52 protein-coding genes and 4 tRNA genes are annotated in these 57,065 nt (G+C 53.4%); 43 read left to right on the forward strand and 13 right to left on the reverse strand.

Features of this window, described 5'->3' with window-relative positions:
• Positions 1–40 precede the first annotated feature (40 nt).
• Complete coding sequence (locus ACT3RR_RS14180) at positions 41–868, reverse strand: MurR/RpiR family transcriptional regulator (RefSeq protein WP_353503902.1); 828 nt, start codon at positions 866–868, stop codon at positions 41–43.
• A 177-nt stretch (positions 869–1,045) separates the two neighbouring features.
• On the opposite strand from ACT3RR_RS14180, the gene ACT3RR_RS14185 reads away from it, so the two are divergent.
• The 3 genes from ACT3RR_RS14185 (at position 1,046) to queE (ending at position 4,050) form a co-directional block, all read left to right on the forward strand.
• A complete protein-coding gene (locus ACT3RR_RS14185; protein WP_353501054.1) occupies positions 1,046–2,599 on the forward strand; it encodes a PTS transporter subunit EIIC in 1,554 nt (517 codons plus the stop codon).
• Entirely contained in the window at positions 2,596–3,294 is a 699-nt protein-coding gene (locus tag ACT3RR_RS14190; protein ID WP_496200544.1) for an N-acetylmannosamine-6-phosphate 2-epimerase, read from the forward strand. Before ACT3RR_RS14185 ends, ACT3RR_RS14190 begins: the two co-directional genes overlap by 4 nt.
• A gap of 84 nt (positions 3,295–3,378) precedes the next feature.
• Complete coding sequence (gene queE, locus ACT3RR_RS14195) at positions 3,379–4,050, forward strand: 7-carboxy-7-deazaguanine synthase QueE (RefSeq protein WP_353503903.1); 672 nt, start codon at positions 3,379–3,381, stop codon at positions 4,048–4,050.
• Here the strand turns inward: queE and queD are convergent.
• The gene (gene queD / locus ACT3RR_RS14200) at positions 4,047–4,406 is read right to left on the reverse strand and encodes a 6-carboxytetrahydropterin synthase QueD (RefSeq protein WP_353501056.1); all 360 of its coding nucleotides are present in this window, start codon (positions 4,404–4,406) and stop codon (positions 4,047–4,049) included. The two genes, queE and queD, sit on opposite strands and share 4 nt — an antisense overlap.
• 167 nt (positions 4,407–4,573) lie before the next feature.
• Between queD and ACT3RR_RS14205 the strand changes: the two genes are divergently transcribed.
• The 4 genes from ACT3RR_RS14205 to ACT3RR_RS14220 all read left to right on the forward strand — a co-directional run bounded on the left by ACT3RR_RS14205 (position 4,574) and on the right by ACT3RR_RS14220 (position 10,306).
• The gene (locus ACT3RR_RS14205) at positions 4,574–5,635 is read left to right on the forward strand and encodes a hypothetical protein (RefSeq protein ID WP_496200545.1); all 1,062 of its coding nucleotides are present in this window, start codon (positions 4,574–4,576) and stop codon (positions 5,633–5,635) included.
• A gap of 342 nt (positions 5,636–5,977) precedes the next feature.
• Entirely contained in the window at positions 5,978–7,780 is a 1,803-nt protein-coding gene (gene cysJ, locus ACT3RR_RS14210; protein ID WP_496200561.1) for an NADPH-dependent assimilatory sulfite reductase flavoprotein subunit, read from the forward strand.
• Positions 7,781–7,807: 27 nt separating this feature from the next.
• Positions 7,808–9,544, forward strand: a complete 1,737-nt coding sequence (gene cysI, locus ACT3RR_RS14215) for an assimilatory sulfite reductase (NADPH) hemoprotein subunit (protein ID WP_353501058.1) — start codon at positions 7,808–7,810, stop codon at positions 9,542–9,544.
• 30 nt (positions 9,545–9,574) lie between these two features.
• The gene (locus tag ACT3RR_RS14220) at positions 9,575–10,306 is read left to right on the forward strand and encodes a phosphoadenylyl-sulfate reductase (protein WP_034787438.1); all 732 of its coding nucleotides are present in this window, start codon (positions 9,575–9,577) and stop codon (positions 10,304–10,306) included.
• Positions 10,307–10,421: 115 nt separating this feature from the next.
• On the opposite strand, the gene ACT3RR_RS14225 is transcribed toward ACT3RR_RS14220, so the two are convergent.
• The gene (locus tag ACT3RR_RS14225) at positions 10,422–11,480 is read right to left on the reverse strand and encodes an aminopeptidase (RefSeq protein ID WP_496200546.1); all 1,059 of its coding nucleotides are present in this window, start codon (positions 11,478–11,480) and stop codon (positions 10,422–10,424) included.
• 282 nt (positions 11,481–11,762) lie between these two features.
• Between ACT3RR_RS14225 and cysG the strand changes: the two genes are divergently transcribed.
• The 13 genes from cysG (at position 11,763) to rpoS (ending at position 23,107) form a co-directional block, all read left to right on the forward strand.
• Positions 11,763–13,187 carry a siroheme synthase CysG gene (gene cysG / locus ACT3RR_RS14230; protein WP_485903131.1) on the forward strand — a complete coding sequence of 475 codons (1,425 nt, stop codon included), beginning with the start codon at positions 11,763–11,765 and terminating at the stop codon, positions 13,185–13,187.
• A 9-nt stretch (positions 13,188–13,196) separates the two neighbouring features.
• Complete coding sequence (gene cysD / locus ACT3RR_RS14235) at positions 13,197–14,105, forward strand: sulfate adenylyltransferase subunit CysD (RefSeq protein WP_034787444.1); 909 nt, start codon at positions 13,197–13,199, stop codon at positions 14,103–14,105.
• A gap of 12 nt (positions 14,106–14,117) precedes the next feature.
• Positions 14,118–15,545: a sulfate adenylyltransferase subunit CysN gene (gene cysN, locus ACT3RR_RS14240; RefSeq protein ID WP_353501061.1), complete on the forward strand. Its 1,428-nt coding sequence runs from the start codon at positions 14,118–14,120 to the stop codon at positions 15,543–15,545.
• A gap of 1 nt (position 15,546) precedes the next feature.
• Positions 15,547–16,167, forward strand: coding sequence for an adenylyl-sulfate kinase (gene cysC, locus ACT3RR_RS14245; protein WP_485903132.1), 621 nt, complete (start codon positions 15,547–15,549; stop codon positions 16,165–16,167).
• 60 nt (positions 16,168–16,227) lie between these two features.
• Positions 16,228–16,584, forward strand: coding sequence for a DUF3561 family protein (locus ACT3RR_RS14250; RefSeq protein ID WP_396131677.1), 357 nt, complete (start codon positions 16,228–16,230; stop codon positions 16,582–16,584).
• Positions 16,585–16,829: 245 nt separating this feature from the next.
• A complete protein-coding gene (gene ftsB / locus ACT3RR_RS14255) occupies positions 16,830–17,168 on the forward strand; it encodes a cell division protein FtsB (RefSeq protein ID WP_034787453.1) in 339 nt (112 codons plus the stop codon).
• A gap of 2 nt (positions 17,169–17,170) precedes the next feature.
• Positions 17,171–17,890, forward strand: coding sequence for a 2-C-methyl-D-erythritol 4-phosphate cytidylyltransferase (gene ispD, locus ACT3RR_RS14260; RefSeq protein WP_353501064.1), 720 nt, complete (start codon positions 17,171–17,173; stop codon positions 17,888–17,890).
• Positions 17,890–18,363, forward strand: coding sequence for a 2-C-methyl-D-erythritol 2,4-cyclodiphosphate synthase (ispF, locus tag ACT3RR_RS14265; RefSeq protein WP_353501065.1), 474 nt, complete (start codon positions 17,890–17,892; stop codon positions 18,361–18,363). The genes ispD and ispF overlap by 1 nt, the downstream gene beginning before the upstream one ends.
• An 18-nt stretch (positions 18,364–18,381) precedes the next feature.
• A complete protein-coding gene (truD, locus tag ACT3RR_RS14270; RefSeq protein ID WP_496200562.1) occupies positions 18,382–19,428 on the forward strand; it encodes a tRNA pseudouridine(13) synthase TruD in 1,047 nt (348 codons plus the stop codon).
• Positions 19,409–20,173, forward strand: a complete 765-nt coding sequence (surE, locus tag ACT3RR_RS14275) for a 5'/3'-nucleotidase SurE (protein WP_496200547.1) — start codon at positions 19,409–19,411, stop codon at positions 20,171–20,173. The genes truD and surE overlap by 20 nt, the downstream gene beginning before the upstream one ends.
• Positions 20,163–20,789 carry a protein-L-isoaspartate(D-aspartate) O-methyltransferase gene (locus ACT3RR_RS14280; protein ID WP_353501067.1) on the forward strand — a complete coding sequence of 209 codons (627 nt, stop codon included), beginning with the start codon at positions 20,163–20,165 and terminating at the stop codon, positions 20,787–20,789. The genes surE and ACT3RR_RS14280 overlap by 11 nt, the downstream gene beginning before the upstream one ends.
• 240 nt (positions 20,790–21,029) lie before the next feature.
• Positions 21,030–22,055 carry a murein hydrolase activator NlpD gene (nlpD, locus tag ACT3RR_RS14285; RefSeq protein ID WP_485903134.1) on the forward strand — a complete coding sequence of 342 codons (1,026 nt, stop codon included), beginning with the start codon at positions 21,030–21,032 and terminating at the stop codon, positions 22,053–22,055.
• Positions 22,056–22,105: 50 nt separating this feature from the next.
• Positions 22,106–23,107 carry an RNA polymerase sigma factor RpoS gene (gene rpoS, locus ACT3RR_RS14290; protein ID WP_100938021.1) on the forward strand — a complete coding sequence of 334 codons (1,002 nt, stop codon included), beginning with the start codon at positions 22,106–22,108 and terminating at the stop codon, positions 23,105–23,107.
• 122 nt (positions 23,108–23,229) lie between these two features.
• On the opposite strand, the gene mutS is transcribed toward rpoS, so the two are convergent.
• A complete protein-coding gene (mutS, locus tag ACT3RR_RS14295) occupies positions 23,230–25,785 on the reverse strand; it encodes a DNA mismatch repair protein MutS (protein ID WP_353501069.1) in 2,556 nt (851 codons plus the stop codon).
• A gap of 304 nt (positions 25,786–26,089) precedes the next feature.
• On the reverse strand, positions 26,090–27,601 hold the full coding sequence (locus tag ACT3RR_RS14300) for an anion permease (RefSeq protein WP_353501070.1): 1,512 nt from the start codon (positions 27,599–27,601) through the stop codon (positions 26,090–26,092).
• Between the two features lie 594 nt (positions 27,602–28,195).
• On the opposite strand from ACT3RR_RS14300, the gene ACT3RR_RS14305 reads away from it, so the two are divergent.
• On the forward strand, positions 28,196–30,979 hold the full coding sequence (locus ACT3RR_RS14305) for a flavocytochrome c (RefSeq protein ID WP_496200548.1): 2,784 nt from the start codon (positions 28,196–28,198) through the stop codon (positions 30,977–30,979).
• A 148-nt stretch (positions 30,980–31,127) separates the two neighbouring features.
• Positions 31,128–32,555 carry a hypothetical protein gene (locus ACT3RR_RS14310; RefSeq protein ID WP_485903137.1) on the forward strand — a complete coding sequence of 476 codons (1,428 nt, stop codon included), beginning with the start codon at positions 31,128–31,130 and terminating at the stop codon, positions 32,553–32,555.
• A gap of 15 nt (positions 32,556–32,570) precedes the next feature.
• Here the strand turns inward: ACT3RR_RS14310 and ACT3RR_RS14315 are convergent, their stop codons facing one another.
• Positions 32,571–33,473: a LysR family transcriptional regulator gene (locus ACT3RR_RS14315; protein ID WP_485903138.1), complete on the reverse strand. Its 903-nt coding sequence runs from the start codon at positions 33,471–33,473 to the stop codon at positions 32,571–32,573.
• 101 nt (positions 33,474–33,574) lie between these two features.
• Here ACT3RR_RS14315 and ACT3RR_RS14320 point away from each other — a divergent pair, with 101 nt between their 5' ends.
• The 16 genes from ACT3RR_RS14320 (at position 33,575) to luxS (ending at position 47,000) form a co-directional block, all read left to right on the forward strand.
• Positions 33,575–34,798, forward strand: coding sequence for an MFS transporter (locus ACT3RR_RS14320; RefSeq protein ID WP_353501074.1), 1,224 nt, complete (start codon positions 33,575–33,577; stop codon positions 34,796–34,798).
• Positions 34,799–34,808: 10 nt separating this feature from the next.
• A complete protein-coding gene (locus ACT3RR_RS14325) occupies positions 34,809–35,213 on the forward strand; it encodes a GlcG/HbpS family heme-binding protein (RefSeq protein ID WP_353501075.1) in 405 nt (134 codons plus the stop codon).
• 187 nt (positions 35,214–35,400) lie between these two features.
• Positions 35,401–36,513 carry a lytic murein transglycosylase B gene (gene mltB, locus ACT3RR_RS14330; protein ID WP_353501076.1) on the forward strand — a complete coding sequence of 371 codons (1,113 nt, stop codon included), beginning with the start codon at positions 35,401–35,403 and terminating at the stop codon, positions 36,511–36,513.
• A gap of 241 nt (positions 36,514–36,754) precedes the next feature.
• On the forward strand, positions 36,755–37,249 hold the full coding sequence (gene pncC / locus ACT3RR_RS14335; protein ID WP_154146491.1) for a nicotinamide-nucleotide amidase: 495 nt from the start codon (positions 36,755–36,757) through the stop codon (positions 37,247–37,249).
• 110 nt (positions 37,250–37,359) lie between these two features.
• Positions 37,360–38,424: a recombinase RecA gene (recA, locus tag ACT3RR_RS14340; RefSeq protein ID WP_034787594.1), complete on the forward strand. Its 1,065-nt coding sequence runs from the start codon at positions 37,360–37,362 to the stop codon at positions 38,422–38,424.
• 116 nt (positions 38,425–38,540) lie between these two features.
• A complete protein-coding gene (recX, locus tag ACT3RR_RS14345; RefSeq protein WP_496200549.1) occupies positions 38,541–39,218 on the forward strand; it encodes a recombination regulator RecX in 678 nt (225 codons plus the stop codon).
• A gap of 138 nt (positions 39,219–39,356) precedes the next feature.
• Positions 39,357–41,984, forward strand: a complete 2,628-nt coding sequence (gene alaS / locus ACT3RR_RS14350; protein ID WP_496200550.1) for an alanine--tRNA ligase — start codon at positions 39,357–39,359, stop codon at positions 41,982–41,984.
• 256 nt (positions 41,985–42,240) lie between these two features.
• A complete protein-coding gene (csrA, locus tag ACT3RR_RS14355; RefSeq protein WP_013574027.1) occupies positions 42,241–42,426 on the forward strand; it encodes a carbon storage regulator CsrA in 186 nt (61 codons plus the stop codon).
• Positions 42,427–42,753: 327 nt separating this feature from the next.
• Positions 42,754–42,846 (forward strand) — tRNA-Ser (locus tag ACT3RR_RS14360).
• Positions 42,847–42,854: 8 nt separating this feature from the next.
• A tRNA-Arg gene (locus ACT3RR_RS14365) sits at positions 42,855–42,931 on the forward strand.
• 111 nt (positions 42,932–43,042) lie between these two features.
• A tRNA-Arg gene (locus tag ACT3RR_RS14370) sits at positions 43,043–43,119 on the forward strand.
• A 182-nt stretch (positions 43,120–43,301) separates the two neighbouring features.
• Positions 43,302–43,378, forward strand: a tRNA-Arg gene (locus tag ACT3RR_RS14375).
• Positions 43,379–43,688: 310 nt separating this feature from the next.
• Entirely contained in the window at positions 43,689–44,255 is a 567-nt protein-coding gene (yqaB, locus tag ACT3RR_RS14380) for a fructose-1-phosphate/6-phosphogluconate phosphatase (protein ID WP_185688492.1), read from the forward strand.
• A complete protein-coding gene (locus tag ACT3RR_RS14385; RefSeq protein WP_496200551.1) occupies positions 44,252–44,680 on the forward strand; it encodes a YqaA family protein in 429 nt (142 codons plus the stop codon). Before yqaB ends, ACT3RR_RS14385 begins: the two co-directional genes overlap by 4 nt.
• A gap of 84 nt (positions 44,681–44,764) precedes the next feature.
• Complete coding sequence (gene gshA / locus ACT3RR_RS14390; protein WP_496200552.1) at positions 44,765–46,327, forward strand: glutamate--cysteine ligase; 1,563 nt, start codon at positions 44,765–44,767, stop codon at positions 46,325–46,327.
• A gap of 157 nt (positions 46,328–46,484) precedes the next feature.
• A complete protein-coding gene (gene luxS / locus ACT3RR_RS14395; RefSeq protein ID WP_353501080.1) occupies positions 46,485–47,000 on the forward strand; it encodes an S-ribosylhomocysteine lyase in 516 nt (171 codons plus the stop codon).
• Between the two features lie 73 nt (positions 47,001–47,073).
• Here luxS and ACT3RR_RS14400 read toward each other — a convergent pair whose 3' ends face one another.
• Positions 47,074–48,363: an HlyC/CorC family transporter gene (locus ACT3RR_RS14400; protein ID WP_496200553.1), complete on the reverse strand. Its 1,290-nt coding sequence runs from the start codon at positions 48,361–48,363 to the stop codon at positions 47,074–47,076.
• 51 nt (positions 48,364–48,414) lie between these two features.
• Complete coding sequence (locus tag ACT3RR_RS14405) at positions 48,415–49,206, reverse strand: cytochrome C assembly family protein (protein ID WP_353501082.1); 792 nt, start codon at positions 49,204–49,206, stop codon at positions 48,415–48,417.
• Between the two features lie 162 nt (positions 49,207–49,368).
• Between ACT3RR_RS14405 and ffh the strand changes: the two genes are divergently transcribed.
• From ffh to rplS, 5 genes are all read left to right on the forward strand, one after another.
• The gene (gene ffh / locus ACT3RR_RS14410) at positions 49,369–50,730 is read left to right on the forward strand and encodes a signal recognition particle protein (RefSeq protein ID WP_353501083.1); all 1,362 of its coding nucleotides are present in this window, start codon (positions 49,369–49,371) and stop codon (positions 50,728–50,730) included.
• 179 nt (positions 50,731–50,909) lie between these two features.
• Positions 50,910–51,158, forward strand: a complete 249-nt coding sequence (gene rpsP, locus ACT3RR_RS14415; RefSeq protein WP_034787667.1) for a 30S ribosomal protein S16 — start codon at positions 50,910–50,912, stop codon at positions 51,156–51,158.
• A gap of 18 nt (positions 51,159–51,176) precedes the next feature.
• Positions 51,177–51,725, forward strand: coding sequence for a ribosome maturation factor RimM (gene rimM / locus ACT3RR_RS14420; RefSeq protein WP_034787669.1), 549 nt, complete (start codon positions 51,177–51,179; stop codon positions 51,723–51,725).
• An 82-nt stretch (positions 51,726–51,807) separates the two neighbouring features.
• Positions 51,808–52,581, forward strand: a complete 774-nt coding sequence (gene trmD / locus ACT3RR_RS14425) for a tRNA (guanosine(37)-N1)-methyltransferase TrmD (protein WP_034787671.1) — start codon at positions 51,808–51,810, stop codon at positions 52,579–52,581.
• A 48-nt stretch (positions 52,582–52,629) separates the two neighbouring features.
• Positions 52,630–52,977 carry a 50S ribosomal protein L19 gene (gene rplS / locus ACT3RR_RS14430; protein ID WP_003849035.1) on the forward strand — a complete coding sequence of 116 codons (348 nt, stop codon included), beginning with the start codon at positions 52,630–52,632 and terminating at the stop codon, positions 52,975–52,977.
• A gap of 168 nt (positions 52,978–53,145) precedes the next feature.
• Here rplS and ACT3RR_RS14435 read toward each other — a convergent pair whose 3' ends face one another.
• The 5 genes from ACT3RR_RS14435 to ACT3RR_RS14455 form a co-directional block, all read right to left on the reverse strand.
• On the reverse strand, positions 53,146–53,337 hold the full coding sequence (locus tag ACT3RR_RS14435; RefSeq protein ID WP_486034130.1) for an ogr/Delta-like zinc finger family protein: 192 nt from the start codon (positions 53,335–53,337) through the stop codon (positions 53,146–53,148).
• 70 nt (positions 53,338–53,407) lie between these two features.
• Positions 53,408–54,559 carry a contractile injection system protein, VgrG/Pvc8 family gene (locus ACT3RR_RS14440; RefSeq protein WP_353501084.1) on the reverse strand — a complete coding sequence of 384 codons (1,152 nt, stop codon included), beginning with the start codon at positions 54,557–54,559 and terminating at the stop codon, positions 53,408–53,410.
• Positions 54,556–55,035: a phage tail protein gene (locus ACT3RR_RS14445; protein ID WP_034787692.1), complete on the reverse strand. Its 480-nt coding sequence runs from the start codon at positions 55,033–55,035 to the stop codon at positions 54,556–54,558. Before ACT3RR_RS14445 ends, ACT3RR_RS14440 begins: the two co-directional genes overlap by 4 nt.
• Entirely contained in the window at positions 55,032–56,921 is a 1,890-nt protein-coding gene (locus ACT3RR_RS14450) for a phage tail tape measure protein (RefSeq protein ID WP_496200554.1), read from the reverse strand. Before ACT3RR_RS14450 ends, ACT3RR_RS14445 begins: the two co-directional genes overlap by 4 nt.
• The gene (locus ACT3RR_RS14455; protein ID WP_034787693.1) at positions 56,914–57,036 is read right to left on the reverse strand and encodes a GpE family phage tail protein; all 123 of its coding nucleotides are present in this window, start codon (positions 57,034–57,036) and stop codon (positions 56,914–56,916) included. The genes ACT3RR_RS14450 and ACT3RR_RS14455 overlap by 8 nt, the downstream gene beginning before the upstream one ends.
• Positions 57,037–57,065: the final 29 nt, after the last annotated feature.

Raw genomic sequence — 57,065 nt, forward strand, 5'->3', positions numbered from 1 at the left:
TTTTATGCCTAAAACAGATGAAATCTCGCCATGCAGAATGCTAGAGCAAGAGAGAAAGCGTCGCGCTGGCGCTTTGTTGGCTGGCTTGAAGGTAATCAGGAGAGAGGGTTAGCAGCTGATTTATCAGCAGTTCTACCAGCAGCATTCCGCCGATTTTCGAGGTCAGCAAACCCGCCGTCAAAGGCCCTTCAGGTTTAGCGGCCACCAGCAAAGTATCAGCCAGAGAAGAGAGCGGGCTGCGTAGCGTGTTGCTGATACCAATCACTTTGGTGCCCTGGCGCTTAGCCAGTTCAGCGGCATGGAGCACGTCTTTGGTAGAACCGGAGCTGGAAATCACGACCACAATGTCTTGTTTATCCAAACTCACCGCATTCATTGCCGCGCGATGCATATCGGAGAAGCATTGCGATGCTTTGCCTAAGCGCAGCAGCTTGTAGCCCAAATAATCCGCCACGATCGCGCTGGCAGCCACGCCATAAATTTGTACGGATCGGGCGTTATGAATGTCTAACGCGGTATCAACCAGAGTTTGCCGATCGAGTAATTTCCCCGTATCTCGCAGCGCGGTAATGCTGTCGTCAATGACCAACTGCACTTCATCATCCCCGTCAGTGGCCTGACGAGCTTGGCTTTGGCGAGTTTCCAGAGCAAGACCCATCTTGAATTCTGTAAAGCCTTTACAACCTAGCTGGCGGCAAAGTCGGGTGACGCTGGCCTCGCTGGTATCACTCTCGCGCGCCAATTCGGTAATGGTCAGATAAAGCACTCTTTCTGGTTGCTCGAGCACAAAGTTGCCGAGCTTATGCAGTGTCGGGCTGTAATTCTCCAACCCTTGGCGCAATCGCAGTAATAGCGTGCCCGTTTCCATGGTCTGACTCACTCGGCTCTCCTCTGATTAATTGACCTCTCTAGTTTGGCTGATGTGACGCAGTTAACGCCAGAAGAATTCCATATGGATAACTCGCCTTATTTGGTGGTAATTATTTTTATATAAATATAATGTGGTGAAAATAATTACCAAAACAACCTAACGCGGAGTTATCTCATGTCGATCTTCAATGGTTCAGGCGGTGGAACTTGGTTTGAAAGGGCGCAGAAATTTGGCAAGTCTTTCATGTTGCCTATCGCGATTTTGCCAGCGGCGGGTTTGCTGTTGGGGATTGGCGGGGCGCTCTCGAACCCCAATACCCTGACGGCATACCCGTTTCTGAATATTCCGGCGCTACAGGCCATCTTTACCGTGATGGCCAGCGCGGGCTCCATTGTTTTTGCCAATCTTGCGGTGCTGTTTGCCGTCGGAGTCGCGGTTGGGCTGGCGCGAAGTGACAAGGGAACCGCAGGGCTATCCGCGCTGCTCGGCTATTTAGTCATGAACGCTACTATTAATGCCATTTTGATCCTCAAGGGGCAGTTGGCGGCCAGCAATCTCAGTGCGTCGGGGCAGGGAATGGCGTTGGGCATACAGACTCTGGAAACGGGCGTTTTTGGCGGCGTGGTGATTGGATTAGTCACCTGGCTGCTGCATAGCCGCTATAACAAAATTCAACTGCCGCAATTCCTCGGATTTTTCGGCGGCTCGCGCTTTGTGCCTATTATTACTTCGGTGGCGGCAATTGTTGTCGGGGCGCTGATGTTCTTCATCTGGCCTCATTTCCAAAAAGTAATTTTTGGCATGGGCGGGCTGGTGGATGCCACGGGGTATTTGGGCACCTTTATCTACGGTTTTGTCTTGCGCATGCTCGGGCCTTTCGGCCTGCATCATATCTTTTATCTGCCTTTTTGGACCACAGCACTGGGCGGCAGTGAGGTGGTAAACGGGCATCTGGTGGAGGGAACCCAGCGTATCTTCTTTGCCCAGTTGGCCGATCCTTCAACTCAGCATTTTTACGTCGGCACGTCGCGTTTTATGTCCGGGCGTTTCATTACCATGATGTTTGGTCTGGTGGGGGCCTGTCTGGCGATGTACCACACCGCGCGGCCTGAAAATAAAAAGAAAGTGGCCGGTCTGCTGCTTTCTGCGGCGCTAACTTCTTTCCTCACCGGTATCACTGAGCCGATTGAATTCTCATTCCTGTTTGTCGCGCCGATGCTGTACGTGCTGCACGCGGTGTTTGACGGGCTGGCTTTCATGATTGCCCATATTCTGCATATCACCATTGGTCAGACATTCTCTGGTGGCTTCATCGACTTCCTCCTTTTCGGGGTTCTACAGGGCGAAGGCAAAACCAATTGGATGTACGTGCCATTGGTGGGTGTGCCTTGGTTTGCTCTCTACTACTTCTCTTTCCGCTATCTGATCACCCGTTTCAACTTTAAAACGCCAGGTCGAGATGACGCGGAAGTAGAACAAGCCAGCATCACCACCGACCGTGCCGGGCTGATCATTGAAGCATTGGGCGGTGCTAGCAATATTGCCGAGCTGGACTGCTGCGCAACACGTCTGCGGATAAGCGTGCATCAGGCCAACATGGTGAATGAAAGCCAGTTGAAGTCGAGTGGCGCGAGGGCGGTACTGATTCGTGGGAATGGGATTCAGGTCATTTATGGGCCACATGTCACGGTGATTAAAAACGAAATTGAGGAGATGTTGGGAGTATGAATCAGTCAATGTTAGCGGCCATAAAAGGAAAACTGGTGGTGTCCTGTCAGGCACTGGACGATGAACCCTTACACAGCGATTTCATCATGAGCCGCATGGCGCTGGCCGCCATGCAGGGCGGGGCTGCGGGGATCCGCGCCAATAGTGTTGTAGATGTGCAGGCGATTCGCGCCACCGTGACTCTGCCGGTCATTGGCATTATCAAGCGCGATTATCCCGACAGCGAAGTCTATATCACCGCCACAATGCAAGAGGTTGACGAGCTGATGACCGCAGGTCCGCAAATGATCGCGCTCGATGCCACCTTGCATCGACGTCCGGGGGAGTTGCAGTTGGCGGCCTTAGTGCAGCAGATTCGGCAGAAATATCCCTCTTTGTTGCTGATGGCCGACATCGCTAGCGTCGAAGAGGCGGTCAATGCCGAGAGCTTAGGCTTTGACTGCATTGGCACCACTTTACACGGGTATACCCCTAAAACCGCGGGCTGCAAGCTGTGGCAAGATGACTTCGCCTTTTTGCGCCAGGTGCTCGCACAGTGTAGCGCTCCTATCATCGCCGAAGGCAATGTGGACACGCCTGAAATGGCCGCGCGCTGCCTGACACTGGGGGCGCATTCCGTGGTTGTGGGCGGTGCCATCACCCGGCCTCAACAGATCACTCAACGCTTCACCGAGGCCATCAATCACCTTTACTGACAAATCTGCTTGGGTCGAAGTTTGGAACAGCGTGCACTATCTGTGATAATGCGCGCTGATTTTTTAGAGATGATTGAGAAAACCATGCAGTACCCGATTAATGAAATGTTCGAAACCCTGCAAGGGGAAGGTTATTTTACCGGCGTGCCGGCTATCTTTATTCGCCTGCAGGGCTGCCCGGTGGGCTGTAGCTGGTGCGACACCAAACATACCTGGGACAAAATCGCCGATCGGGAAGTCGACGTACAACGCATTTTGGTGAAGACCGAAGAGAGTGACGCCTGGGGTAACGCCACGGCAGAGCAACTGCACGAGATTATTCTTCAGCAGGGCTATACGGCGCGTCACGTGGTGATCACCGGCGGAGAGCCGTGCATTTACGATTTAATGCCGCTCACCACGCTCCTGGAAAAAAATGGTTTTAGCTGCCAGATAGAAACCAGCGGGACCCATGAGGTGCGCTGCTCGGTGAATACTTGGGTGACGGTGTCGCCAAAGGTGAACATGCGCGGCGGCTATGACATTCTGCCGCAGGCCTTGAAACGGGCTGATGAAGTGAAGCATCCGGTGGCGCGTCAGCGCGATATTGATGCCTTGGAAGCGTTACTGGCGACATTGACCGACGAAAAAGCGCGCATCATCGCTTTGCAGCCCATCAGTCAAAAAGAAGAAGCCACCAAATTGTGCATTGCGACCTGCATTGCAAAAAATTGGCGGCTGTCGATGCAGACCCACAAATACCTAAATATCGCTTAGCCTTTATAGACGCAGCCCGCGGTGCAAGTCTCTTTGACGCGTACGGCGGAAAGCAGGGGCAGCTTAGGCTTCATCTCATTCCAGATCCACTCGGCCAGCACTTCACTGGTCGGGTTCTCTAAGCCCGGAATATCGTTGAGATTATAGTGGTCGAGACGGTCCAATGTCGGGGCGAATGCCGCTTTAAGATCAGCAAAATCCATTACCCAACCCGTATGCGGATCCACTTCACCGGTGATTTCTAATCTTACCGAGAAAGAGTGCCCGTGCAGGCGGCCGCATTTGTGGCCTGCTGGAACGTGAGGTAAATGGTGCGCGGCTTCGAACTGAAAATCTTTAAAGAGTGTGGTGGTCATGGTGCTGTCTCGTTGCTCAAAAAACGCGGCATAGTAACGGAAATCCGGCGTTCGCGCCACGAAATCCACGGTACATAGCTGTACAAGGCGTTACCAACCACTGCTTTACTCAGCCTGATTTACTGACTTAAAGTGGCAGCAGTGAGACTAACCTATTGAGTGTTTGCATGATTACTGTGCTGCGTTTGGCCATATTGTCGGTGCTATTCACGGCGAGCGTCGGTGCGGAAACGCTCCCCCAGCCAGCCGCGCCTGCTTCCACCGATGCCAAGTCTACGGACTCAAAGCCTGCGGAATCAGAGGCTGCTGGCCCTAAGCCTGCTGACATCAAACCTGCTCAAACTGAGCCGAAAACCGCCAAGCCTGCCGTTGCTGCTAAACCTGTTGCCCTGACCTTCCCGACGGGCGCGGGCAGTTTACATATTCTGGTGGCGCAGGGGAAAAAGACGCTGGACGTTTTCACCTATCAACCCGAGGGTGCTGATGCCACAACGCCTATCGTGATGGTGATGACTGAAGGCGATCGTAACGCCGTCAATGCGCGCAATGAATGGATCACCATGGCGAACCAGTACCATTTGCGCGTGGTGGTGCCAAAGTTCAGCGAGCAGGACTTCCCCGGCGCGGCGGGTTATAACCTTGGCAATCTGGTTGATCCCAAAACCCATCGCAAGCTGCCCGCGTCGCAATGGACTTTCACGCTGGTCGATTCGCTGTTCAGCCAGTTGCAGAAGCAGGGCGTCACCAGCCAGTCGCAGTTCTATCTTTTCGGCAACAGCGCCGGATGCCAGTTTGTTCACCGTATGCTGACGCTATTGCCGCAGCCGCAAGTGAAAGCCGCCGTCTGTGCCGCGCCGACGTGGTGGACCTTGCCGGATACCGACCAGCGCTGGCCTTATGGCCTGCGCGAGTCGCCGGTGAGCGTCAACCAGCAGCAGCTCGCCAGCTATTTTGCCAAGCCGATGCTGATTGCCGTCGGCAGTGAAGATGATAATCCTGAAACGCGCGCGCAGCGTTTGTCCAAGCAGGTGATGGCACAGGGGAGCAACCGCCTTGATCGCGCCGAGAGCTATTTCACCACCTCACAGCAGCGCGCCGAGCAGAACAACACGCCGTTTAACTGGCACTTTGTCGATTTGCCGGACACCGGCCACAGCAGCAGTAAAATGTCGGTCTTTGCTGCCGGGCAGTTCGCCTGGTTCGAAGAACATGGTCAGTTCCATCTATAAAACCTGCTGCTGATAAAGTATTTTCACCCCGCTCCGGCGGGGTTTTTCTTTATATAACAAACTGTTTTGCCTAGTCGGATAAATGTCTGTCGATTTTCATAGCTATTTCAGTAAGATAAAAAATCACTACTTACCACTTTTAGTGGTTATTGCTATCTCTAAAACCACTTAGTCATTTTGGTTATTTAATATTTCCATCACTTCTTTAATTGTTATCATCAGCCTCGTTAACCTTACAAACTGCAGCCTCCGTCGCTTTTCTACGTGGGGTGATTTACGGTCTTTCTTGTGCACGAAGGCCGGATTGATGACTGGCTTATGCATAAGGGAATTCGTACCGCGATGACGACTCAGGCTCCTCCAACTTCTATCTTGCCTCTTTCACCAGAGCAACTGGCTAAGCTCCAGTTTGCCATTGGTGAATACTCACCAACGCAGCTGGCATGGCTATCTGGCTATTTCTGGGGAATGGTGAATCAACAGCCGGGCGCTGTTCCGGCAGCTGCACCTGCGCCCGCCGCGGCCGCTATTACCCTGATTTCCGCTTCCCAGACCGGCAATGCCCGTCGTTTGGCCGAGCAGGTGCGCGATGACCTGATCGCCGCAAAACTGAACGTCAATCTGGTTAACGCCGGTGATTACAAGTTCAAACAAATCGGCCAAGAAAAGCTGCTGCTGATTGTTGCCTCCACTCAGGGGGAAGGTGAGCAGGCCGAAGAGGCCGTCGCCCTGCATAAATTCCTGCAATCGAAGAAAGCGCCACAGATGAAAGATACGGCGTTTGCCGTGTTTGCACTGGGCGATACTTCCTATGAATTCTTCTGTCAGGCCGGTAAAGATTTTGATAACCGCCTTGGCGAGCTGGGCGCAGAGCGCCTGTTAGATCGCGTGGACGCTGACGTTGAATATCAGGCCCAGGCCGAAGAGTGGCGCAAACGCATTGTTGAAGTGCTGAAGCAGCGCGTTCCCGCAGAGGCGACGGCGCAGCCCGCCGCGACTCTGGCTGGCGCGGTCAACCAAGTTGACAGCAGCCCCTATACTAAAGAAGAGCCACTGACCGCTTTGCTGTCGGTAAACCAGAAAATTACCGGGCGCAATTCGGATAAAGACGTGCGCCATATCGAGATTGATCTGGGTGATTCTGGCCTGCGCTACCAGCCGGGCGACGCCTTAGGCATCTGGTTCGAAAACGATCCGGCCTTGGTCAAAGAAGTGGTTGAACTGCTCTGGCTGAAAGGCGATGAGTCGGTTGAAGTTAACGGCAAAACGCTAGCGCTGAGCGAAGCGTTGCAGCATCACATCGAGCTGACCCAAAACACCACGCCCATCGTCGAGAAATACGCCGCAGCGTGCCGTGATGAGCAGCTGAACGCGCTACTGGCCGACAAGCATGCCTTGCAGCAGTTCGCGCAAAACACGCCGTTCGTCGACATGGTGCGTCAGGCGCCGACCGAGCTGGATGCCCAGCAGTTGGTTGATTTGCTGCGCCCGCTGACGCCGCGTCTCTACTCCATCGCCTCCTCTCAGGCCGAGAATGAGTCCGAAGTGCATATCACCGTCGGCGCCGTGCGCTACGAAATCGACGGCCGCGCCCGCACCGGCGGTGCATCGGGCTATCTGGCTGACCGTCTGCAAGAAGATGGTGAAGTTCGCGTATTCATCGAGCATAACGACAATTTCCGCCTGCCAGCTAACCCGGATGCGCCAGTGATTATGATTGGCCCGGGCACCGGCATCGCGCCATTCCGCGCCTTTATGCAGCAGCGCGAAAACGACGGCGCCGGGGGTAAAAACTGGCTGTTCTTCGGCAACCCGCACTTCACCGAGGACTTCCTATATCAGGTTGAATGGCAGCGCTACGTCAAAGACGGCTTACTGACCCACATTTCTCTGGCTTGGTCGCGCGATCAGGCTGAAAAGGTCTACGTTCAAGACAAGCTGCGCGAAAACGCCGCCGAAGTCTGGCGCTGGCTGCAAGAGGGCGCGCACGTCTATGTCTGCGGCGATGCCAACCGTATGGCGAAAGACGTCGAGCAAGCGCTGTTGGAAATTATCTCCCAGCAGGGGTCGATGGACCTGGAAACCGCCGACGAATTTTTAAGTGAATTGCGTATGGACCGCCGTTATCAGCGCGACGTCTACTAATAAAATTTAAGCAATGAGTGAGCACTTATGAGCAATAAGTTGTGGAGTGAACAGAATCCCGGTCCTGGCCCGTTAATCGTTGATGCGCCGCTGGTTGATGCTGAACGTCTTAAAAAGGAAAGCAATTTCCTGCGCGGAACCATTACTGAAGATTTGCAAGATGGCCTGACCGGCGGCTTCAACGGCGACAACTTCCTGTTGATCCGCTTCCACGGCATGTACCAGCAGGATGACCGCGATATCCGTGCCGAACGCGCCGAGCAGAAGCTGGAGCCGCGCCACGCGATGATGCTGCGCTGCCGCCTGCCGGGCGGCGTGATGACGCCAGACCAGTGGCTGGGCATTGATAAATTCGCTGAAGAGAGCACACTGTACGGCAGTATTCGTATTACTAACCGTCAAACTTTCCAGTTCCACGGTATCCTCAAACCTAACGTAAAACCGGTTCACCAGCTGCTGAATAAGCTAGGTCTGGACGCGCTGGCGACCGCCAACGACGTTAACCGCAACGTGCTGTGTACCTCGAACCCGGTGGAGTCAGAGCTGCATCAGGAAGCCTACCAGTGGGCGAAGAAGATCTCCGAACACCTGCTGCCGCGCACCCGCGCTTACGCCGAGGTGTGGCTGGATCAAGAGAAAGTCGAAACCACGGATGAAGAGCCGATCCTTGGCCCAACCTATCTGCCGCGTAAATTCAAAACTACGGTGGTGATCCCGCCGCAAAACGATGTCGATCTTCACGCCAATGATCTGAACTTCGTGGCGATCGCCGATAACGGCAAGCTGGTTGGCTTCAACGTGCTGGTCGGCGGCGGCCTGTCTATCGCCCACGGCGACAAGGCAACTTACGCCCGCACCGCCAGCGAACTGGGCTTTATTCCGCTGGATAAAACCTTGGCCGTGGCCGAAGCGGTAGTGACCACGCAGCGCGACTGGGGCAACCGTACCAACCGTAAAAATGCTAAAACCAAATACACCCTTGAGCGCGTTGGCGTGGAAGTGTTCCGCGACGAAGTGGCCAAGCGAGCAGGGATCGAATTCGAAGCAGTTCGCCCTTATGAATTCACCGGACGCGGCGATCGCATCGGCTGGGTGAAGGGGATCGACAAGCAGTGGCACCTGACGCTGTTTATCGAAAACGGCCGTATTCTGGATTATCCGGGCAAGCCGCTAAAAACCGGTCTGGCAGAAATCGCTAAGATCCACAAAGGGGATTTCAGGCTTACTGCTAACCAGAACCTGATCGTCGCCGGTGTCTCGGAAAAAGATAAAGACGCGATCGAAACGCTGGCCCGCAACCATGGCCTGATCGACGACAGCGTCACCGAGCAGCGCAAAAACTCCATGGCCTGCGTCTCATACCCGACCTGTCCGCTGGCGATGGCCGAAGCCGAACGCTTCTTGCCAGAGTTTGTCACCAAAGTGGAAGGCATCATGCACCAGCATGGGGTGGGCAAAGAGCACATTGTCCTGCGTGTGACGGGTTGCCCTAACGGCTGCGGCCGTGCGCTGCTGGCTGAAATCGGTTTGGTGGGTAAAGCCATGAACCGTTACAACCTGCACCTTGGCGGTAACCGTGAAGGGACGCGTATTCCAAGAATGTATCGGGAGAACATCTCTGATACTGACATTCTGGCGATTATCGACGAGCTGGTCGGCCGCTGGGCGAAAGAGCGTGAAAACGATGAAGGCTTTGGTGATTACGTGATCCGCGCTGGGATTATTCGCCCAGTGCTGGATCCGGCCCGCGACTTCTACGACTAACGCTGCTGTAACGTGAAGAATGGAGAGTTTATGAGTTTGCTCACTCTTGCTGAACTGAATGAAATGCCGAAATCAGGTCAGGCCCTGGCATTGGCGGAAACCAATGCCCAGCTTGAAAAACTGTCGGCACAGGATCGTGTCATCTGGGCACTAGAGAATTTGCCGGGCGAATTCGCGCTCTCCTCAAGTTTTGGCATTCAGGCTGCGGTCTGTTTGCATCTGGTGACTCGCCAGCAGGCGGATATCCCGGTGATCCTCACTGACACCGGCTACCTGTTCCCCGAGACTTACCAGTTCATCGATCAACTCACCGAACAGTTGAAGCTGAACTTGCAAGTGTTCCGCGCAGCCGAAAGCCCGGCGTGGCAAGAAGCGCGTTATGGCAAGCTTTGGGAGCAGGGCGTCGAAGGCATTGAGCGTTACAACAACATCAATAAAGTGGAGCCGATGAACCGCGCTTTGGCGACGCTGGGCGCGCAAACGTGGTTTGCTGGTCTGCGCCGTGAACAGTCTGGCAGCCGCGCCAATCTGCCGGTGTTAGCCGTGCAGCGCGGCGTGTTCAAAATCCTGCCGATCATCGATTGGGATAACCGCCAAGTGTTCCAGTACCTCAAAGAGCACGGCCTCAGCTATCACCCGCTGTGGGATCAGGGCTACCTGTCGGTTGGCGATACCCACACCACCAAGAAGTGGGAAGAGGGCATGAGCGAAGAGGAAACCCGTTTCTTTGGGCTTAAACGCGAGTGCGGCTTACACGAATAAATCCCTGTCATACTTCGAGCCAGAGGTGCGTCGGCTTGCCGCGTTACTTGGCCTATTTCCAGCCAAGCCCCTAAGGGGGCCGCTGCAAGCAGATTTGTCCTCTGACTCGAATTATTTAAGGGATGGCGTTACCGCCTTGTAAAGCATCAGCCGGTTTTGCCAGCTCTTTCAGCAGCGGCAGTAAAATTCTCACGCTATCTTTCGAGCGTTTGTCTATCCGGCCTGGCAGGACGCGGTCGAGATACTGTAAGTTATCCAACTGGCCCTGATGGCGCGACGTGCCCTGCGGGAAATGCGCGCTGATTGCCCGCTGCTGCTGGCCGTCTTTCTTGCCCAACGCATAATCCGTGGCCGTCACCATTAATAATGGAATATGCGCGTCGTCCAGCGCCTGCATGCCATTACAGCAATCCTTTCCACTGTATGCTTCGGCGGCAATACCTGCGTGACGCGCCAGCGCCACGGCGCGGTCGCGTGTCAGCTTAGTGACGGCCTGAGAGGTATTTTTGCCACTCTTGAAGTAGAGCTTATCGCCAACAATCAGCGAATCGAGATTGACCACCAGCAGGGTGTTTAACTTCTCCTCCGGCGACATGCGCTGCACATAGTCTGCGGCACCCTGTGCGCCCGTCTCTTCGGCACTAAGCGCTACGAAGCGCAAGCTGTAGTGGGTTGGCTCCTTACTGAGTCGTTCGGCCAGCTCCAGCATCACACCGACGCCTGACGCATTATCATCAACCCCCTGCAGGGTAAGACCGCCCAAATTATGGTCGGAGTCGGCGTCGCTTTGTGGCAAATAAGTATCAAAGTGCGCCATCACGACAATCTGCTGAGGCACGATACCGGCGCGGGCGGCGATCACGGAGGTCGAATGCACATCATGCCAGCTCTGCTTGCCATCCCGGCTGGTGTAGAGATAACGCGTATCAAAGCCGCGAAGATCACTCTGATAGCCGAGTTTGGCAAAATACTGTTGCAGGTAATCTGCGGCGATTAACTCCGCCGGACTACCGGCCATGCGGCCCGGAAAATAGGTGGCGATATGGCGAGTTTGTTCGGCAGCAATTTTACCGAGGGCGGGCGCGGCAACCTGCTGCACGGCCGCGTGCGTAAAACCGGCACAGCCCAGGCCAAAGGCCAGTAGCGCCAGTTTCATGCGAGAAAGGGATAGCATGGACAAAAAATCCTTATTCGTGGGTCAAAGACCGGAAAGCTTTCAATCGGGCAGGCCGCGTTATGCGGTCATTATTGCGCAATAGTATGCGATTGTGACGGCAATTAGACAATTTCCCCTTATCTCAAATGGCTCTTTTTGTTGCATCTTTCTGCGTCTGGAAAGTGAGGTTGGCGAATCTATATTCCATTTGGTAACTATTCATTCCATTTCGTCATTTCAATTCAATAATTGCCACCACGTATAGTCTTGTTATTACTCTTCGCTATCAAAAAGGCCGTTGTGGACTATCTACCAATATTTGCCGACCTAAGACAACGTCCTGTATTGGTCGTCGGCGGCGGCGAAATCGCAGCACGCAAAATAGACCTTCTGCTGCGTGCTGGCGCTGCTGTCCGCATTGTCGCGCTGTCACTCTCCTCAGAACTTGAGCATCGTCTCCAGCAGTCGCAAGTCAGCTGGCTGGCGAAGCAATTTGAGCCACAGCAGTTGGATGACGTGTTTCTGGTGATTGCTGCCACCGACGACGCCGAGCTGAATGCCGAGGTGTTTGAGCAGGCCAATCGCCGCCAGCTGCTGGCCAACGTGGTCGATGACCAGCCGAAGTGCTCCTTTATCTTCCCTTCCATCGTCGACCGTTCGCCGATTGTGGTGGCTATTTCATCCAGCGGCACGGCCCCGGTGCTGGCGCGCATGCTGCGGGAAAAGCTGGAAACGCTGTTACCGACCAGTTTGGGCAAGATGGCTGAGATTGCTGGCAGTTTCCGCGACCGCGTGAAGCAGCGCTTCACCTCAATGACGGCACGCCGTCGCTTTTGGGAGCAGACCTTTGATGGTCGCTTTGCCTCGCTGGTGACTGCGGGACAGATTCCAGAAGCTGAGCAAGTGTTGCAACAACAGTTAGATAATCCGGAATCCATCGCGAGAAACGGTGAAGTGACGCTGGTCGGCGCGGGGCCGGGTGATGCAGGATTACTGACATTACGCGGCTTGCAGGTGATGCAGCAGGCAGACGTGGTGTTGTATGACCATTTGGTCAGTGACGAGATTTTAGATTTGGTGCGCCGAGACGCCGACCGTATTTGCGTCGGCAAGCGCGCTGGCAGCCACTCGGTGGCGCAGGAAGAGACAAACCGCATGCTGGTCGAACTGGCGCAGCAGGGCAAAAAAGTGGTGCGCCTTAAAGGCGGCGACCCGTTTATTTTTGGTCGCGGCGGTGAAGAGCTACAGGCCGTTTCGGCGGCGGGCATCCCTTTCCAAGTGGTGCCGGGCGTGACGGCAGCCGCCGGGGCGACGGCCTACGCGGGGATCCCTCTGACCCACCGCGATTACGCGCAGAGCGTGATGTTTATTACCGGCCACTCCCGTCCCGATGGGAATGGCATGCAGTGGGAAACGCTGGCGAAGGGCAACCAAACGCTGGCCATTTATATGGGCACGGTGAAGGCGGCAGAAATCAGCCAGCAGCTTATCGCTCATGGCCGCGCGGCGAGTACGCCGGTGGCTGTCATTGGCCGTGGTACGCGGGTCGATCAGCAGGTGCTGACCGGCACGCTCGACAACTTAGAACTCTTGGCTCAACAGGCACCATCACCCGCATTACTGGTTATCGGCGAAGTGGTCGCACTTCACGATAAGCTCGCCTGGTTTGGGCATCAACCACAGACTGACGACGCAGTTCGCCCGTCGGTCGTGAATTTGGCTTAAGGATCTGTTATGGACGAAAAACGACTCACACATTTGCGTCAACTGGAGGCGGAGAGTATCCATATCATCCGTGAAGTGGCGGCTGAATTTGCTAACCCGGTGATGATGTACTCCATCGGTAAAGACTCCTCGGTGATGCTGCATCTTGCGCGCAAGGCCTTCTTCCCGGGAACGCTGCCTTTCCCGCTACTGCACGTGGATACCGGCTGGAAGTTCCGCGAAATGTACGACTTCCGCGACCGCACGGCGAAGAACTACGGTTTTGAACTGCTGGTGCATAAGAACCCGGAAGGCGTCGCGATGGGCATCAACCCCTTCGTCCACGGCAGTGCCAAACATACTGACATCATGAAAACCGAAGGCTTGAAGCAGGCGCTGAACAAATACGGTTTTGACGCGGCCTTTGGCGGCGCGCGTCGTGATGAAGAGAAGTCGCGTGCTAAAGAGCGTATTTACTCGTTCCGCGACCGTTTCCACCGCTGGGACCCTAAAAACCAGCGCCCTGAGCTGTGGCACAACTACAACGGCCAGATAAACAAAGGCGAAAGCATCCGCGTGTTCCCGCTCTCCAACTGGACTGAGCTGGATATCTGGCAGTATATCTTCTTGGAAAATATCGAAATTGTTCCACTATATCTCGCAGCGCCACGTCCGGTTCTGGAACGCGATGGCATGCTGCTGATGGTGGATGACGATCGCATCGACCTGCAACCGGGCGAAGTGATTGAGCAGAAAATGGTGCGCTTCCGTACTCTCGGGTGCTGGCCGCTAACGGGCGCCGTGGAGTCTGAAGCTCAGACTCTGCCGGAAATCATCGAAGAGATGCTGGTGTCAACCACCAGTGAGCGTCAGGGGCGGGCAATTGACCGCGATCAGGCGGGTTCGATGGAACTGAAAAAACGTCAGGGCTATTTCTGAGGAGCGACCAAAATGAACAATGCAATTGCACAACAAATTGAAGAGCAGGGTGGCGTCGAGGCCTACCTGCACGCCCAGCAACACAAAAGCCTGCTGCGTTTTCTGACCTGCGGCAGCGTGGATGATGGCAAAAGTACCCTGATTGGTCGCCTGCTGCATGACACTCGCCAGATCTATGAAGATCAGCTCTCGTCGCTGCATAACGACAGCAAGCGTCACGGCACCCAAGGTGAAAAACTCGATCTGGCGCTGCTGGTGGATGGTCTGCAAGCCGAGCGCGAGCAGGGGATCACCATCGACGTGGCCTACCGCTACTTCTCCACCGAAAAACGCAAATTCATCATTGCTGACACGCCGGGGCATGAGCAGTACACCCGCAACATGGCAACCGGTGCATCCACCTGTGATTTGGCGATTTTGCTGATCGACGCCCGCAAAGGCGTGCTGGATCAAACTCGCCGCCACAGCTTTATCGCTACTCTTCTGGGGATCCGCCACTTGGTGGTTGCGGTCAATAAGATGGATCTGGTGGATTACAGCGAAAGCGTTTTCGAAGAGTTCAAAGCTAACTATCTGGACTTCGCCCAGCAGCTGCCAACCGATTTGGATATCAAATTCGTGCCGCTGTCGGCGCTGGAAGGCGACAACGTTGCTACGCCGAGTGAGAAAATGAGCTGGTATACCGGCCCAACCCTGCTCGACGTGCTGGAAACCGTGAACATCATTAACATCCGCGAACAGCAGCCGATGCGTTTCCCAGTGCAATATGTTAATCGTCCGAACCTCGACTTCCGTGGCTATGCGGGCACGCTGGCCTCTGGCTCAGTGCGCGTCGGGCAGAAAGTCAAAGTGTTGCCGTCCGGCGTTGAGTCAAGGGTGGCACGCATTGTGACTTTCGACGGTGATTTACAAGAAGCTTGGGCCGGTGAAGCTATCACGCTGGTGCTGGCCGACGAGCGCGATATCAGCCGTGGTGACCTGCTGGTCGACGCGGATGAAACCGTGAAAGCGGTGCAGAACGCCAAAGTGGATATTGTCTGGATGGCCGAGCAGCCGCTCAGCGTTGGCCAAAGCTACGACATCAAAATCGGCGGCAAAAAGGCCCGCGCTCGGGTTGAAAACATTGAGTATCAGGTTGAAATTAACTCGCTGACCCAGCGTATTGTTGAGAGCCTACCGCTAAATGGCATCGGCCTGGTTGAGCTTACCTTCGATGAGCCACTGGTTCTGGATAACTACCAACACAACGCGGTGACCGGCGGGATGATCTTTATCGATCGCCTGACTAACGTCACCGTCGGAGCAGGGCTGGTTCGCGAAGCCGTAGAAAGCGTTTATCAGGAACAAGATTCCTACAGCGCCTTCGAGCTGGAGTTAAACAGCCTGGTTCGCCGTCACTTCCCACACTGGGGTGCTCGCGACCTGCTGGGTGGGAAATAATATGGCGTTACCCGACGCAAATTTGAAAGATGAAAACGTCGTCTGGCACCCGCACGCGGTAACGCGTGCGGACCGTGAGCTGAAACATGGCCATAAAGGCGTGGTGCTGTGGTTCACAGGCCTGTCAGGTTCAGGCAAATCCACGGTCGCTGGCGCGCTTGAGCAGGCGCTACACGCACTTGGTGTCAGCACCTACCTGCTTGATGGCGACAATGTGCGCCACGGTCTGTGCCGCGATTTGGGCTTCTCTGACGACGACCGGCGGGAAAATATCCGCCGCGTTGGTGAGGTCGCTAAGCTGATGATAGATGCCGGGCTGGTGGTGCTCACCGCCTTTATCTCTCCCCATCGTGCCGAGCGAGATATGGTGCGGGAATTGCTGGATAAAGATCAGTTTATTGAGATCTTTGTCGATACCCCGCTGGCCATTTGCGAGGCGCGAGATCCCAAAGGCTTATACAAGAAAGCCCGCGCCGGCGAGCTGAAAAACTTCACCGGCATTGACTCTGTTTACCAAGCGCCAGAAGCTCCAGATGTACACCTCGATGGCGAACAATTGGTAACACATTTAGTCCCGCAATTATTAGATGTACTGCGCCACCACGCTATTATCAAACCCTGAAGGTTTCCGGCCGCTGGTTAAACAGCGCGCCGGTTTACACTGAACTACAGGGATCACTTTATGCAGGCATTACTTCACCGAATAGTGAGTCGGATCCGAGACGAGGGCAGCAGCGCCACGTCCGACGATCGGGCTGTGGATGCTGAAGCTCCCTCGTATTCTATGTTTGGCGGTACGGCAGGTTTTATCTTCTACTGGCTAGCCTTTGCCATTCCCTTTGTGATGTACGGCTCTAACACGCTGTTTTTCTTTCTCTACACCTGGCCGTTTTTCCTCGCTTTAGTGCCTATTTCCGTGTTGATTGGCATTGCATTTAGCATGCTGTTTGGTGGTAACTGGTGGCGCACGCTGGCGGCGACGGGCGTTGTGGTCATTGGTATGTTTTGGACTATCTTCTCATTCCTCTCCGGCTGGTAACTTCCCCTGTTTTCTCACTCACTGAAAATCTTCACGTGTTCACCAGATTCACGCGCTCACAGTGGTTTTACGTTGGCAGAGGTTCTGGGTGTTTTATCGTCAATTTCTTATCTCTATGTAAGTCATTGTGTCATTCTCACCCATAATTACCTGCTTAAGTCTGAATCTCACCGGCATTTTCCCTCTCAGTGTGGAGTCGGAATGAAAGTTGTGGGATGATTGTTCGGCTTTTTTAGGGGGCGGGGATGGGCAAATTAACGCTGCTGTTATTGGTTTTGCTTGGCTGGTTACAGTATTCGCTGTGGCTGGGTAAGAATGGTATTCACGATTATGTTCGTGTGAATGATGACGTTCAGGTACAGCAGGCCAACAACGGCAAACTCAAGTCACGGAATGATCAACTCTTTGCAGAAATCGATGACTTGACCGGTGGTCAGGAAGCTATCGAAGAACGCGCACGTAATGAACTGGGCATGATTAAGCCCGGTGAGACTTTCTATCGTCTGGTGCCTGACCAATCCAAACGAAATGCAGGTATGAGTTCTTCTCAAAACAATGCTTCGCAAAACAACCTAAAACAATAGCTATGAGCGACATCGCAGTTTCCTCTCCAGAGATTATTGCTGTCCTGCCCGCTGCCGGTATCGGCAGCCGTATGCAGACAGAGTGTCCAAAGCAGTACCTTTCTATTGGCGGCAAAACGTTGATTGAACACTCAATCAACGCGTTACTACGCAGCCCGCAAGTCACTAAAGTGGTGGTTTCCCTTAGCCCGCACGATACCCAATTCCAACATTTGCCTATTGCGCAAGATGCTCGCATCCAGTGCGTTATAGGTGGCGCTCAGCGAGCCGACTCGGTCATGGCCGGGCTGGAAGCCGCTGGCTCTCACGGCTGGGTGCTGGTGCACGACGCCGCGCGCCCTTGTCTGCACATCGACGACCTTAATCGCTTATTGGCGATTTCAGCCACCAGCCGCGTGGGCGGTATTCTGGCCGCGCCGGTGAGAGATACCATGAAACGCGGAGAGCCTGGCGTGAGCGCCATTGCCCATACTGTGGATCGCGAAGATCTGTGGCACGCGCTGACGCCGCAATTTTTCCCGCTCGAATTACTAAAAACCTGTTTGCGCCGAGCATTAAATGAAGGGGCAACCATCACAGATGAAGCGTCTGCAATGGAATATTGTGGGTTTCATCCTATGCTGATTGCCGGGCGCTCAGACAATATTAAAGTCACACGGCCGGAAGATTTGGCCTTGGCAGAATTCTATTTAACCCAGTTGTATCAAAAGGAGAACGCATAATGCGTATCGGTCATGGTTTTGACGTGCATAAATTCGGCGGCGAAGGCCCATTGGTGATCGGCGGAGTGCGTATCCCTTATCCGCAAGGTTTGCTGGCTCACTCAGACGGCGACGTCGCGCTGCATGCAGCCACTGATGCCATTCTGGGGGCAGCGGCCATGGGAGACATCGGCAAGTTGTTCCCAGACACTGACCCTGCCTACAAAGGCGCGGACAGCCGCGAACTGCTGCGTGAAGCTTATCGCCGCGTGCGCGCGAAGGGTTACTCCCTGGGCAACCTGGATATCACTATTATCGCTCAGGCACCTAAAATGGCGCCGCACATCCCGCAGATGCGCGTGTTTTTAGCCGAAGACTTAGAGTGTCATATGGATGAGGTGAACGTAAAAGCCACCACAACCGAACAATTAGGTTTCACTGGCCGTGGTGAAGGTATCGCCTGCGAAGCCGTTGTCCTGCTGATCAAGGACTGAGTTTTGGAAAATAACCCGATGGATATGTCCCGCCTGACCTGGCTCAATGGTGAACCTGTTTCGACTGGCAAGCTGAAAGCCAACCCGGAAGATTTCATTGTTGAGGAAGATCTCGGCTTTGAGCCTGACGGCGAGGGTGAGCATCTGCTGGTGCGTATCCGCAAGAACGGCTGCAACACTCAGTTTGTGGCCGAACAGCTGGCGCGATTTGCGGGCATTCATCCGCGTTCCGTCAGCTACGCGGGTTTGAAAGACCGCCACGCGGTAACCGAACAGTGGTTTTGCGTGCACCTTCCCGGCAAAGAAGACCCTGATTTAAGCCAATTCGCGCTGGAAGGCTGCGAGATTGTTCGCGCCGCGCGTCATCGCAAGAAAATGCGTATCGGTACCTTGAAAGGCAACGCTTTTACCTTGGTGCTGCGCCAGCTGAGCGATATCGCCGATGTCGAAGCGCGTTTGCAGCAGGTGGCAGAGCAGGGCGTGCCGAACTATTTTGGCGAACAGCGTTTTGGCCGTGGTGGCAACAACCTGATTCAAGCCGCGCGTTGGGCGAATAACGAAATTCGGGTCAAAGAGCGCCCTAAGCGCAGTTTCTACCTTTCGGCTAGCCGCAGCGCGATGTTCAACCTTATCGCCAGCCAGCGTTTAGCCGATGGCACGCATCGTCAGGTGATGCTGGGCGATGCTTTACAGTTAAGCGGGCGCGGCAGCTGGTTTGTGGCCAAGGAAGATGAATTTGACACGCTCCAGCCACGTGTTAATAGTAATGAATTGCTGATAACCGCCCCCTTACCGGGTGATGGCCCGCTGGGAACCACTGACGCCGCTGAGGCGTTTGAGCAGGGCTGTCTGGCGGAGTGCGCCACGTTATTATCATTAATTAAGCGCGAACGCGTTGAACCGGCTCGCCGTGCGGTGATGCTCCAGCCTTTAGATATCAGCTGGAAGCGTTGGGACGATGTCACACTTGAGCTGAAATTCTGGCTCCCTGCTGGCAGTTTTGCGACCAGCGTGGTGCGAGAACTGATGCGTCAGGAAAATATTGATGCGGATATTACTGAGTAATGACGACGGCGTTTTAGCGCCGGGTATCCAGACGTTGGCCGCGGCTTTACGCCAGTTCGCCGACGTTACGCTGGTTGCCCCCGATCGCAATCGCAGTGGTGCGTCCAACGCGCTAACGCTGGACGGCCCGCTGCGTATTCAGTCATACCCAAACGGCGACACGGCGGTGATTCAGGGTACGCCTACCGACTGTGTTTACTTGGGCGTTAACTCACTGATGCGCCCGCGTCCCGATATTGTAGTTTCAGGCATTAATGCCGGACCAAATCTCGGCGACGATGTGATCTATTCCGGCACGGTCGCCGCCGCAATGGAGGGGCGCCACCTGGGCTTCCCAGCGCTGGCCGTCTCGCTGGATGGTAACAGGCATTATGACACTGCCGCCGCGATAACCTGTCGCATCCTGCGCGCGTTGGCCACTGAGCCATTGCGCACCGGCAAAATTCTTAATATCAATGTTCCTGATCTGCCTCTGGCGGAGATTAAGGGTATCCGTGTTACTCGCTGCGGGAGTCGTCACCCGGCTGAGCAGGTGTTTTGCCAGCAGGACCCGCGCGGTCAGGATATGTATTGGATTGGGCCACCGGGTGATAAGTTTGATATCGCGCCGGACACCGATTTCGCGGCCGTCGCACAGGGTTATGTCTCTGTCACGCCTCTTCAGGTCGATTTAACCGCCTACGCTGCACAGGATGTGGTGAGCGGATGGATAGCCAAAGTCGGGGTCAACAGGCATGGTGAATAAACCGATGTACAACCTGCTCGAGCAGCTTCGCCAGCAGGGGATTCATGATGAAAATCTGCTGCACGCCATTGAAAAAGTGCCGCGGGAACGTTTTGTCGATGAAGCTTTTCAGCACAAGGCTTATGAAAATACCGCCTTGCCAATTGGCTCGGGTCAGACGATTTCTCAGCCCTATACCGTGGCGCGCATGACAGAGCTGCTGCGCCTCACACCGGCCTCGCGCGTGCTGGAAATCGGCACCGGGTCGGGCTATCAGACGGCTATTTTGGCGCATCTGGTTGAGCACGTGTTTTCCGTCGAGCGGATCAAAGGCCTGCAATGGCAGGCCAAGCGTCGCCTCAAACAGCTGGATCTGCATAATGTGTCGACCCGCCACGGTGATGGCTGGGAAGGCTGGCCTTCTCGTGGGCCATTTGACGCCATTATCGTGACCGCCGCCCCTCTGGAAATTCCTCAGGACTTACTCCAGCAATTGGATGAGGGCGGAGTGATGATCCTTCCCGTTGGCGAACAAAACCAGGTGCTGCAACGCATCACGCGTCGCGGTAACGACTTTGTGGTTGAGACCATCGAATCGGTCCGTTTTGTACCTTTAGTCAAAGGTGAGTTAGCCTAAACGCTGCTTCTGGCGGTGAGTTTCAGGACTAAGCCCTTAAAATTTAAATACAACTGTAATATGGTGCTGTACTTGTGATGTTGATAGCATCCACTACAGTTTTTTACTGTCGCCATCTGGCTGGCTTCTTATCCGCCCGGATGTGTTCTCTGCTAGCAACGTGCTAATTGGCACAAAGCCCGCCAAATGCGGGGTTGCGAGTGGAATGATAGATTCTGAGATTGCCGTAACGGGGGAAATATGAGCACGGGAAGCCCAATTAAAACCTTAAGCCGCATTGCGGTGTGTACGTTTATTAGCGCCTGGATGGTGGGATGTAGCAATAATGCATCGACGTCAGCCCCTATTAGCAGTGTAAACGGCGGTGGCGGAGGTCAGAATACTCCGAATTCAGCCCCGGCAAATGTCGCCAATACGCCTAATATTGCAGCGACAAATCAGCAGGGTCACATCGTTTATAACCGCAGTTACAACACAATTCCTAAAGGCAGTTATAGCGGAAGTACCTATCAAGTTAAGCGTGGGGATACGCTTTTCTATATCGCCTGGATCACCGGCAATGACTTCCGAGACCTTGCGGCACGTAACAATATCCCCGCGCCTTATGGTTTAGAAGTCGGTCAAACTATTCAGATTAATAATGTCTCCTCTAACGCCAGCACCGGCGGCATGTTAGCCACCACGGATGCGACTAAAGGTGGCGTTCCAACAGCACCAAGCGCCGGAATGATGCAAGGTACGGTGGTTGCATCTCAACCAACTACCACGTATTCTGAATCTCCGGGTAAACAGAATGTAGGTAAAATGTTGCCTTCATCAGGTGTAGTTACCACCACAGCACCTGTTGCCGTAGCCAGTACTCCTGTCACTAGTACCACCAATAATGGCGGTCCAGTTTCCTCTTGGAAGTGGCCGACAGACGGGAAAATTATCGATAATTTCTCAGCTTCCGAAGGGGGAAATAAGGGGATCGATATCGCTGGTTCGCGTGGACAACCTGTCTTAGCCACCGCCTCAGGGCGCGTCGTTTATGCAGGTAATGCTCTTCGCGGTTACGGTAATCTGATCATCATTAAACACAATGATGATTACCTCTCCGCCTATGCACATAACGATTCAATGCTGGTCCGGGAACAACAAGAAGTGCAGGCGGGTCAGAAAATAGCAACCATGGGTAGCACCGGAACCAGTTCAGTAAGATTACATTTTGAAATTCGTTACAAGGGGAAATCCGTAAACCCGCTGCGTTATCTTCCGCAGCGATAAATCGGGCAGAGTCTTGATTCTGCCCTCGGGACCACGGGTAGGAGCAGCTTATGAGTCAGAATACGCTGAAAGTTAACGAGTTACATGATGATGTAGATTTCGATGAGAACAGCGCTGAAGCCTTTGACGAGAAAGCCAATGTCGAAGAGACTGCCGATAACGACACTATTGATGCGGATGCTGAAGAAGAGTTGTTATCGCAGGCTGTAAGCCAACGAGTGCTGGACGCAACTCAACTGTACCTTGGTGAGATCGGTTACTCTCCTCTGCTTACCGCAGAAGAAGAGGTTTATTTTGCACGGCGTGCGCTGCGAGGAGATGTTCCATCTCGTCGCCGTATGATTGAAAGTAACTTGCGTTTGGTGGTTAAAATAGCCCGCCGCTACAGTAATCGCGGACTGGCACTGTTGGATTTGATCGAAGAAGGTAACTTAGGTCTGATCCGCGCAGTTGAAAAGTTTGACCCAGAGCGCGGTTTCCGTTTTTCAACTTACGCTACATGGTGGATTCGACAGACAATTGAACGGGCGATTATGAATCAAACCCGTACCATTCGTTTGCCAATCCATATCGTTAAAGAACTGAACGTTTACCTGCGTACTGCACGTGAACTTGCACATAAACTTGACCATGAGCCAAGTGCTGAAGAGATTGCTGAGCAACTCGACAAACCGGTTCATGACGTCAGCCGTATGTTGCGCCTGAATGAGCGTATTACTTCAGTTGATACCCCGTTGGGTGGTGACTCTGAAAAAGCGCTGTTAGATATTCTGGCCGACGAAAAAGAAAACGGTCCTGAAGACACCACGCAAGACGACGATATGAAACAGAGTATCGTTAAGTGGTTATTCGAGTTGAATGCAAAACAACGTGAAGTTTTAGCCCGCCGCTTTGGACTGTTAGGTTATGAAGCAGCGACGCTGGAAGATGTGGGCCGTGAGATAGGCCTGACGCGTGAACGAGTTCGTCAGATTCAGGTTGAAGGGTTGCGCCGCCTGCGCGAGATTTTGCAGGCACAAGGGCTGAGTATCGAAGCTCTGTTTCGCGAATAATTTTATCGCTTAGCAACGCGACAAGCTGACTGACTATTTGATTAGCACAGCGTTACCAATAAAAAGGCGAGGTATGAAAATACCTCGCCTTTTTCTATTCAGCGTTTATGGCGTTGAGAAAGCTACACCATATCCTTCAGACGGTAGATCCACTCCAGCGCCTGGCGCGGTGAGAGTGAATCGGCATCCAGCGCCTCCAGAGCCTCTACGGCTGGCGACACTTCTTCAGTCAACAGCGCCAACTGCGGGCCATCCACCTTGCTGGCGGCGGCGCTGTTGGACAGCGTTTCCAGCTCTTTCAGCTTCTGGCGCGCGCGTTTAATCACATCTCTTGGCACACCTGCCAGCGCGGCAACCGCCAGACCATAACTCTTGCTGGCCGCGCCTTCCTGCACGCTGTGCATAAAGGCAATGGTGTCGCCGTGCTCGATGGCATCCAGATGGATATTCACCGTGCCTTCCATCTTCTCCGGCAGCGTGGTCAGTTCAAAATAGTGGGTGGCGAACAGCGTCATGGCTTTGATGCGGCTGGCGAGATTCTCCGCGCAGGCCCAGGCTAGAGAGAGGCCGTCATAGGTCGAGGTGCCGCGACCAATTTCATCCATCAGCACCAGACTGTTTTCGGTGGCGTTGTGCAGGATATTCGCCGTTTCGGTCATTTCGACCATGAAGGTGGAACGGCCAGAAGCCAGATCGTCCGCCGCGCCAACGCGGGTGAAGATCCGATCCACCGGGCCAATCACCGCCTGATCCGCCGGCACGTAGCAGCCAATATGCGCCATCAGCACGATCAGCGCCGCCTGACGCATGTAAGTACTTTTACCGCCCATGTTCGGGCCGGTGATGATCAGCATGCGGCGCTGCGGCGACATCGCCAGCGGGTTGGAGATAAACGGTTCGCTCAGCACCTGTTCCACCACCGGGTGACGTCCGCCGGTAATATTAATCCCCGGTTTTTCACTCAGCGTCGGGCAGGTGTAGTTCAGGGTGTAAGCGCGCTCTGCCAGATTGCTCAACACGTCCAGCTCCGCCAAGGCAGCCGCGCTTTGCTGCAGGGCGTCAAGGTGCGGCATCAGCAGGTCGAACAGCTCTTCATACAGGGCTTTTTCCAGCGAAAGTGCCTTGCCCTTAGACGTCAGAACCTTATCTTCATACTCTTTCAGCTCAGGGATGATATAGCGCTCGGCGTTTTTCAACGTCTGGCGGCGCACATAGTGGATCGGCACTAAGTGGCTTTGGCCACGGCTGACCTGAATGAAATAGCCGTGCACGCCGTTAAAGCCAACCTTCAGCGTATCCAATCCAAGTTTCTCGCGCTCGCGGATCTCAAGCTGGTCGAGGTAATCCGTCGCGCCATCGGCCAGCGCGCGCCATTCATCCAGCTCGGCGTTATAGCCCGGCGCAATCACGCCGCCGTCACGCACCAGCACGGGGGGAGCCTCAATAATGGCGCGCTCGAGCAATTCAACCAGTTCATTGAATTCGCCACAGTTTTTGACCAGTGTCTGGATGTGCGCGGGTTCTAAAGGCTGGAGCAGGGCGCGGATCTCCGGCAGCTGCTGCAAGGCGTGGCGCATACGGGCCAGATCGCGCGGGCGAGCGCTGCGCAGAGCCAGACGGGCCAGGATTCTCTCTAAATCCCCCACCTGACGCAGCACTGGCTGCAAATCGGGAGTGAGATCCTGTAAAGAACCGAGGGCCAGCTGGCGATTGCGCAATACCTTGGCGTCGCGCGTTGGCATGTGGATCCAGCGTTTGAGCATGCGGCTGCCCATTGGCGTCACCGCCTGATCGAGAATCGCCGCCAGCGTGTTTTCGACTCCACCAGACAGGTTTTGCGTCAGTTCCAGATTCCGGCGAGTGGCGGCGTCCATAATGATGCCGTCCTGCAAACGTTCCATGGTCACGCCGCGAATGTGCGGCAGGGCGGTGCGCTGGGTATCTTTAACATATTGCAGCAGGCAGCCCGCCGCGCGCAGCGCCTGTGGGGCTTGTTCCACCCCAAAGCCACTCAGGTCGCGAGTACCAAACTGCAAGTTAAGCTGCTGCTTGGCGGTTTCCAGTTCGAACTCCCACATCGGCCGGCGGCGCAGGCCGCGGCGCGACGAGATAAGCGACATAGACTCGAAACTTTCAGGGTAGAGCAGCTCGGCAGGATTGGTGCGCTGGATCTCCGCCGCCATGGTTTCCAAATCTTCTGGCTGAGCCACGCGGAAGCGGCCTGAGCTAATGTCGAGCGTGGCATAACCAAAGCCGCGACCATCCTGCCAGATAGCCGCCAGCAGGTTGTCGTGGCGCTCGTTGAGCAGTGCTTCATCACTGACCGTGCCGGGCGTCACAATGCGCACGACTTTGCGCTCAACCGGCCCTTTGCTCAGTGCGGGATCGCCGATTTGCTCACAAATCGCCACGGATTCGCCCAGTTGCACCAGCTTGGCTAAATAGCCTTCCACGGCATGGTAAGGCACGCCCGCCATCGGGATTGGCTCGCCCGCCGACGCACCGCGCTTAGTGAGGGAGATATCCAGCAGTTGCGATGCGCGTCGCGCGTCGTCATAAAACAGTTCGTAGAAGTCCCCCATGCGATAAAACATCAGAATCTCTGGGTTTTCAGCCTTGAGGCGCAGGTACTGCTGCATCATGGGAGTGTGGGAATCTAGGCTTGCATTATCAGTCATAGACTTGGTCTTATTAATCCATTGAATTTAAAGTTGATTGTGATTTTTATTGTTGTCATTCGTCATCACGATGTGGCTAAGAGAATCAGCACTAGTCACTCAAAGACCCGTGGATTTTCACCCCGCTATACTAGCCCAGCGAGCAATATGCTGTCACAGGTAAAAGTTCGAGAGATGCCGCAATCTGAGATTGCAATGGACTGTAAAGCGCGGTGGGAAGGCTGAAAATAAAAATGGCCAGAAGGTTTAACCCATCTGGCCATGTCGAGGCGGTGCAGCAAGTGCCACGCCGTGAGGGACTAAATTAGAACATCATTACCATCCACGGGTAGGCGATGAGCATCAGGCCGCCGAGGAAGATGGCGCCGAAGATGGTGCCTAAACGCCAGAAGTCTTTGGTTGGCAAGTAGCCGCTGCCGTAGTAAATCGGGCTTGGGCCGGTGCCGTAGGGGGTGATTATCCCCATCACGCCCAGCGAGGTCACCATCATCAGGCAGTAAACCGGCATGTTGATGCCCGGAATAGCCGCCGCGATGGTCAGCATCGCCGGTAACAGCGCGGTGGTGTGCGCCGTGGTGCTAGCGAACAGGTAGTGCAGCAGGAAGAAGGCCACCAGCAGCATCACCGCCGCGACCTGCGGGTCTATGCCGGTAAGCAGTTGTCCGCCTTGCAGACCCAGCCACGAGATAAAGCCAACTCGCGCCAGCCCGTCGGCCAGTGCCACCAGCGTGGCAAACCAAGCGAAAGTGTTCCAGGCCGGCTTATTGCTGGTGATGTCATTCCAGTTCAGCACGCCAGTCCACAGCATCAGCACCACAACCAGCAGCGCGGCCATGGCAGGTTCAATCCACGCGGCGGCGAAAATCCACATCAGCAGGGCCGAGCAGACGAAGACCAGCAGCAGGATTTCATGGCGCGACAGCTTACCCAGCTTCTCCAGCTCGGAGGTCGCCCAGCGCGGCACTTCATCATTTATCTTCACTTCTGGCGGATAGAACCAGTAAGCCAGCAGCGGCATAGTGAGGATTAAGAGCACGCCAAGCGGCAGGAAGGCGAGGAACCACATTCCCCATGTAATCTCGAACCCGACGATGCTCTTAACCAGCGCCAATGCCAGCAGGTTAGGGGCCAGGGCGGAGAGGAACATGGAGCTGGTGATACAGGCCGAGGTTATCGCCACCCACATCAGATAGGAGCCGATTTTGCGCGCGCTCGGATCATTGGGTTTTGAGCCGTACAGCGGCGGAAGGTTGGCAATAATCGGGTAGATAGTCCCGCCGCTGCGCGCCGTGTTGGACGGCGTGAACGGAGCCAGCAGCAGGTCGGCGAAGGTAATGGCATAGCCCAGGGTCAAGCTGCGACGCCCGAGGTATTTCACCAGAATCAGCGCCAGACGGCGGCCAAACTGCGTTTTGTCATAACCCGCAGCAAACATAAATGCGCCGAAAATCAGCCAAACTGTGGAGTTACCGAAACCACTCACTGCCCATTTGAAAGCTTCAGTGGCGGTTTTAAATTTCGGGTTAGCGAGTTCGGCCGGACTGAAGAGCAGCCACTGGCTGAAAAGGGCAATCACTACCACCCCGGTCAAGCCGATAACGGCGCCTGGCAGTGGCTCAAAAATCAAACCAACAATCACCCCGACGAAGATGGCAAAGAAGTGCCAGGCATAAGGTTCAAGCCCAGCCGGTACCGGTAAAAGCAGCAGAATGACTGCCACCAGCACCGGCAAGAACAGCATGATCAGGCGTTTCTTTAGTCCCGATGAGGCAGGCGCGGCCTTATTAGGATCACTCAAAGTTGATGTGGGTTTCATAGTTTTTATCTGCAAGTTAGTGAGGGGGAGCGTTACGCCCCGTTTATCTATGTTTGCGTTTGGAATGCTTAAAGATTTTTGTGCTATTTCACCATGGCATTTGCAATATATTCATTCCGTGTTTCAGCGTTTTTGCCTATTACTCGATTATGATGAATATAATATGAAAAGAATAAGTGATTAGTATTACCCAGAGAAGAGCTTATCGGATGGATATTATCATTCTTTATAGAGGCCTAGAGTAAAAAAGGTACAGTTATCAGTCAAACACCATCCACTCTCAGTGAGAGTAGAGTAAATTTACGTAAAAGCCAAATACCCATCTTAACCTACTGATTTTTATGGTATGATTTTTTATGTTAATCATAAGTTGATTTTTGTCAACTCATCACTAACAATTAAGGGTGGTATGGGTTTTCTGACGATTAAATAAACAACTCCCTTTCTCTTAAAAACGCATAACTAAATTTTCCCACTATATAAGCTACGCCCTTTTATTTTTATTTTTTAGATGACCTCAGCGCTGGTTAATTAAACGGTATGCACTACGCCCTCGGAAAAATTTTCGATTTCTAAATGTTGGAGTTGCTCAGAATGAATAAGCTCACCCCGGTTCTTAACCACCTCACTTTGCCCAATGGCGCGGTGCTAAAAAACCGCCTGGTTATGGCCCCGATGACCACTTGTACCGGCTTTTATGATGGCACCGTCACCAGCGAATTAGTGGATTATTACCGCGACCGCGCGGGCAGTATCGGGACTATTATTGTTGAATGCTGCTTCATCGATCGCATGGGGCCGGCCTTCCCTGGGGCCATCGCAATTGATAGCGATAATAAAATTCCGGGACTGAAGAAAATAGCCGACGCCATTAAATCCAAAGGCTCAAAAGCTATTTTGCAGATTTATCACGGCGGCCGCATGGTGGAGCCGGAACTGATTGGCGGCAGAACGCCGGTCGCGCCGAGTGCTATTGCGGCACCGCGTGAAGGGGCGACCACGCCAAAAGAGCTGAGTGCGGAAGAAGTTGAGGTGATGATCACCAAGTTTGGTGACGCCTTTAACCGTGCTATCAAAGCGGGCTTCGACGGCGTGGAGATTCACGGCGCAAACACCTACCTGATTCAGCAGTTCTACTCGCCAAACTCCAACCAGCGCACCGACAAATGGGGCGGCGACCGCGACAAACGCGCCCGTTTCCCGCTGGAAGTGCTTGATATCGCTCACAAGATGGTGGAGCGCTTTGCCCATAACGACTTTATTATCGGCTACCGTTTCTCGCCGGAAGAGTTAGAAGTTCCGGGCATCCGTTTCGACGACACCATGTATTTGCTGGAGAAGCTGGCCGAGCGCGGTCTGGACTACGTCCACTTCTCCGTCGGCCAGTTGCTGCGCCCGTCGATTGTCGACACCAGCGACCCAACGCCGCTTATTACGAAATATCGCGCGCAGCGTTCCGAAAATCTGGCGAAGATCCCGGTCATTGGTGTGGGCGGCGTGTTGAACAAGGAAGACGCGGAAAACGCGCTGGAGCACGGTTTTGACTTGGTCGCGGTAGGTAAAGCCTGCATCGCGTACCCGGACTGGGCCGACCGCATCATCAACAATGAGCATCTCGAGCTGTTCATTGATAGCAACAAACGCGAAGCGCTGAACATCCCTGAACCGCTGTGGCGCTTCTCACTGGTTGACGCCATGATCCGCGACACCAGCGCCACTGGCCGTAAATATAAAGCCGGGGTTTATCAGGAGAAAGTCGAAGCCGAAGCGCTGAAACTGAAAATCAGCGTCACGCTGGATACCGACCGTATCACCGACATCACGCTGGTTAAGGACGACACCCTCGACGTCGACTTCACCACCACCTTCGAAAGCCTGCGTTCGCGTATTCTGGTTGCCAACAGTCCGCACGTTGACGCCATTACCGGCGCGACCACCCAGAGTGAGGCGCTGAAGAAAGCCGTTTCCCGCGCGCTGGCGACCTCCAGCAAAGAGCACGTGATTGAAGAGGGCGGTAACCCGCAGGCACCACAGAATTACGACGTGGTAGTGATCGGCAGCGGCGGCGCAGGTCTTGCGGCGGCCATTCAGGCCCATGACGAAGGCGCGCACGTGGTGATCATCGAGAAGATGCCAACCATCGGCGGCAACACCATCAAGGCCTCGGTGGGTATGAACGCCGCAGAAACGCGTTTCCAGAAGCTGAAAGGCATTGAGGACAGTAAAGAGCTGTTCTATGAGGAGACGTTGAAAGGCGGCAAGTTCAAAAACAATCCTGAGCTGCTGCGTGAGTTCGTCGAGTTGGCACCAGAAGCCGTAGAGTGGCTGGCGTCGAAAGAGATTGAGCTGAACGATATCACCATCACTGGCGGGATGAGCATCGACCGTACCCACCGTCCTGCTGACCGTTCCGCCGTTGGCGGCTTCCTGATCAGCGGCTTGGTGAAAAACATCAACAAACGCGATATCGAAGTGCTGCTCGAAACTTCCGTTGCTGACATTCTGTTTGATAACGGCGTAGTGACCGGCGTGAAGGTGGTAGATGAGTACAACGACACCCGCATTCTGAATGCGAAAAGCGTGATTGTTGCCACCGGCGGCTTCAGCGCCAACCGCGAAATGGTGGTGAAATACCGCCCTGAGCTGGACGGCTTTGTCACCACTAACCACAAAGGTGCGACCGGCAGCGGCATCGCTATGCTGCAAAAGATCGGCGCGGACACCGTGGACATGGGCGAGATCCAGATCCACCCAACGGTTGAGCAAACCACCTCTTATTTGATTTCCGAAGCTATCCGCGGTGGCGGTGCGATTCTGGTGAGTCAGGCGGGCAAGCGTTTCTACAACGAAATGGAAACTCGTGACAAAGTCTCTGCCGAGATCATCGCGCTGCCAGAGAAGAGTGCCTGGGTGATCTTCGACGACCAGGTTCGCGCCAACAACAAAGCCGCCGACGAGTATATCGCCAAGGGCTTTGTGGTCAGCGCGCCTTCGCCGCAGGAGCTGGCGGTGAAACTGAACATGGACATGCACGCGCTGCTGGCGACGCTTGAGCGTTACAACGTGTTCGTGGATAAGCAGAATGACGAAGATTTCGGCCGTAAAACCGCGCTGCGCCATCCGCTGAATCAGGGACCTTTCTACGCGATTCGTATTGCGCCGGGGGTTCACCACACCATGGGCGGCGTGACCATCAACACCGACACTGCCGTGCTTGATACTCAGAAACAGGTGATCACCGGGGCCTGGGCGGCGGGCGAAGTGGTTGGCGGTATCCACGGCGCTAACCGCATCGGCGGTAACGCAGTGGCTGACATCATCATCTTCGGCATTCTGGCCGGGCGTAACGCGGCGGCACTGGCGCGTAAATCAGCCTGACGGATAATCTCGATGTAAGCTGTACACAATGGGCCGACTTGTTCGGCCCATTTTACTTTCTGCTTGCCGACACTTTGCGCATTTTCTTCTTAAGTTAATCAAAATTTGGCCGATACCAGATAACGCATCAGAAACAGGGATAGGACAAATGGTAGGTCAAATTAGCGGAATTTCGTTCCCACCCCCGCGCATCGCCAGCGCTAACGGGGCCAGAGTAAACCAGCCAGCGGCAACGCCGCCTCAGCCTTCAACACGCGTCACGCTGAGTAACGCGAGTGACGAACTCAATGCGATTTACAGCATCAGCGCGCAGAAACTGCGTACCAACAACATTAACACCGGCCACAGCCAGCTGGATGTGTTGATGGGCGCCAATGCCAATCAGCCGATATCCGGCGCGTTTCAGGGGTTAGGTAAGGCGCTGTTAGCGCAACTTAAAGATAACCCTTCTGACTTCTCGGCGGCGGTGAGTTCTACCAAAAACGTTGATGCCAGTGGCACCGATCAAGCCAGCGCCGTGGCGTTGGACATCGTCACCCAAAGCGGCGTGAAGGTCAGCGTGTCGCTCTCCCGCCAGCAGGGGGGATTGGTGGCAGAAGTGACTACCACCGGTGGCGAGTTGACAGATAAAGAGACCGACGCGATTGCGGGTCTGGCAGATGCTTTCCAAAGCACCCTCGACGGCATGTCCGGCAAGACCCCGACGGTGAACGTGGATGGTTTAACCCAATTTAATACCACGCTGCTCAAATCCGTCGACCTTAACGCCGACGTACGTGAAAGCGGCCAGTCCGTGCAGTCTCTGAACTTCCAGAGTGACCTCACCCAGCGCGCCCTGAGCTATAAAGACGCTAACGGCTCATTCCAGCTGAACACCGACCTCAGCCATCCTGAGCTATTGGGCACGCTGGGGCAGCAGGATCAGGCGCTCGCGGCTTATGACAAACAGCTGAATAACGCGGCGCTGCGCGGCTATGCCAACCAAGACATGATGTCGAGCTTCAAGTCGGCGTTCCACGCGCTGAATAGCCACTATGGCTCAAACGAAATCGACAAAAGCCACCAAATCATCACAGTGACTGAAACTAACAAGGCGCAGTCTTATTTGAGTGGTTTGGCGGACTTCTCGGCTTCCTTCCAACAAACGGATGTTAAGTCGAACCCGTACAAAGATGATGAGAAGGACAGCTTTGCCTATAGCTTCAGCCAAAGCAGCAACGTGGTTGACGGAGTGGACGGCACTCGCAGCAAGATAACTCAGAACACCAAGTCTCACTTGCAGGCCAGCTTCCATGAGTCGCTGACGGCGGGGACGCCGCTGGCATTGAGCATGCTGAAGTCGTCGCAGAATTACACCTATCATCAGATAAATGAAGACAGTTCTACCGACACCACGCTGGACTTTAAGAAAGGTCGACTGGCGACGGTGGGCACGTCTCAGAGCACTCACAGCCTGGAAACGGTGAAAACCTACAACGACGCTCTGCTGGTCAAGGAAAGCAAAACGCCGAATGACCATCAGGAGAGCCATCAGCTCAACCTGCTTTCCGAGAGTATTAAGGTGAAAACCAAGTAAGGGAGTGCCCAAGGCTTATTGGGCATGTTCTCTAATCAGCTCAATCAGTTGCTTAAGGCCGGGCTGAAGCTGGCGGCGGCTAGGGTAGTACATGACGATCGGCTCGCCCTGTACTGCCCAATCTTGCAGCACCGGCACTAACTGCCCGCTCTGAAGATAGGGGGCGATATAGCGCTCCAGACAGTACGCCAGCCCCATGTGGTTGAGCGCGGCGTGAATAATCATGTCGGTTTCATTGGCGACAAAATTACCCGGCACGTCCAGCTCGCACGCCTCTTCACCTTCACCCAACTGCCATTTGTAGATGCTCGCATCGCCAATACGCATGCGAATGCAGCTATGATTCATCAGATCCTGCGGGGTCTGCGGCGTGCCGTGCTGCGCAAGATAAGCCGGGGAGGCGACCACCACCCAGCGCAGCTTGCCGGTCAGCGGCATGGCAATCATGTCCTGCGGCACCGTCTGCCCGTAGCGCACCCCCGCGTCGTAGCCGCTGCTGACGATATCTATCATGTTGTCATCAATGGTGATTTCTAGCTGAATGCGCGGGTAAGCGCGATTGAACTGCGCCAAAATCGGCGTGAACAGCAGACGCGCGGCGTCGCGGGGAATATTAATGCGCAGTCGGCCCACCGGCAGCTCGCGGTAGTTTTCCAGCTCGCCGAGGGCGGTGCGAATGAACTCAAAGCCCTGATCTAACTGACTGACCAGCGCCGCGCCCGCCGCCGTGGGGACCACGGATCGGCTGGTGCGATGCAGCAATTTGACGCCAAGACGCTCTTCCAGCCCGCGCATGGTGTGGCTCAGCGCCGAGGTGGTGACGCCCAGTTCGGCGGCAGCCAGTCGGAAACTTTGTCGCCGACAAATAGTTGAAAAAACATTAAGATCGGCTAATTCGCCGCGCGTCAGAGTAGGCATAAAAGGCTCGATTATTCTCGCAGAAGAAGTCACTGCATCGTTGAATTTTACTCAACGATACATGAGGTATAATCGCTTTCCAATTAGCACATGGATCCACAATGAACTCTTTAGAACAAGACATCAGGGCGGAAGCAGTTGATACGCCGGAACTTTCTCGCGCTGGCGTTGGCAAGGCGCTGTTTGCACTCGGCATGGGTGGCTTTGCCATCGGCACGGGGGAATTCGTCATCATGGGGCTGTTGCCCGACGCCGCTAAAGGGCTAGGGGTGTCGATTCCCTCCGCGGGCCATCTGATCAGTATTTACGCGCTGGGTGTGGTTATCGGCGCGCCGCTGCTGGCAATCTTAGGGGCGCGCTGGCCGCGCCGTAATTTCCTGATGATCCTGATGGGCCTGTTTGCCGCCGGAAATCTGGTCAGCAGCGTAGCGCCCACTTTCTACTCTATGGCCTTTGCCCGTTTCATCGCCGGCTTCCCCCACGGGACTTACTTTGGCGTGGCGGCGCTGGTGGCGGCCAGTCTGGTGGAGAGAAAGCGGCGAGCGCAGGCGGTATCCATGGTACTGCTCGGCCTCACGGTCGCTAACCTGATTGGCGTACCTGCCGCCACGGCTATCGGCCAGTGGGTTGGCTGGCGCTCGGCCTTTGCCATTGTGGGCGGTCTTGCGGTGCTGACCCTGATTCTGGTGCTGATGTGGGTACCTCGGGTGGAAGGCAATAAATCCGCCAGCCCGCTCAGTGAGTTAAAAGCCCTGACCCGTAAACAAGTGCTGCTGACGCTGGCGATTGGTGCCATCGGCTCCGGCGGGATGTTCTCCGTCTTCAGCTATGTGAAGCCAACCATGCTGCAACTGGCGCACCTGCCGCTGTCGATGATCCCGGTGGTGCTGGCGCTGTTCGGCTTAGGGATGATTCTCGGCAACGTGGCGGGGGGGCGATTAGCAGACCGTGGTCTGGAGAAGACTATTCGCGGCATTTTGCTGTGGTCGATTGTGATTCTGGCTGCCTTTACCTTTACCGCGCACCATCCGGTGCTGGGGCCGCTCAACGTCATGCTGGTGGGCACCATGGTGGCGCTTTCCGCCGTGCTGCAAATTCGCCTGATGGACGTCGCCGGTGACGCACAAACCATGGCCGCGGCCATGAACCACTCGGCATTCAACATCGCCAATGCCATGGGGGCATGGCTGGGCGGCGTGACGATTTCGGCGGGAATGGGTTGGGAATCAACAGGCTGGGTCGGGGCGCTTTTAGCCATCGGCGGCCTGATGATCCACACCGTTGCCGTGATCGACAGTAAAAAACATCCCCTGAATCATCATTAGAGAGAAGATTATGAGCCTGACTTTACGCATGGCCGAAGACGTGATTGCCGCCGCGCGCCAATCAGTAAGTGACAACCGGTTCCCGCCAGTGTCCATTACCGTGCTCGACGCGGGCGCGCACCTGCTGGCTTTCAGCCGCATGGATGGCACTTTCCTCGCCACCATCGACGTGGCCCACGGCAAGGCGCGCACCTCGGTATTGTTCCGCAATGACAGCGCCAACGTCGGCGTTGACCTGCATCCTAATGGCGCGGCCTACTCGCTGGAAAACACCAACGGCGGGTTAGTTGGCATTGGCGGCGGCGTGCCGCTGCGCAACGCGGCGGGCGAGGTTATTGGCGCGGTTGGCATCTCCGGCGCGACCAAAGAAGAAGACCAGATCATCGCTGAATTTGCCGCCCGCGCGATTCTGTAAAACTTCACCCAGATTGGCAGATTTACCTGTCAGTCTGGGTTTCTCCTCCATACTGCGCAAAAAGTTAAAACATTGTTCAAACAGGCTGATGCTTTAAGCCCGCGAAGACTAGATTCCAGTTTGTTCACGCAGTCCAATGCTTTAACATAGCTGTCACTTATTTCTTGCATGGCTATACGGATATCCGATGCGTCATTTGGCTGCCATTCTCCCGATCATTACCCTGCTTGCTGCCTGTAGCAGCAAACCCACTCCGCCGCCTGACGGGCCGCGTAATCCGTTTTCTGGTGGCAACAGTACCGCCAGCACGCCGAGTTCCGCCCCCGGCGGCTTCCTGTTACAGCCTGAACACAGCGGGCAACTGCAAAACGGTGACTTTGCCTACGACGCGGGGATGAACGCTTTCGTGGATAAAATGGTCCGCGAGCACGGCTTTGATCGCCAACAGCTGCATGACGTATTGGCGCAGACCAAGCGCCTTGGGTTTGTGCTGCGCTTGATGGACCAGCAGGCCCCAACCGGCGGACCTCCGTCTGGCCCGAACGGCGCATGGTTGCGTTACCGCGCCAAGTTCATTACGCCGGATAACGTGCAAAATGGCGTGGCGTTCTGGAATCAATATCGCGATGCGCTGCAACGCGCCGAGCAGGTTTACGGCGTGCCGCCAGAGATTATTGTCGGAATTATCGGCGTGGAAACGCGCTGGGGCCGCGTGATGGGCAAAACCCGCATTATTGATGCGCTGGCGACGCTCTCCTTCGCCTATCCGCGTCGCGCCGAGTACTTCCAAAGTGAATTGGAAACCTTCCTGCTGATGTGTCGCCAAGAGCAGGACGACCCGCTAAGCCTGCGCGGTTCTTTCGCGGGCGCCATGGGCTACGGGCAGTTCATGCCTTCAGCCTTCAAAAACTACGCGGTTGATTTCGACGGCGACGGCCACGTCAACCTGTGGGACCCGATTGACGCTATCGGCAGCGTCGCCAACTACTTTAAAGGCCACGGCTGGACGCGCGGGGCACCTGTCGCCGTGCCTGCAACAGGGCAGGCGCCTCTGCTGGAAAATGGCTTTAACACCAAATATCCATTGTTCACCTTAAAAGCGGCTGGCCTTAGCCCACTCGGCTCACTGGCCAATTATCAGGAAGCCAGCTTGCTGCGTCTGGATATGGGGCAAAACTATCAGTATTGGTACGGCCTGCCGAACTTCTACACCATCACTCGCTACAACCACAGTACCCAGTATGCGATGGCGGTTTGGCAGCTCGGTGAAGCCGTGAGCAGGGCGCGCGCTGGTAACTAATTTACTTAACCTGTTTTAATTACTCCAAAGGGCCACTTCTCGTGGCCCTTTCCACTTGGTTGCCAGATCACCCAAAGGGGGCGTTTTGGCGATAATACCGCGCTTTGCAACGCTTTTACGGGCTTAACCATAGAATGTTTTCTCTTCTGAATGCATCTCGCAAAAAAGGTGACTAGGCTGATTTGTGCCGAAAAGAAGTGATAACATCGCCCCATATCTTTACCACCAGAAAGGATTTCCGATGAGCGAAAAACAGTTACATCAGCTGAGCGTGCTGGTGGGTAATAAATTGAAAGAAAAAGGATTATGGATAACCTGTGCTGAGTCGTGCACCGGCGGCTGGGTGGCGAAAGCTATCACCGATATTGCGGGCAGCTCCGCATGGTTTGACCGTGGCTTTATCACTTACAGCAATGCCTCAAAGCACGAGCTGCTGGGCGTCTCTGACGGGACACTCGAGGAGTTTGGCGCAGTCAGCGAAGAGGCGGTGCGCGAAATGGCCAAGGGCGCACTGCATGCGGCGGGCGCTAACTTAGCGTTATCCATCAGTGGCATTGCCGGTCCTGATGGCGGCACGGAGCAGAAACCGGTCGGCACCGTGTGGTTCGGATTTGCGAATAGTGAAGGGCGAATTTTCACTTCCAAACAACATTTCTCGGGCGACCGGGAATCCGTTCGCTTGCAAGCTGCTGTTTTTTCGCTACAAACAGCATTAGATGAGTTTCTTGAAAAATAGGCTTGATACTGTATGAGCATACAGTATAATTGCTGCCAATTACCTGTACATAAATTACATTCAGTGACGTCAGTGAAGTAATTCACTCCACGTCAGACGAAGGAGCAAAAATGGCTATTGATGAGAATAAGCAAAAAGCGTTAGCTGCAGCACTGGGCCAGATTGAAAAGCAATTCGGTAAAGGCTCCATCATGCGTCTCGGTGAAGATCGCTCTATGGACGTTGAAACGATCTCCACCGGCTCTTTGTCTTTGGATATCGCCTTGGGCGCTGGCGGATTGCCAATGGGCCGTATCGTTGAAATCTACGGGCCAGAATCTTCCGGTAAAACCACGCTGACTCTGCAAGTTATCGCAGCGGCGCAGCGCGAAGGTAAAACTTGTGCATTTATCGATGCCGAGCACGCCCTTGACCCGATTTACGCTAAAAAGCTTGGCGTCGATATCGACAATCTGCTGTGTTCACAGCCAGATACCGGTGAGCAAGCGTTGGAAATCTGTGATGCGCTGACTCGTTCTGGCGCGGTTGACGTGATCATCGTCGACTCCGTTGCAGCACTGACGCCAAAAGCTGAAATCGAAGGCGAAATTGGTGACTCTCACATGGGCCTTGCGGCACGTATGATGAGCCAGGCAATGCGTAAACTTGCGGGTAACCTGAAAAACGCCAACACCCTGCTGATCTTCATCAACCAGATCCGTATGAAAATTGGTGTGATGTTCGGTAACCCAGAAACCACTACCGGTGGTAACGCGCTGAAGTTCTACGCCTCTGTCCGTCTGGATATCCGTCGTATCGGCGCTATCAAAGAAGGTGACGTGGTTGTAGGTAGCGAAACGCGCGTTAAAGTGGTGAAGAACAAGATTGCTGCACCATTTAAGCAAGCTGAATTCCAGATCATGTACGGCGAAGGCATCAACATCAACGGCGAGCTGGTTGATCTTGGCGTTAAGCACAAGATGATTGAGAAAGCAGGCGCATGGTACAGCTACAACGGCGAAAAAATCGGTCAGGGTAAAGCTAACGCAAGTAACTTCCTGAAAGAAAACCCGAAAGTGGCTGCCGAGCTGGACAAAAAACTGCGTGACCTGCTGTTGAGCGGCACCGGTGAAATCAGCGCTACTGCTACCGTTGAAGACTTAGACGATAACGTAGAAACCAGCGAAGAGTTTTAATAGCGAAAGCTTTAATTAACGCTGGAACCTGAGCCTTCGGCTCAGGGGATATACGCGGTCGATAAAATGCCAGCCTGAGTTTCAGGCTGGCATTTTGCCAATATGAGGTACCCACTATGTCCGATGATAAAAAGGTCAATCTCGACGATTTACTGAATCAACATGGGGGCGATGAAGGTTCCTCTATGTTTAGCTCGCCACCCAAAGAGGGCGATGCAGCCAAAATTAACGCCTTAATCAGCCGTGCGATGCGTTTACTGTCGCAGCGCGACCATGGCGAAATGGAGCTGCGCAAAAAACTTCTTACCCCTCCCGTTGCTTTCAGCAAGCCAAGTTATTCAAAGCCCGCCAAACCTAAAGCACAAAAATCTAGCCTGTCGTTTTCTAAAGAGTGGCAGGAAGAAGAAATTCAGCAAAAAGCCGTGCGCTTGCCGCCAGAAGAGATTTCTCCCGAGCACGTGCAGTCCGTGATTGATTACTGCTACCAACATAACTGGCTGGATGACGCTAAATTTGCCGATCGCTATATCTCAGGCCGTAGCCGAAAAGGCTATGGCGCGCAGCGTATTCGTTCCGAATTGCAGCAAAAAGGTGTCGATAAAGAGCTTATTGCGACGGCCTTCGAAGAGAGCGACGTAGACTGGTGCGCTTTAGCCCGCGATATCGCAGTGCGGAAATTTGGCGAACCTTTGCCAACCGAATGGAAAGAAAAATCAAAAGTTCTGCGTTATATGCTCTACCGAGGCTTTTTTCAGGAAGAGATCCAGTCTATTTATCGCGATTTTGATGATTGACCGCATACGGGATTTTACTTCCCAGCGAAGAAATTTTATCTTATCCACACTTTTTGTTCGTGGGCCGTACAGTCTGCCGCTGAATTCAGCGCTTTCTTGCTTACGAACCGTTTCTTCAAGCCAGATTCCGGGACATTTATGAGCAAGAGCACCGCTGAGATCCGTCAAGCGTTTCTCGATTTCTTCCACAGTAAGGGACACAACATTGTTGCAAGCAGTTCGCTTGTCCCGAATAACGACCCGACACTGCTGTTTACTAACGCAGGGATGAACCAATTTAAGGATGTTTTCCTCGGATTAGATAAGCGCGACTACAGTCGCGCTACGACTTCCCAGCGCTGCGTTCGCGCAGGCGGAAAGCACAATGATCTGGAAAACGTCGGTTACACCGCGCGCCACCACACCTTCTTTGAAATGCTGGGCAACTTCAGCTTCGGCGACTATTTCAAGCATGATGCCATTAGCTACGCCTGGGAATTACTGACCGGCGAAAACTGGTTCAATCTGCCAAAAGAGAAGCTGTGGGTCACAGTGTATGAAACTGATGACGAAGCCTTTGATATTTGGGAAAAACAGGTTGGTGTGCCTAAAGAGCGCATTATCCGCATCGGCGACAATAAAGGCGGCGCATTCGCTTCTGACAACTTCTGGCAGATGGGCGACACCGGTCCTTGCGGCCCATGTACTGAGATTTTCTACGATCACGGCGACCACATCTGGGGCGGCCCTCCGGGCAGCGCTGAAGAAGACGGCGACCGTTATATCGAAATCTGGAATATCGTTTTCATGCAGTTCAACCGTCAGTCAGACGGCACCATGCTGCCGCTGCCTAAGCCGTCGGTTGATACCGGTATGGGCCTGGAGCGTATCACTGCGGTCATGCAACATGTGAACTCCAACTACGATATCGATCTGTTCCAGAAACTGATTGCTGCCGTGGCGCAGGTTACGGGTGCAACTGACCTGAACAACAAGTCACTGCGCGTTATCGCTGACCACATCCGTTCTTGTGCATTCCTGATCTCCGATGGTGTTATCCCGTCGAATGAAAACCGCGGCTACGTGCTGCGCCGCATCATTCGTCGTGCTATCCGTCACGGCAACATGCTGGGCGCGAAAGACACCTTCTTCTATAAGCTGGTTGCGCCACTGATTGAAGTCATGGGCCCGGCAGCAGAAGAGTTAAAGCAACAGCAGGCGATGGTTGAGCAACTGCTGAAAACCGAAGAAGAGCAGTTTGCCCGTACTCTGGAGCGCGGTTTGGCGCTGCTGGATGAAGAGCTTTCCTCTTTGAAAGGCGACACGCTGGATGGCGAAATCGCTTTCCGTCTGTATGACACCTTCGGTTTCCCGTTGGACTTGACCGCTGACGTTTGCCGCGAAAGAAATCTGAAAGTTGACGAAGCTGGCTTCGAGAAAGCGATGGACGTTCAGCGCCGTCGTGCGCGCGAATCTAGCGGCTTCAGCGCAGATTACAACAGCATGGTACGCGTTGATGGCGTGACTCATTTCTCGGGTTATGAGCATGCAGAGCGCCATTCAAAAGTGGTTGCTCTGTTTGTTGATGGCCAGCCAGTGGAAGAGATTCAGGCCGGGGTTAACGCTATCGTTATCCTTGATGACACGCCATTCTACGGCGAGTCAGGCGGTCAGGTGGGTGATAAGGGCGAGCTGAAAACGGCCTCCGGCATCTTCACCGTTTCCGACACCCAGAAATATGGCAAAGCCATTGGTCATCAAGGCTCGCTGAATGCAGGCAAACTGAGCGTGGGTGACAGCGTTGAAGCTGAAATCGACGCTGCTCGCCGCGACCGTATCCGCCTGAACCACTCGGCGACCCACTTACTGCACGCCGCGTTGCGTCAGGTACTGGGCAAGCATGTGGCGCAGAAAGGCTCGCTGGTTAACGATAACTACCTGCGTTTTGACTTCTCCCACTTCGAAGCCATGAAACCGGAAGAAATTCGTCAGGTTGAAGACTTGGTGAATGCGCAGATTCGTCGCAACTTGCCGGTTGAAACCAAAATCATGGCGCTGGATGATGCCAAAGAGCAGGGCGCAATGGCGCTGTTCGGCGAGAAATACGAGGACAATGTTCGCGTACTTTCTATGGGCGACTTCTCCACTGAGCTGTGCGGCGGCACCCATGCTAGCCGTACCGGCGACATCGGCCTGTTCCGTATTCAAAGCGAATCGGGCACTGCCGCAGGTATCCGTCGTATCGAAGGCATCACCGGCGAAAACGCTATTGCATCACTTCACCAACAGAGTGATTTGTTGCAAGACGTCGCGCATCTGGTGAAGGGCGATGTAAACAGCGTCTCAGAGAAGATTCGTACTTTGATCGAGCGTTCGCGCCAGCTGGAGAAAGAACTTCAGCAGGTGAAAGGCCAACAGGCTGCGCAGGAAAGTGCTTCACTTTCTAGCCAGACCAAAGAAGTCAAAGGGGTTAAAGTCCTTGTCAGCCAACTGGATAATGTCGAGCCGAAAATGCTTCGCACCATGGTTGATGACCTGAAAAATCAGCTGGGCTCGGTGATTATCGTTCTGGCAACCATCGCTGACGATAAAGTCAGCCTGATTGCTGGTGTCACCAAAGACCTGACCGATCGCGTTAAAGCAGGCGAGTTGATTGCCTCTATTGCGCAGCAGGTAGGGGGTAAAGGTGGTGGCCGTCCTGATATGGCTCAGGCAGGTGGTAGCGATGTTCAGGCACTTCCTGCAGCCCTTGCCAGTGTAGAAGCTTGGCTTGAAGCTAAGCTGTAATAAGAAATAAATCACTACACAAAGAAACGCCATAATGTATTGTGCACTATGGCGTTTTCGCTATCGCAGGTTGGGTAGGCCAGGCTAGAAAACCCACAATCGCCTCGTTTTCGGCTAAACTTAAAATATGCACGGCTGAGGTCGCAGGCTAGTTAAGTTTTATGTGGGGGTCATGGCTTACGTTTTACCCGTGGTTGATAGATAATGGCCGGGAAACTGAGAGACCCGACTCTTTTAATTCTTCAAGGAGCAAAGAATGCTTATTTTGACTCGCCGAGTTGGTGAAACCCTCATGATTGGCGATGAGGTAACTGTTACCGTGTTAGGCGTAAAAGGTAACCAGGTGCGTATTGGTGTTAACGCGCCAAAAGAGGTCTCTGTGCATCGTGAAGAGATTTATCAGCGCATTCAGGCTGAGAAGTCTCAACAAACGAGTTACTGATTTACCAGGCGTCTCGCCGATGGCGAGGCGCTGACCTTCTTATTTCGCGTTTAAGCGTTATCCCTTCCTGTTTTCCCCTGTTTTATTCTCTGTTTTTTCCCTTGCTTCAGCGACGCCGTAAACAGTTATCTCTAGAAAATATCCGGTGTTTTTGCCAATAAGAGGCTCTTTTTGCCTTGAAACTGTGCAGGTTGCGCGTGAATTGTTCAAACGAACGAATGTTAGAAAAAAAGGGTTTGACTTATAAGCCCGTGAAAGTAATATGTGCGCCACGCAGTGCCGATGAGCTTAAACAAAGTTAGTCAGCACAACTCGAAAGAGGCGTATGGTGAGGTGGCCGAGAGGCTGAAGGCGCTCCCCTGCTAAGGGAGTATGCGGTCAAAAGCTGCATCCGGGGTTCGAATCCCCGCCTCACCGCCATTTAAAATGCACCCATAGCTCAGCTGGATAGAGTACTCGGCTACGAACCGAGCGGTCGGAAGTTCGAATCTTCCTGGGTGCACCATACTTTCCAAAGCGTATGTTGATTTGCAATCAAATGAGCGTGATGGGCAGAAGCGAAAGCCACTGTAGTACGGAAAAATGGTCAGGTAAAATCTGCAGTAAGAATCAAAATGCACCCATAGCTCAGCTGGATAGAGTACTCGGCTACGAACCGAGCGGTCGGAAGTTCGAATCTTCCTGGGTGCACCATATTTTGTGTGTGTTGAAGCGATTGTGAACATCATATATTGCACTCAGCAGACAGATTGCACGAAGGAAGATAACGTTGCTTTAGCAACGGCCCGTAGGGCGAGGCGATAGCCGAGTAATCTTCCTGGGTGCACCATTCTTTCTTTGTATTTTCCCAGATAAAAACTCAGCACTACCCCAATGCACCCATAGCTCAGCTGGATAGAGTACTCGGCTACGAACCGAGCGGTCGGAAGTTCGAATCTTCCTGGGTGCACCATATTCCACGCTAGTCGCAGCAACCACGGTATTACCATGGCAGGCATGCTGGCAGCGAGCACGAAGGAAGATAACGTTGCTTCAGCAACGGCCCGCAGAGCGAGGCGCTAGCCGAGTAATCTTCCTGGGTGCACCATATTAGAGAAACCTGCTTCGGCAGGTTTTTTGCTTTTTGGACTCTTTCCTCCCTACTGCCGTTACCCCACTGATATTGCGGCTTTTCAATTGTGTACCCTTCCTGACAAAAAGCGACAATCAATAGACTTTGCGCTAAAGTAGTTTCCTGTTTTTATCGCGAGCAGGAGTACAAGATGTACGATCTCTACGAGGGTTTGATCTTTGATATGGATGGAACCATATTGGATACAGAACCTACGCACCGTCAGGCTTGGCATCAGGTATTGTCGAAATACGCCATGCGTTATGACTTCGAGCAGATGATTGCTCTGAATGGCTCTCCGACGTGGCGAATCGCGAAATTCATCATTGATGACAATCAGGTCGATATGGATCCACATCACTTAGCTGCCGAGAAAACCGTAGCAGTGCGAGAGATGTTGCTCGATACCGTCCAGCCTCTGCCTCTGATCGAGGTGGTGAAGTCTTATCATGGCCGACGCCCTATGGCGGTAGGAACCGGCAGTGAGCACGACATGGCGGACGCTCTCCTGCGCCACCTTGGCCTGCGGCACTGCTTTGATGCCATCGTCGGTGCTAACGATGTTCAGAACCATAAGCCTGCCCCAGACACCTTCTTGTTGTGTGCCCAATTGATTGGCGTGCCGCCAGAGAAGTGTGTGGTGTTCGAAGATGCAGATTTTGGCATTGAGGCGGCGAAACGCGCCAATATGGCCGTTGTGGATGTCCGCAAACTTTGAGCAGTACGCTGGCACTGATTTCGTTATTCAGTAGCAGCTTTCTCAGCGCAACGCTGTTGCCGGGGAACTCAGAGATTTTGTTAGTTGGCCTGCTGACAGCAGGCAGTGCGTCACCACTTTTATTAGTGCTCGCTGCATCTTTTGGCAATACCTTAGGGGGTATTACCAATATCATAATCGGCCGATTACTGCCTAAGCTTAAACCTCAGCGAGGTTTAGACACTGCGCTGGGTTGGTTGAACCGTTTTGGCCCAGCCGCGCTGCTGCTCAGTTGGTTGCCGGTGGTGGGCGATGTTTTATGTGTGTTAGCTGGCTGGTTGCGTATGCCTTGGGGATCCGTGGTGTTTTTCCTGTTGATAGGGAAAACAGTGCGTTATGTGGTGTTAACTGCCATAACGTTACAGGGGCTCTCTTGGTGGAATTAGATTGAGATCGCTTATCATAATGGTTACATCTATGCAGATTCAGTATGCTTGCAAATTAATGTCTTCAAATAGCGGGAGGTCAATTTGATCCCGGATGTATCTCAGGCGCTTTCCTGGTTGGAAGCCCATCCTCACGCAGTAAAAGGAATTCGCCGCGGCGTTGAGCGCGAAACACTTCGCGTCAATGCCGATGGCTCGCTGGCGACCACTGGACACCCGGAATCTTTAGGCTCTGCGCTGAAGCATGATTGGATCACCACTGACTTCGCTGAATCTTTGCTGGAGTTCATTACTCCGGTTGATGGTGATATCGATCACCTGCTGACTTTCCTGCGCGACATTCATCGCCACGTGGCTCGTGAGCTGGGTGAAGAGAGAATGTGGCCATTCAGTATGCCTTGTTTCGTGGAAGCGGAGCAGGACATCGAGCTGGCGCAATATGGCTCCTCAAACATCGGCCGCTTGAAAACGCTCTATCGCGAAGGTTTGAAGAATCGTTATGGTGCCTTGATGCAGATTATTTCTGGCATCCACTATAATTTTTCTTTGCCGATTGAGTTCTGGCAGGCGCGTTTAGGCATTGCTGATGCTGAAAGCGGCAAAAACGAAATCTCTGCGGCCTATTTCAAGCTGATCCGTAACTACTATCGCTTTGGCTGGGTGATCCCTTATCTGTTTGGCGCTTCGCCGGCTATCTGCTCCTCGTTCATCAAAGGGCGTGAGACTGATTTGCCGTTTGAGTACACAGAATCAGGGATGTGCTATTTGCCATACGCCACCTCGCTGCGTTTGAGCGATTTAGGCTACACCAATAAGAACCAGAGCAATCTCGGTATTACCTTCAACGATCTTGAGACTTATGTACAAGGCGTTAAAAAGGCCATTCGTACGCCATCGGCTGAATATGCCGCTATGGGCGTGAAAAAGGATGGCAAATACCTGCAGCTCAATACCAATGTGTTACAGATTGAGAACGAGCTTTATGCTCCAATTCGCCCAAAACGCGTTACGCGCTCAGGGGAAACGCCTTCAGATGCTCTGATGCGCAGTGGGATTGAGTACATTGAGGTGCGTTCGCTGGACGTCAATCCATTCTCGCCGATCGGCATCGACGCCTCTCAGGCGCGTTTCCTCGATCTGTTTTTGATATGGTGTGCTTTGGCCGATGCGCCAGAGATGGACAGTGACGAGCTGCTTTGTACTCGTCAAAACTGGAATCGCGTCATTCTGGAAGGGCGCAAGCCGGGGCAAACTATTGGTATGGGTTGTCACGATGAGCGTAAACCGCTCGCCGAAGTAGGCAAGGCCCTGTTTGCTGACCTGCGTCGCGTGGCCGAAGTTTTGGATAGCCAGAATGGCAACCAAGAGTACCAGGACGTGTGCAGTGAATTGGTGGTAGGGTTTGATGACCCGGATCAGACTTACTCGGCGCGCATACTGCGCGAGATTAAGGTCGCTGGAAAAAGCAGTCTTGGTCTGGAGTGGGCGGATAAGTATCGCCAAATGCTGCTGCAGGAACCTTTAGAAATTCTGACACCTGAAGCGCTCGCGGCTGAATGTGCTGCATCTTGGCAGAGACAGCGTGACCTTGAGGCGAATGATAAACTAAGCTTTGAAGAGTATCTGGCTGCGTTAGCGGCTGGCTAAAAAAGAAAAGGCCACAATCAATGTGGCCAAACAAACATCTCTGTTTACAGGGATGATGATAACAAATGCGCGTCTTTCAAATAATCAGACCCGCATTATGGGAAAAGGTTTCCTGAGTTCGATAAAAAACATTTTTTTCTTTAGGAGAGGTGACGATATGCCACTGTTGGATAGCTTTACCGTAGACCATACCCGTATGGCAGCACCTGCCGTTCGCGTCGCGAAAACCATGAAAACTCCACACGGAGATACCATTACAGTATTCGACCTGCGCTTCTGCCGTCCGAATATCGAAGTGATGCCTGAGCGTGGTATCCACACACTGGAACACCTGTTCGCAGGCTTCATGCGTAACCATCTCAATGGTAACGGTGTTGAAATCATTGATATTTCACCAATGGGCTGCCGCACAGGGTTCTATATGAGCCTGATTGGCGTACCGAGTGAGCAGTTGGTTGCTGATTCATGGAAAGCCGCGATGAAAGATGTGCTGAAAGTCACCGATCAGCGCAAAATCCCTGAGCTGAACGAGTATCAGTGCGGGACTTACGAGATGCATTCTCTGAAAGAAGCGCAAGAAATTGCTCAGCACATTGTGGACAGTGAAGTGGGTGTTAACCACAACGATGATCTGGCTTTGCCGAAAGAGAAGCTGACTGAACTCCACATCTAGTTTGGTGTAGAACTTCAGAGCACAAAAAAAAGACGCGATTTCGCGTCTTTTTCTTTGCAGCTGATTCAACGATTTAGTGCCGATTCACCGAGGTTTGCAGTGACTGCATCGGTCGCACCTGAACTTGTTTAATCATATTGTCCTGCACCGCCAGAATCTCCACCTCGTAATTCTCAATGCGTAGGTGAGCGCCCACTTTCGGAATTTCTTCCAGCACTTCAAGCAGCATTCCGTTCATGGTGCGCGGGCCATCTTCCGGCAATGTCCAGTTGAAGGCTTTATTCAATTCACGCACGTTGGCACTGCCTTCAATCACGACTGAGCCATCGCTCTGCGGCGTGACTTCTTCCGCGAGGGTAGGTGACATCGAGGTAGTAAAGTCGCCGACAATCTCTTCAAGGATGTCTTCCACCGTCACCAGGCCCTGAATATCGCCATATTCGTCGACCACGATGCCCACTTTCTTCTTGTTTCGCTGGAACTTCACTAACTGAATGTTGAGCGGCGTACCTTCTGGAATGAAGTAGATTTCATCTGCGGCGCGCAGTAGGTTCTCTTTGGTGAACTCTTTTTTCTCGGTCATCAGGCGATAGGCTTCGCGCAGGCGCAGCATGCCAATGGCATCATCCAGAGAGTTGCGATACAGCATGATGCGCCCGTGCGGGGAGTGCGTCAGCTGGCGAATGATTGACTTCCAGTCGTCATTGATGTCGATACCCACAATCTCATTGCGCGGCACCATGATGTCGTCCACGGTGACTTTTTCCAGATCCAGCACCGAAAGCAGCATGTCCTGATTGCGACGAGAAATTTGCGAGCGGGACTCATTCACGATGGTGCGCAGCTCTTCTTTACTCACCGCGTCACTGATCCCCACGTTGGTTTTTACCCCAAACATGCGCATCAGCAGGCGTGACAGGCTGTTGAGGATCCACACCAGCGGCATCATAATGGTTTGCAGCGGGCGCAGCAGCAGGCTGCTTGGGAAGGCGATACGCTCAGGATTCAGCGCGGCAAAAGTCTTCGGCAATACTTCGGCAAACAGCAGAACCACAAAGGTCAGAATACCGGTCGCAATCGCCACACCGGCGTCGCCATATAGGCGGATACCCACAATTGTTGCCAGTGCAGAAGCAAGGATATTGACCAGGTTGTTGCCGATAAGCACCAGGCTGATCAGTTGGTCCGGGCGCTTAAGAAGTTTTTCCACACGGCGGGCACCGCGATTGCCCTGCTTGGCAAGGTGGCGTAACCGATAGCGGTTGAGAGTCATCATGCCGGTCTCGGAGGCAGAAAAATAAGCCGAAACCACTACCATAATGATCAGCGTGATAATGAGGGTAGTTGTCGAGACGTGCTCCAACGGGAGATTCCTTCTTTATGAGATAGATGGCGATCAATCCGCCAATGTTTATTAGTGAGTCATGAACTGCTGAATCATGCGGCTGCCAAAATAGGCCAGCGTCAGCAATACTGCTCCTACCATGCTAAACCACACCACGCGACGACCGCGCCAACCTTCATGATAGTGCCCCCACAGCAAAACGATATAGACAAACCATGCGAGAATCGACAATACCGCCTTGTCGATATTTTCCCGGCTGAACAAATTGTCCATATAAAGCAGGCCGGTGCATAACGTCAGGGTCAGCAAAATCACCCCAACTTGGGTGATGTGGAACAGCTTACGCTCAATGGTCATCAGCGGCGGCATATCCGCGGTGAATGACAGCCGCTTGTTCTTCAGCTGATAGTCCAGCCACGCCAGTTGCAGGGCATAGAGCGCCGCAATAATTAAAGTGGCGTAAGAGAACAGGGCCAGGCCGATATGCACCAGCAGCCCTTTGCTCTCCTCCAAATGAGTAATGAATTCGCCCGGCAGGAAGGTCACAAAGGCCAGATTGATCAGCGCAAAGCTGTAAACAATGGGTAAAATAAACCAGCCACGGTTGCGCGAAGCGACGATGGTCATTACCGTACAGATGATCAGACTGATGACCGAGCCGATATTGACCAAGCTTAGGTTCTGACCCGTACTGACATCGAAGATGCGTTGCTGGAGCGCCACCGCGTGGCAAACCAGCGCGACGATCACCGAAATCAATGCTAAACGCCGATATGCACTTTTGTTCCTGATAATACTAGGAACGATCAGGGCAAGGCTGAGCAGATAGGCCAACATGGCGACAAGTGCAAAAACTGACATAGCGTTCGTTAGCATCAAAAATGAATGAGACTGACAGTATAACGTTACGCACGTCACGCTCCAACCTATCTGAGACGCCAAAGCAGAGATCGTCAACGCTTCGTGTTATAATCCCGCAATTGTGTCGCTAAGGCGGCCTGTCATTACGTTGAGCAAGAGACGATGTTTGAGAATTTAAGCGATCGATTGTCGCGCACACTGCGCAATATCAGCGGCCGTGGGCGGCTGACCGAAGAGAACATTAAAGAAACGCTGCGTGAAGTTCGCATGGCGCTGCTTGAGGCGGACGTTGCTCTGCCAGTGGTGCGCGACTTCATTAACCGGGTGAAAGAGAGCGCCGTTGGCCATGAAGTCAACAAGAGCCTCACGCCAGGGCAGGAATTCGTCAAGATCGTCCAGAAAGAGCTGGAAACAGCCATGGGCGAGGCTAACGCCGAGCTGAACCTCGCCGCGCAGCCGCCGGCCGTGGTGCTGATGGCGGGTCTGCAAGGTGCGGGTAAAACCACCAGTGTCGGTAAACTGGCGAAATTCCTTAAAGAGAAGAAAAAGAAAAAAGTGCTGGTTGTCTCTGCCGACGTTTACCGTCCGGCGGCGATCAAGCAGTTGGAAACGCTGGCTGAACAAGTCGGTGTGGATTTCTTTGCGTCTGATGCGCAAGAGAAGCCGGTTGATATCGTTAACCGCGCGCTGCAGCAAGCTAAACTCAAATTCTATGATGTCCTGATTGTCGATACCGCCGGCCGTTTACACGTCGACGAAGCGATGATGGAAGAGATTAAACAGGTTCACGCCGCTATTAAGCCGGTTGAAACCCTGTTTGTGGTCGACGCCATGACCGGTCAGGATGCGGCGAACACCGCCAAAGCCTTTAACGAAGCTCTGCCATTAACCGGCGTGATCCTGACGAAAGTCGATGGTGATGCCCGTGGCGGTGCCGCGCTGTCTATTCGCCACATCACCGGCAAGCCGATTAAATTCCTCGGTATGGGTGAGAAAACCGACGCGCTCGAGCCTTTCCACCCGGATCGCGTGGCTTCCCGCATTCTGGGAATGGGCGACGTTCTGTCGCTTATCGAAGATATTGAGAGCAAAGTTGACCGCGCGCAGGCTGAGAAGCTGGCGAGCAAGCTGAAGAAGGGTGACGGCTTCGATTTGACCGACTTCCTCGATCAACTCAAGCAAATGCGCAACATGGGCGGCATGGCCAACATGATGAGCAAACTGCCGGGCGTGGGTCAGCTGCCGGACAACGTGAAGTCACAGATGGACGATAAAGTGCTGGTTCGCATGGAGGCCATCATCAACTCGATGACGTTGAAAGAGCGCGCCAAGCCTGAAATTATCAAAGGTTCCCGTAAGCGCCGTATCGCGCTGGGTTCCGGTATGCAGGTTCAAGACGTAAACCGCTTACTCAAACAATTCGACGACATGCAACGCATGATGAAGAAGATGAAGAAAGGCGGCATGGCCAAAATGATGCGTGGCATGAAGGGTATGATGCCACCGGGTTTCCCAGGCCGTTAATCAACATAACTGGCTAGCTTTTTAGCCAGTTACCTCACTCAAGCAAATAGCGTCGGGGTTAATCTACGCTTTCGATTGCTTTTTGCGCCAAAATGAGTAAAATTTTCGGGCTTTTTATATTGCAACCAGACCCCGTTCCCCGATGGGGTCTGGTTGTTCTATTAACTAAAGAGGATGTTATGGTAACAATTCGTTTAGCACGTGGCGGCGCAAAAAAGCGTCCGTTTTATCAAGTAGTAGTGACCGACAGCCGCAACGCTCGTGATGGTCGTTTCATCGAGCGCGTAGGTTTCTTCAACCCATTGGCTTCTGGCCAGGCTGAAGCACTGCGTCTGGACCTGGATCGTATTGCCCACTGGCAAGAACTGGGTGCAACCGTTTCTGATCGCGTTCACGCGCTGATCAAAGACGCTAAGAAAGCGGCTTAATCTGTCGCGGTGGTAACAATGAGCAAACAACTCAATCCAGTGACGCCCGCTGAGCCGATAGTTCTCGGCAAAATGGGGTCAACGTACGGCATTCGCGGTTGGCTCAGAGTGTTTTCATCCACCGAAGACGCCGAAAGCATCTTCGAATACCAACCGTGGTTTATCCAACGGGGTGGTCAGTGGCAAGTTATCGAGCTGGAAGGCTGGAAACGCCACACTCAGGATCTGATTATCAAAGTCAAAGGCGTTGATGATCGCGATGCCGCGAATCTTCTGACTAATTGCGAAATTATCGTCGATTCAAAGCAACTTCCACCACTGGAAGAGGGTGACTATTACTGGAAAGACCTTTTTGGTTGCCAGGTAGTGACAACTTCCGGTTACGAGCTGGGCAAAGTCATCGATATGATGGAAACCGGTTCTAACGATGTGATGGTTGTAAAAGCAAACCTGAAGGATGCATTCGGAATCAAGGAGCGGTTGATTCCGTTCCTCGATGGGCAGGTTATCAAGAAAGTCGATCTCACTACTCAAAGTATTGAAGTAGATTGGGATCCTGGTTTTTGACCTCCGTAGCTTTTACTGACGTATTTTGTACCGAAGTAGCTAAAGGCAGGTTGGGTGGACAATCGTTTGAAGGGAGTGGGCTATGTGGATCGGTATAATTAGCCTGTTTCCTGAGATGTTCCGCGCAATTACCGATTACGGGGTAACTGGCCGGGCAGTAAAGAATGGCCTGTTGAGCGTAAATTGCTGGAGTCCTCGTGACTTCGCATACGATCGACATCGTACCGTGGATGAGCGGCCTTACGGCGGCGGTCCCGGAATGCTGATGATGGTGCAACCCTTGCGGGAAGCGATCCACGCAGCTAAAGCGGCGGCAGGCGAAGGTGTGAAAGTGATTTATCTTTCACCTCAGGGTCGCAAACTGGATCAAACCGGTGTTTGCGAACTGGCGGCCCACCAGAAAATTATTCTGGTTTGTGGTCGTTATGAAGGGATTGATGAGCGCGTGATCAAAACCGAAATTGACGAAGAATGGTCAATTGGCGATTACGTTCTTAGTGGTGGAGAAATACCGGCAATGACGCTGATTGATTCAGTCTCCCGCTTTATACCGGGCGTCTTGGGTCGTCAGGCCTCAGCAGAGGAAGATTCTTTTGCGGATGGTTTGCTGGATTGCCCTCACTACACCCGCCCTGAAGTGTTAGAAGGTATGGAGGTACCGCCAGTTCTGCTGTCGGGAAATCATGCTGATATACGTCGCTGGCGCCTGAAACAGTCGCTGGGTCGAACCTGGCTTAGAAGACCTGAACTTCTAGAAAACCTAGCTCTGACTGACGAGCAAGAGGTGTTGCTGAGAGAGTTCCAAAAGGAACATCGACTCAGTCAACAAGACTATGAAGGGAACGCTCAAGCTTAGCGCTGAGCCCTCCCGATATATCAGTTTACCTAGGGTAAGAGACATATTATGAGCAATATCATTAAACAAATCGAACAAGAGCAGATGAAGCAAGACGTACCTTCATTCCGTCCGGGTGATTCCGTGGAAGTTAAGGTATGGGTCGTTGAAGGTTCTAAAAAGCGTCTGCAGGCATTCGAGGGCGTGGTTATCGCTATCCGTAACCGCGGTCTGCACTCTGCATTCACTGTTCGCAAAATTTCTAACGGCGAAGGTGTTGAGCGTGTATTCCAAACTCACTCCCCAGTAATCGACAGCATTGCTGTTAAACGTCGTGGTGCCGTTCGTAAAGCTAAACTGTACTACCTGCGTGAGCGTACTGGTAAGTCAGCTCGTATCAAAGAGCGTCTTAACTAAGGTATCGCTAACGCGACATCTAATAGTTAATATAGAACAAGGGGTTAGCCATAGGCTAACCCCTTTTTTTGTGCTCAGTGACTACAAATTGGCTACACAAAAAAGCCTGCGGGGTAGCAGGCAAAGGGAGGAGCAAAAAATAGAGGGTGTTGTCGATACTGAAGAAGCTTAGACTGCGCGCATTCCAGCTTGCAAATTCGCACCCGGCTTGGAAATAACCCGAGCCACGGATTCGTGAGTCGCAAAGGTGCAGCTGCATTCAATATTCTGGCACTGATGATAACGTTCTTTCGTAGATTCACTGAGATAGCGGCTCGAGCGGGTATGAGCGACTTTTCCGCAAAGTGGGCAATGCATCATAAAAACCTCCAGCGTTTGGGTAAGCGTTGGAGTGATTATGAAACATGAATCTCGCAAAAGCAAGTTTATATTATATTGAAGTTGCTTGGTAAGTAATATCCTCTACATATACCTTCAATTTCAAGGTGGTGACGAACCCCTGTCCAGCAACATCATGAACCACGGAATCGATGATCCAGCGCTGCTGGTCAATCACGTCTTTAAAACCACTGACAGTCACGGGAGTTTGCGCGAACAGGTCAGCCCTGCCTAAGGCCAAAGTTATGTCGAAGGTGGCAGCGTCATATTGGATCTGCTTAAAAATCGCATCAGCCGCGCGAGTAGCAGACTCCTCATCGGGATAAATTTTATTCAGCTCCAGTACTTTCTTATTGGAGCCAGAGATGTAACTCTCCTCCTTGGCGCTTCCCGCAGCACTTGGCGATGCCGGTGTTTTAGCATTAGGATGCGACACCTTAGCACTGCTATTTGCCTTCTCGGTTCGCTGCACGCCGACCTTATTGGATTGCCCCTTTTTCACATCATGCCATTTGGCTTTTACGCCGCTGTAGGCCAGCACGTCGGATAATTTAAATGAATGCGTGTCACCGTCCGAACGTTCAATTGTCATCCATGGGATAGCTTTACCCGAACCCGTGATGCCATACCCCGGCTTGATAAAGATAATTTGGCCGTACTTTACCGTAGCCTGAGCGCCATACATTTGCGCCAGCCGCATAAGGAAGAAGGCATCGGTTTCGCCAGTCTGGTCAATATGGGCAATCTTTATCGCCGCCATTTCCGGCAATAAGTTTGCCGGAGGCAGCTTATTACGGCGAGATATCAGATTAACGATCGCACCCAGAGTGGTGTCATCGTAAGAATAACTTCCCTGAGTGTTCATTGATTCACGCAAGTCGGCACTTCTTGCAGTGACGTCGAGAGTGTCCGGTGCTCCTTTGTGTATCACGGTATCTACCACAAAACGGCCACAGCCAATCAGGTTTTGACCCGCCCAGCCCAGACTTAGGCTCAAAACGGTGCCGCGCTCGGGCATTTGGAATGCGCCATCACTATCATCAAAAGTGATATTTAGCATATCAGCGGCAAAACCGCTGTTGTCGGTCATTTGCAATGACATCACGCGCTCGCTGACGTTTCTTTCTAAAGCTTTATCTTCTACGCTCAGCATAAAGTCAGGCATGATTTTCGCCCCAGCGGGCAATTGTAGTTGGGTTATCATAGGCTTACTCCATTAGGAAAGAGTTGTTTTACGGTGTTACTCGCCTTGTTATACAACCCCTTTGCCTGCTCCTGTAGATCACCGAACATGGCCGCATAGGACTCATCGACGCGTTTAAGCGTCAGTTCAAAGCTGATATTACGCGCCCGGCCATCGGTGTTTAGCTGTGAGTTGGTGTGATTAAAGCTTTGAACCACAAACATGCCATAGATGGTGCCGCTACCTTCAATTAGCGGCCAAGCTCGCCCCGAGTCCGCCATACTTTCAAACACTTGCAGGTAGGTCTGGCCTCCGGTGACTTCCGGCAAGAGCTGACCGGTGAGGGTGATAGTTTCGGTACCCAAGCCAAGGTATTGAGTGATCGGGCGTTGTCCAACGCGCTTATTTTCCACCCAGCCGTAGCCGACGTCTCTTTTCAAAGTCTGATAGGGTAAGGTTCTGAGTTTGAAGACAAATAAACCTAGCGTCATCATCATGAGTACATACCTCCATAGCCAAACTGGCCTAGCCGGTCGTTGGTTTTATTCCATTCGCGCTGATTGATGGCGTCGTTGAACCAACCAGTAAATTGGTCTTTATCAGCACCGTTAGTTGTGTTGTAACTTAAGTTAAATGTGGTGGAACGGTTGTCAGTTAATGAGTTTGAGGTATTCGTCTTCGCGGGTTGATACAGGTTGAGGGTACCGCCGCTAGGTGATGCGCTGTCGCCAAATAACGGTGCATTTGGCTCAGCAGAGGCACTGCCTGATGACTCCTTGTCATCGGACTTATTCCAACCAAATAATGAATCTATTCCCTTACGAACCCAATTAAACACTGTCCCCATCTGTGAGAAGGCCTCATTTAAATCTATAAACAGTTGTGCAATGGCAGCCCCCACTTTCTTGCCAACATCTCCTACGCCATTCAGTGTTTCTTGAGTAAATTCAATGGGCTTAAATAGGTCGGTTATCCAGCCCAAGGCGGCTTTGAAGGGGGTGAAAGCGTCACTGACCGGACCCATAGCGGCAGTAAAACCTTCAATAACACCGCCAACAAAGGCTTTGATCGGCTCCCATAGCTGCGCTACCACAATAGCGATACCGGCAATAATGGCGATAAGCGCCACGACCGGACCGCCAACTGCAGCAAAGGCTCCGGCCATAATGCCGCCCGCGCCGCTAAACACCGTCCCCAGCAACCCGGCACCCGCCATCAGCATATTTACGCCACTCAGCACCGGCGCGATAACGCCGCCTAAGAAGCCCAGCCCGCTAATCAAGCCGGTGACGCCTAAAGCCAGACCGAGCAGGGCGTTCACCATCTGTGGGTTATCGGTTATCCAGGTGTTGAGGGTGTTCAGCCAGCCGGTGGCGGTCTGGGTTAGCTGGCGCAATGCGTCGCTTTGGCCTGCAAACAGGTTGATGCGGATGGTGTCCCAGCTGGCGAACAACTTGGTGATATCGCCATCCAGATTGTCGCCTTTGACCGTGACGGCCATTTGCTCTGCTGGCGTTGCGCCGTTCAGCGCCACCGGAGTCTGAGCCAACACCTGATCGGCACTCATGCCGCCTTTAGCCAGCTCTTTTTGCTTCGCCACAACTTCGGAAGGCGCATGGCCAGAAGCCGCCATCGACAAACTCTGTTTGCGCAGCGCCGCCGTGCGCGAATCGCCATTATTCAGGTGCAGCATGGCTTGCACCTCAGACAGCCCTGCCTCTAAATCGGCGCCGGGCTTGAGCAGGCTTTTTGCCAACTCAAGTTTAGGTTGTGCGAAAGCCTTGGCTGAAGCACTCGCGTTTTTAAGTTGAGAAACACTCTGTTGGCGATTTTTATACTTTTGCCCAATCAGATTGCCTTTGAGCTCCAGCGATTGCTGACGACTGGCAGCCGTCGTCTGGATCTGATCTTGAACACGCAGTTTCTCCGCCGGAATATCATCGGTGTTAATCCCTTTGGCGCGCAGTGATTCAGTTTGCTTGCTGACCGATTTACTCAAAATCTCATGCTTTTTAAACTGTTTAGCGCTGATACTCCGGGCTTCTTGCAGAATCTGCTGCTGCACGGCAGAGTGGTTTTCAGGTGCAGACAGATGAATATCTGCCTCCAGTGAGACAACGCGAGCCTTAGCGCTGTCTAGCCGTTGGCGGCTCAGCTGCATTTTGTCCTGTGTCGACTCCAGCTTATTGATCGCTTTACTCTGCTGGTTGAACGAAATTAACTCCTTACTTGCCTCGCGAATGTCACTGGTGACCATGCTGAACAAGGTCATTGGAGGCGGGGTCCTAAGGCGCGCCCACACGTCGGCACTGGCCTGCGCTAATGACAACATTTCTTGCCTGATCCGCCCCAGCGTCTCGGGCATTTGCTCAAGATTACTCATCAGTTTTTACTCCGCTGCGTTGCAACGCCTTATATCGCCAGTTCATCAGTTCGGTTAGCGACATGCCGTCCATCTCGGACGGCGGCCAATGAAAAATCACCGCGATATCTGCCATGAGATCATCCACGGTCAGGCGGGGGGATA

It is taken from the genome of Ewingella sp. AOP8-B2-18 (assembly GCF_052376015.1).
Lineage (GTDB): Bacteria > Pseudomonadota > Gammaproteobacteria > Enterobacterales > Enterobacteriaceae > Ewingella > Ewingella allii.

What these genes read in the sequence shown, in the direction of transcription:
- alaS (WP_496200550.1), top strand. Translation starts at nt 39,357, where the DNA reads ATGAGCAAGAGCACCGCTGAGATCCGTCAAGCGTTTCTCGATTTCTTC.
- ACT3RR_RS14440 (WP_353501084.1), bottom strand. Translation starts at nt 54,559, where the DNA reads ATGATAACCCAACTACAATTGCCCGCTGGGGCGAAAATCATGCCTGAC.
- trmD (WP_034787671.1), top strand. Translation starts at nt 51,808, where the DNA reads ATGTGGATCGGTATAATTAGCCTGTTTCCTGAGATGTTCCGCGCAATT.
- cysD (WP_034787444.1), top strand. Translation starts at nt 13,197, where the DNA reads ATGGACGAAAAACGACTCACACATTTGCGTCAACTGGAGGCGGAGAGT.
- cysC (WP_485903132.1), top strand. Translation starts at nt 15,547, where the DNA reads ATGGCGTTACCCGACGCAAATTTGAAAGATGAAAACGTCGTCTGGCAC.
- rpoS (WP_100938021.1), top strand. Translation starts at nt 22,106, where the DNA reads ATGAGTCAGAATACGCTGAAAGTTAACGAGTTACATGATGATGTAGAT.
- ACT3RR_RS14325 (WP_353501075.1), top strand. Translation starts at nt 34,809, where the DNA reads ATGAGCCTGACTTTACGCATGGCCGAAGACGTGATTGCCGCCGCGCGC.
- ACT3RR_RS14405 (WP_353501082.1), bottom strand. Translation starts at nt 49,206, where the DNA reads ATGTCAGTTTTTGCACTTGTCGCCATGTTGGCCTATCTGCTCAGCCTT.
- ACT3RR_RS14315 (WP_485903138.1), bottom strand. Translation starts at nt 33,473, where the DNA reads ATGCCTACTCTGACGCGCGGCGAATTAGCCGATCTTAATGTTTTTTCA.
- ACT3RR_RS14190 (WP_496200544.1), top strand. Translation starts at nt 2,596, where the DNA reads ATGAATCAGTCAATGTTAGCGGCCATAAAAGGAAAACTGGTGGTGTCC.
- cysN (WP_353501061.1), top strand. Translation starts at nt 14,118, where the DNA reads ATGAACAATGCAATTGCACAACAAATTGAAGAGCAGGGTGGCGTCGAG.
- ispF (WP_353501065.1), top strand. Translation starts at nt 17,890, where the DNA reads ATGCGTATCGGTCATGGTTTTGACGTGCATAAATTCGGCGGCGAAGGC.
- ACT3RR_RS14225 (WP_496200546.1), bottom strand. Translation starts at nt 11,480, where the DNA reads ATGCTATCCCTTTCTCGCATGAAACTGGCGCTACTGGCCTTTGGCCTG.
- ispD (WP_353501064.1), top strand. Translation starts at nt 17,171, where the DNA reads ATGAGCGACATCGCAGTTTCCTCTCCAGAGATTATTGCTGTCCTGCCC.
- ACT3RR_RS14180 (WP_353503902.1), bottom strand. Translation starts at nt 868, where the DNA reads ATGGAAACGGGCACGCTATTACTGCGATTGCGCCAAGGGTTGGAGAAT.
- luxS (WP_353501080.1), top strand. Translation starts at nt 46,485, where the DNA reads ATGCCACTGTTGGATAGCTTTACCGTAGACCATACCCGTATGGCAGCA.
- truD (WP_496200562.1), top strand. Translation starts at nt 18,382, where the DNA reads ATGGATATGTCCCGCCTGACCTGGCTCAATGGTGAACCTGTTTCGACT.
- queE (WP_353503903.1), top strand. Translation starts at nt 3,379, where the DNA reads ATGCAGTACCCGATTAATGAAATGTTCGAAACCCTGCAAGGGGAAGGT.
- recA (WP_034787594.1), top strand. Translation starts at nt 37,360, where the DNA reads ATGGCTATTGATGAGAATAAGCAAAAAGCGTTAGCTGCAGCACTGGGC.
- ACT3RR_RS14185 (WP_353501054.1), top strand. Translation starts at nt 1,046, where the DNA reads ATGTCGATCTTCAATGGTTCAGGCGGTGGAACTTGGTTTGAAAGGGCG.
- queD (WP_353501056.1), bottom strand. Translation starts at nt 4,406, where the DNA reads ATGACCACCACACTCTTTAAAGATTTTCAGTTCGAAGCCGCGCACCAT.
- ACT3RR_RS14220 (WP_034787438.1), top strand. Translation starts at nt 9,575, where the DNA reads ATGAGTTTGCTCACTCTTGCTGAACTGAATGAAATGCCGAAATCAGGT.
- ACT3RR_RS14305 (WP_496200548.1), top strand. Translation starts at nt 28,196, where the DNA reads ATGAATAAGCTCACCCCGGTTCTTAACCACCTCACTTTGCCCAATGGC.
- rplS (WP_003849035.1), top strand. Translation starts at nt 52,630, where the DNA reads ATGAGCAATATCATTAAACAAATCGAACAAGAGCAGATGAAGCAAGAC.
- ACT3RR_RS14455 (WP_034787693.1), bottom strand. Translation starts at nt 57,036, where the DNA reads ATGGCAGATATCGCGGTGATTTTTCATTGGCCGCCGTCCGAGATGGAC.
- yqaB (WP_185688492.1), top strand. Translation starts at nt 43,689, where the DNA reads ATGTACGATCTCTACGAGGGTTTGATCTTTGATATGGATGGAACCATA.
- ACT3RR_RS14310 (WP_485903137.1), top strand. Translation starts at nt 31,128, where the DNA reads ATGGTAGGTCAAATTAGCGGAATTTCGTTCCCACCCCCGCGCATCGCC.
- ACT3RR_RS14250 (WP_396131677.1), top strand. Translation starts at nt 16,228, where the DNA reads ATGCAGGCATTACTTCACCGAATAGTGAGTCGGATCCGAGACGAGGGC.
- cysI (WP_353501058.1), top strand. Translation starts at nt 7,808, where the DNA reads ATGAGCAATAAGTTGTGGAGTGAACAGAATCCCGGTCCTGGCCCGTTA.
- pncC (WP_154146491.1), top strand. Translation starts at nt 36,755, where the DNA reads ATGAGCGAAAAACAGTTACATCAGCTGAGCGTGCTGGTGGGTAATAAA.
- mltB (WP_353501076.1), top strand. Translation starts at nt 35,401, where the DNA reads ATGCGTCATTTGGCTGCCATTCTCCCGATCATTACCCTGCTTGCTGCC.
- ACT3RR_RS14445 (WP_034787692.1), bottom strand. Translation starts at nt 55,035, where the DNA reads ATGATGATGACGCTAGGTTTATTTGTCTTCAAACTCAGAACCTTACCC.
- ACT3RR_RS14435 (WP_486034130.1), bottom strand. Translation starts at nt 53,337, where the DNA reads ATGATGCATTGCCCACTTTGCGGAAAAGTCGCTCATACCCGCTCGAGC.
- rimM (WP_034787669.1), top strand. Translation starts at nt 51,177, where the DNA reads ATGAGCAAACAACTCAATCCAGTGACGCCCGCTGAGCCGATAGTTCTC.
- nlpD (WP_485903134.1), top strand. Translation starts at nt 21,030, where the DNA reads ATGAGCACGGGAAGCCCAATTAAAACCTTAAGCCGCATTGCGGTGTGT.
- recX (WP_496200549.1), top strand. Translation starts at nt 38,541, where the DNA reads ATGTCCGATGATAAAAAGGTCAATCTCGACGATTTACTGAATCAACAT.
- mutS (WP_353501069.1), bottom strand. Translation starts at nt 25,785, where the DNA reads ATGACTGATAATGCAAGCCTAGATTCCCACACTCCCATGATGCAGCAG.
- ACT3RR_RS14300 (WP_353501070.1), bottom strand. Translation starts at nt 27,601, where the DNA reads ATGAAACCCACATCAACTTTGAGTGATCCTAATAAGGCCGCGCCTGCC.
- ffh (WP_353501083.1), top strand. Translation starts at nt 49,369, where the DNA reads ATGTTTGAGAATTTAAGCGATCGATTGTCGCGCACACTGCGCAATATC.
- ftsB (WP_034787453.1), top strand. Translation starts at nt 16,830, where the DNA reads ATGGGCAAATTAACGCTGCTGTTATTGGTTTTGCTTGGCTGGTTACAG.
- surE (WP_496200547.1), top strand. Translation starts at nt 19,409, where the DNA reads ATGCGGATATTACTGAGTAATGACGACGGCGTTTTAGCGCCGGGTATC.
- rpsP (WP_034787667.1), top strand. Translation starts at nt 50,910, where the DNA reads ATGGTAACAATTCGTTTAGCACGTGGCGGCGCAAAAAAGCGTCCGTTT.
- cysJ (WP_496200561.1), top strand. Translation starts at nt 5,978, where the DNA reads ATGACGACTCAGGCTCCTCCAACTTCTATCTTGCCTCTTTCACCAGAG.
- ACT3RR_RS14320 (WP_353501074.1), top strand. Translation starts at nt 33,575, where the DNA reads ATGAACTCTTTAGAACAAGACATCAGGGCGGAAGCAGTTGATACGCCG.
- ACT3RR_RS14205 (WP_496200545.1), top strand. Translation starts at nt 4,574, where the DNA reads ATGATTACTGTGCTGCGTTTGGCCATATTGTCGGTGCTATTCACGGCG.
- ACT3RR_RS14280 (WP_353501067.1), top strand. Translation starts at nt 20,163, where the DNA reads ATGGTGAATAAACCGATGTACAACCTGCTCGAGCAGCTTCGCCAGCAG.
- ACT3RR_RS14450 (WP_496200554.1), bottom strand. Translation starts at nt 56,921, where the DNA reads ATGAGTAATCTTGAGCAAATGCCCGAGACGCTGGGGCGGATCAGGCAA.
- csrA (WP_013574027.1), top strand. Translation starts at nt 42,241, where the DNA reads ATGCTTATTTTGACTCGCCGAGTTGGTGAAACCCTCATGATTGGCGAT.